This window comes from Mesobacillus sp. (assembly GCF_057785455.1).
Genome location: NZ_JBYNSB010000066.1, coordinates 57059 through 107677 on the forward strand (window position 1 = coordinate 57059; position 50619 = coordinate 107677).

The 50619-nt window shown below is 41.8% G+C and carries 52 protein-coding genes, 1 tRNA gene, 1 rRNA gene and 1 pseudogene (1 of these 55 running past the window's edge); 42 read left to right on the forward strand and 13 right to left on the reverse strand.

Going from position 1 to position 50619, the window contains the following annotated elements; genetic code table 11:
- Together opuFB and AC3EBE_RS24475 are read left to right on the forward strand one after the other, a co-directional pair.
- Positions 1–477 carry the final stretch of an osmoprotectant update ABC transporter permease/substrate-binding subunit OpuFB gene (opuFB, locus tag AC3EBE_RS24470; protein WP_488597635.1) on the forward strand. It extends 1044 nt beyond the left edge of the window, so 477 of the gene's 1521 nt are visible here — the last part of the coding sequence; its start codon lies beyond the left edge, outside the window; its stop codon occupies positions 475–477.
- Positions 478–735: 258 nt separating this feature from the next.
- Entirely contained in the window at positions 736–975 is a 240-nt protein-coding gene (locus AC3EBE_RS24475) for a hypothetical protein (RefSeq protein ID WP_488597636.1), read from the forward strand.
- A 263-nt stretch (positions 976–1238) separates the two neighbouring features.
- On the opposite strand, the gene map is transcribed toward AC3EBE_RS24475, so the two are convergent.
- Positions 1239–1982 carry a type I methionyl aminopeptidase gene (gene map, locus AC3EBE_RS24480; RefSeq protein WP_488597637.1) on the reverse strand — a complete coding sequence of 248 codons (744 nt, stop codon included), beginning with the start codon at positions 1980–1982 and terminating at the stop codon, positions 1239–1241.
- A gap of 546 nt (positions 1983–2528) precedes the next feature.
- On the opposite strand from map, the gene trhO reads away from it, so the two are divergent.
- The 3 genes from trhO (at position 2529) to AC3EBE_RS24495 (ending at position 6742) form a co-directional block, all read left to right on the forward strand.
- Positions 2529–3500, forward strand: a complete 972-nt coding sequence (gene trhO / locus AC3EBE_RS24485; RefSeq protein ID WP_488597638.1) for an oxygen-dependent tRNA uridine(34) hydroxylase TrhO — start codon at positions 2529–2531, stop codon at positions 3498–3500.
- A gap of 1206 nt (positions 3501–4706) precedes the next feature.
- Complete coding sequence (locus AC3EBE_RS24490; RefSeq protein ID WP_488597639.1) at positions 4707–5471, forward strand: CPBP family glutamic-type intramembrane protease; 765 nt, start codon at positions 4707–4709, stop codon at positions 5469–5471.
- A gap of 53 nt (positions 5472–5524) precedes the next feature.
- The gene (locus tag AC3EBE_RS24495) at positions 5525–6742 is read left to right on the forward strand and encodes an MDR family MFS transporter (protein ID WP_488597640.1); all 1218 of its coding nucleotides are present in this window, start codon (positions 5525–5527) and stop codon (positions 6740–6742) included.
- Positions 6743–6937: 195 nt separating this feature from the next.
- Here AC3EBE_RS24495 and AC3EBE_RS24500 read toward each other — a convergent pair whose 3' ends face one another.
- Positions 6938–8668, reverse strand: coding sequence for an ABC transporter substrate-binding protein (locus tag AC3EBE_RS24500; RefSeq protein WP_488597641.1), 1731 nt, complete (start codon positions 8666–8668; stop codon positions 6938–6940).
- Between the two features lie 132 nt (positions 8669–8800).
- On the opposite strand from AC3EBE_RS24500, the gene AC3EBE_RS24505 reads away from it, so the two are divergent.
- The 4 genes from AC3EBE_RS24505 (at position 8801) to AC3EBE_RS24520 (ending at position 13441) form a co-directional block, all read left to right on the forward strand.
- Positions 8801–9352, forward strand: a complete 552-nt coding sequence (locus AC3EBE_RS24505) for an NADPH-dependent FMN reductase (RefSeq protein ID WP_488597642.1) — start codon at positions 8801–8803, stop codon at positions 9350–9352.
- 50 nt (positions 9353–9402) lie between these two features.
- Positions 9403–10005: a short chain dehydrogenase gene (locus AC3EBE_RS24510; RefSeq protein ID WP_488597643.1), complete on the forward strand. Its 603-nt coding sequence runs from the start codon at positions 9403–9405 to the stop codon at positions 10003–10005.
- A 41-nt stretch (positions 10006–10046) separates the two neighbouring features.
- The gene (locus AC3EBE_RS24515) at positions 10047–11018 is read left to right on the forward strand and encodes a DMT family transporter (protein WP_488597644.1); all 972 of its coding nucleotides are present in this window, start codon (positions 10047–10049) and stop codon (positions 11016–11018) included.
- Positions 11019–11155: 137 nt separating this feature from the next.
- A complete protein-coding gene (locus tag AC3EBE_RS24520; RefSeq protein ID WP_488597688.1) occupies positions 11156–13441 on the forward strand; it encodes a glycoside hydrolase family 31 protein in 2286 nt (761 codons plus the stop codon).
- A gap of 26 nt (positions 13442–13467) precedes the next feature.
- On the opposite strand, the gene brnQ is transcribed toward AC3EBE_RS24520, so the two are convergent.
- The 4 genes from brnQ to dcuS form a co-directional block, all read right to left on the reverse strand.
- Positions 13468–14832, reverse strand: a complete 1365-nt coding sequence (brnQ, locus tag AC3EBE_RS24525; protein ID WP_488597645.1) for a branched-chain amino acid transport system II carrier protein — start codon at positions 14830–14832, stop codon at positions 13468–13470.
- 294 nt (positions 14833–15126) lie between these two features.
- Positions 15127–15414 (reverse strand): hypothetical protein, encoded by a 288-nt coding sequence (locus AC3EBE_RS24530; protein WP_488597646.1) that lies wholly within the window; start codon positions 15412–15414, stop codon positions 15127–15129.
- 63 nt (positions 15415–15477) lie between these two features.
- Positions 15478–16191 (reverse strand): response regulator, encoded by a 714-nt coding sequence (locus AC3EBE_RS24535; protein ID WP_488597647.1) that lies wholly within the window; start codon positions 16189–16191, stop codon positions 15478–15480.
- A gap of 2 nt (positions 16192–16193) precedes the next feature.
- Positions 16194–17795, reverse strand: coding sequence for a DcuS/MalK family sensor histidine kinase (gene dcuS, locus AC3EBE_RS24540; RefSeq protein WP_488597648.1), 1602 nt, complete (start codon positions 17793–17795; stop codon positions 16194–16196).
- Between the two features lie 227 nt (positions 17796–18022).
- Between dcuS and AC3EBE_RS24545 the strand changes: the two genes are divergently transcribed.
- The 5 genes from AC3EBE_RS24545 (at position 18023) to AC3EBE_RS24565 (ending at position 23573) form a co-directional block, all read left to right on the forward strand.
- On the forward strand, positions 18023–19273 hold the full coding sequence (locus AC3EBE_RS24545) for a dicarboxylate/amino acid:cation symporter (RefSeq protein ID WP_488597649.1): 1251 nt from the start codon (positions 18023–18025) through the stop codon (positions 19271–19273).
- Between the two features lie 102 nt (positions 19274–19375).
- Positions 19376–21073 (forward strand): NAD-dependent malic enzyme, encoded by a 1698-nt coding sequence (locus tag AC3EBE_RS24550; RefSeq protein WP_488597650.1) that lies wholly within the window; start codon positions 19376–19378, stop codon positions 21071–21073.
- 146 nt (positions 21074–21219) lie between these two features.
- On the forward strand, positions 21220–22314 hold the full coding sequence (locus tag AC3EBE_RS24555) for an NAD(P)H-dependent flavin oxidoreductase (protein WP_488597651.1): 1095 nt from the start codon (positions 21220–21222) through the stop codon (positions 22312–22314).
- 114 nt (positions 22315–22428) lie between these two features.
- Positions 22429–22551 (forward strand): hypothetical protein, encoded by a 123-nt coding sequence (locus tag AC3EBE_RS24560; protein WP_488597652.1) that lies wholly within the window; start codon positions 22429–22431, stop codon positions 22549–22551.
- Positions 22552–23135: 584 nt separating this feature from the next.
- Positions 23136–23573, forward strand: a complete 438-nt coding sequence (locus AC3EBE_RS24565) for an ASCH domain-containing protein (RefSeq protein ID WP_488597653.1) — start codon at positions 23136–23138, stop codon at positions 23571–23573.
- Between the two features lie 164 nt (positions 23574–23737).
- On the opposite strand, the gene AC3EBE_RS24570 is transcribed toward AC3EBE_RS24565, so the two are convergent.
- Positions 23738–24100 (reverse strand): winged helix-turn-helix transcriptional regulator, encoded by a 363-nt coding sequence (locus AC3EBE_RS24570; RefSeq protein ID WP_488597654.1) that lies wholly within the window; start codon positions 24098–24100, stop codon positions 23738–23740.
- Between the two features lie 207 nt (positions 24101–24307).
- Between AC3EBE_RS24570 and hxlA the strand changes: the two genes are divergently transcribed.
- The 3 genes from hxlA to AC3EBE_RS24585 all read left to right on the forward strand — a co-directional run bounded on the left by hxlA (position 24308) and on the right by AC3EBE_RS24585 (position 26291).
- Entirely contained in the window at positions 24308–24940 is a 633-nt protein-coding gene (gene hxlA / locus AC3EBE_RS24575) for a 3-hexulose-6-phosphate synthase (protein WP_488597655.1), read from the forward strand.
- A gap of 7 nt (positions 24941–24947) precedes the next feature.
- Positions 24948–25505 carry a 6-phospho-3-hexuloisomerase gene (gene hxlB / locus AC3EBE_RS24580; protein WP_488597656.1) on the forward strand — a complete coding sequence of 186 codons (558 nt, stop codon included), beginning with the start codon at positions 24948–24950 and terminating at the stop codon, positions 25503–25505.
- A gap of 69 nt (positions 25506–25574) precedes the next feature.
- Positions 25575–26291: a 3-ketoacyl-ACP reductase gene (locus tag AC3EBE_RS24585; protein WP_488597657.1), complete on the forward strand. Its 717-nt coding sequence runs from the start codon at positions 25575–25577 to the stop codon at positions 26289–26291.
- A 114-nt stretch (positions 26292–26405) separates the two neighbouring features.
- Here AC3EBE_RS24585 and AC3EBE_RS24590 read toward each other — a convergent pair whose 3' ends face one another.
- Positions 26406–26699: a spore coat protein gene (locus AC3EBE_RS24590; RefSeq protein ID WP_488597658.1), complete on the reverse strand. Its 294-nt coding sequence runs from the start codon at positions 26697–26699 to the stop codon at positions 26406–26408.
- Positions 26692–26910: a hypothetical protein gene (locus AC3EBE_RS24595; protein WP_488597659.1), complete on the reverse strand. Its 219-nt coding sequence runs from the start codon at positions 26908–26910 to the stop codon at positions 26692–26694. The genes AC3EBE_RS24590 and AC3EBE_RS24595 overlap by 8 nt, the downstream gene beginning before the upstream one ends.
- A gap of 151 nt (positions 26911–27061) precedes the next feature.
- Between AC3EBE_RS24595 and AC3EBE_RS24600 the strand changes: the two genes are divergently transcribed.
- The 4 genes from AC3EBE_RS24600 (at position 27062) to AC3EBE_RS24615 (ending at position 29824) form a co-directional block, all read left to right on the forward strand.
- Entirely contained in the window at positions 27062–27286 is a 225-nt protein-coding gene (locus tag AC3EBE_RS24600) for a spore coat protein (protein WP_488597660.1), read from the forward strand.
- 3 nt (positions 27287–27289) lie between these two features.
- On the forward strand, positions 27290–27652 hold the full coding sequence (locus AC3EBE_RS24605; protein WP_488597661.1) for a spore coat protein: 363 nt from the start codon (positions 27290–27292) through the stop codon (positions 27650–27652).
- A gap of 26 nt (positions 27653–27678) precedes the next feature.
- On the forward strand, positions 27679–28815 hold the full coding sequence (locus AC3EBE_RS24610; protein ID WP_488597662.1) for a zinc-dependent alcohol dehydrogenase: 1137 nt from the start codon (positions 27679–27681) through the stop codon (positions 28813–28815).
- A gap of 457 nt (positions 28816–29272) precedes the next feature.
- Entirely contained in the window at positions 29273–29824 is a 552-nt protein-coding gene (locus AC3EBE_RS24615; protein WP_488597663.1) for a DUF3231 family protein, read from the forward strand.
- Between the two features lie 90 nt (positions 29825–29914).
- On the opposite strand, the gene AC3EBE_RS24620 is transcribed toward AC3EBE_RS24615, so the two are convergent.
- On the reverse strand, positions 29915–30922 hold the full coding sequence (locus tag AC3EBE_RS24620) for a DUF3231 family protein (RefSeq protein WP_488597664.1): 1008 nt from the start codon (positions 30920–30922) through the stop codon (positions 29915–29917).
- Positions 30923–31143: 221 nt separating this feature from the next.
- On the opposite strand from AC3EBE_RS24620, the gene AC3EBE_RS24625 reads away from it, so the two are divergent.
- From AC3EBE_RS24625 to AC3EBE_RS24685, 13 genes and pseudogenes are all read left to right on the forward strand, one after another.
- Positions 31144–31746, forward strand: a complete 603-nt coding sequence (locus tag AC3EBE_RS24625; RefSeq protein WP_488597665.1) for an NAD(P)-binding protein — start codon at positions 31144–31146, stop codon at positions 31744–31746.
- A 297-nt stretch (positions 31747–32043) separates the two neighbouring features.
- Entirely contained in the window at positions 32044–32199 is a 156-nt protein-coding gene (locus tag AC3EBE_RS24630; RefSeq protein ID WP_488597666.1) for a YezD family protein, read from the forward strand.
- 75 nt (positions 32200–32274) lie between these two features.
- Entirely contained in the window at positions 32275–32991 is a 717-nt protein-coding gene (locus AC3EBE_RS24635; protein WP_488597667.1) for a phosphoadenylyl-sulfate reductase, read from the forward strand.
- A 14-nt stretch (positions 32992–33005) separates the two neighbouring features.
- Entirely contained in the window at positions 33006–34076 is a 1071-nt protein-coding gene (cysP, locus tag AC3EBE_RS24640; RefSeq protein WP_488597668.1) for a sulfate permease, read from the forward strand.
- Positions 34077–34094: 18 nt separating this feature from the next.
- A complete protein-coding gene (sat, locus tag AC3EBE_RS24645; protein WP_488597689.1) occupies positions 34095–35243 on the forward strand; it encodes a sulfate adenylyltransferase in 1149 nt (382 codons plus the stop codon).
- A 12-nt stretch (positions 35244–35255) separates the two neighbouring features.
- Positions 35256–35867, forward strand: a complete 612-nt coding sequence (cysC, locus tag AC3EBE_RS24650; protein WP_488597669.1) for an adenylyl-sulfate kinase — start codon at positions 35256–35258, stop codon at positions 35865–35867.
- A 15-nt stretch (positions 35868–35882) separates the two neighbouring features.
- A complete protein-coding gene (gene cobA / locus AC3EBE_RS24655) occupies positions 35883–36659 on the forward strand; it encodes a uroporphyrinogen-III C-methyltransferase (protein ID WP_488597670.1) in 777 nt (258 codons plus the stop codon).
- Positions 36660–36680: 21 nt separating this feature from the next.
- Positions 36681–37400 (forward strand): sirohydrochlorin chelatase, encoded by a 720-nt coding sequence (locus tag AC3EBE_RS24660; protein WP_488597671.1) that lies wholly within the window; start codon positions 36681–36683, stop codon positions 37398–37400.
- A gap of 253 nt (positions 37401–37653) precedes the next feature.
- Positions 37654–39474, forward strand: a complete 1821-nt coding sequence (locus AC3EBE_RS24665; RefSeq protein WP_488597672.1) for an assimilatory sulfite reductase (NADPH) flavoprotein subunit — start codon at positions 37654–37656, stop codon at positions 39472–39474.
- Positions 39475–39502: 28 nt separating this feature from the next.
- A complete protein-coding gene (gene cysI / locus AC3EBE_RS24670) occupies positions 39503–41221 on the forward strand; it encodes an assimilatory sulfite reductase (NADPH) hemoprotein subunit (RefSeq protein WP_488597673.1) in 1719 nt (572 codons plus the stop codon).
- 355 nt (positions 41222–41576) lie between these two features.
- Entirely contained in the window at positions 41577–41744 is a 168-nt protein-coding gene (locus tag AC3EBE_RS24675; protein ID WP_488597674.1) for a hypothetical protein, read from the forward strand.
- A gap of 15 nt (positions 41745–41759) precedes the next feature.
- Positions 41760–42089, forward strand: a pseudogene (locus tag AC3EBE_RS24680) (hypothetical protein); the annotation flags it as partial.
- 502 nt (positions 42090–42591) lie between these two features.
- Entirely contained in the window at positions 42592–42933 is a 342-nt protein-coding gene (locus AC3EBE_RS24685; RefSeq protein WP_488597675.1) for a YmaF family protein, read from the forward strand.
- A 366-nt stretch (positions 42934–43299) separates the two neighbouring features.
- Here AC3EBE_RS24685 and AC3EBE_RS24690 read toward each other — a convergent pair whose 3' ends face one another.
- Positions 43300–43839: a helix-turn-helix domain-containing protein gene (locus AC3EBE_RS24690; RefSeq protein ID WP_488597676.1), complete on the reverse strand. Its 540-nt coding sequence runs from the start codon at positions 43837–43839 to the stop codon at positions 43300–43302.
- A gap of 224 nt (positions 43840–44063) precedes the next feature.
- Here AC3EBE_RS24690 and AC3EBE_RS24695 point away from each other — a divergent pair, with 224 nt between their 5' ends.
- The 5 genes from AC3EBE_RS24695 (at position 44064) to AC3EBE_RS24715 (ending at position 47171) form a co-directional block, all read left to right on the forward strand.
- Complete coding sequence (locus tag AC3EBE_RS24695) at positions 44064–44708, forward strand: alpha/beta hydrolase (RefSeq protein WP_488597677.1); 645 nt, start codon at positions 44064–44066, stop codon at positions 44706–44708.
- A gap of 23 nt (positions 44709–44731) precedes the next feature.
- On the forward strand, positions 44732–45523 hold the full coding sequence (locus AC3EBE_RS24700; protein ID WP_488597678.1) for a dioxygenase family protein: 792 nt from the start codon (positions 44732–44734) through the stop codon (positions 45521–45523).
- Positions 45524–45562: 39 nt separating this feature from the next.
- Entirely contained in the window at positions 45563–45988 is a 426-nt protein-coding gene (locus AC3EBE_RS24705; protein ID WP_488597679.1) for a DoxX family protein, read from the forward strand.
- Positions 45989–46104: 116 nt separating this feature from the next.
- Entirely contained in the window at positions 46105–46380 is a 276-nt protein-coding gene (locus AC3EBE_RS24710) for a tautomerase family protein (protein ID WP_488597680.1), read from the forward strand.
- Positions 46381–46391: 11 nt separating this feature from the next.
- Positions 46392–47171, forward strand: coding sequence for a 2-keto-4-pentenoate hydratase (locus AC3EBE_RS24715; RefSeq protein ID WP_488597681.1), 780 nt, complete (start codon positions 46392–46394; stop codon positions 47169–47171).
- A 186-nt stretch (positions 47172–47357) separates the two neighbouring features.
- Here the strand turns inward: AC3EBE_RS24715 and AC3EBE_RS24720 are convergent.
- Together AC3EBE_RS24720 and AC3EBE_RS24725 are read right to left on the reverse strand one after the other, a co-directional pair.
- Positions 47358–47430 (reverse strand) — tRNA-Ala (locus AC3EBE_RS24720).
- A 117-nt stretch (positions 47431–47547) separates the two neighbouring features.
- Positions 47548–48243 carry an MgtC/SapB family protein gene (locus AC3EBE_RS24725; RefSeq protein WP_488597682.1) on the reverse strand — a complete coding sequence of 232 codons (696 nt, stop codon included), beginning with the start codon at positions 48241–48243 and terminating at the stop codon, positions 47548–47550.
- 153 nt (positions 48244–48396) lie between these two features.
- Here AC3EBE_RS24725 and AC3EBE_RS24730 point away from each other — a divergent pair, with 153 nt between their 5' ends.
- The 3 genes from AC3EBE_RS24730 to AC3EBE_RS24740 all read left to right on the forward strand — a co-directional run.
- A complete protein-coding gene (locus tag AC3EBE_RS24730; protein ID WP_488597683.1) occupies positions 48397–49311 on the forward strand; it encodes a DMT family transporter in 915 nt (304 codons plus the stop codon).
- Positions 49312–49319: 8 nt separating this feature from the next.
- Complete coding sequence (locus AC3EBE_RS24735) at positions 49320–49871, forward strand: GNAT family N-acetyltransferase (RefSeq protein ID WP_488597684.1); 552 nt, start codon at positions 49320–49322, stop codon at positions 49869–49871.
- Between the two features lie 651 nt (positions 49872–50522).
- Positions 50523–50619: ribosomal RNA gene (locus AC3EBE_RS24740) — 16S ribosomal RNA — on the forward strand; the annotation flags it as partial.

The window sequence follows — 50619 nt, forward strand, 5'->3', positions numbered from 1 at the left end:
GCAAAAGAACACAATCTTGCCTCTATCTCAGATTTGATACAAATTGAACCACTATTAAAGGCTGGATTCACTCTGGAATTTTCAGACAGGGAGGATGGCTACAAAGGGATACAGAAGCTATACGGCATAAATCTCCCGAGCCTGGTTACAATGGAGCCGAAACTAAGGTATGGCGCAATCGAGAGCGGCAAGATCAATCTTGTAGATGCATACTCGACTGACAGTGAGCTGCAAGTATATAACCTGGTGGTACTTGAAGATGACAAGAACTTATTCCCGCCATATCAGGGCGCGCCTCTTTTACGGGAAGAAACCGCAGATAAGTATCCGGAAATCGTTCAGGCACTCAACAAGCTGGCCGGTAAAATCAGTGATGATGAGATGCGAAGAATGAACTACCAGGTGAATGTTGAAGGCAAAACTGCGGAAGAGACGGCTAGGGACTATTTGATTGGAGCTGGATTGATAGAGGATTAAACTGCCTAATAGTACTGTCGGGTGCGATGGGGTTCCAGCTTGGAACTAAATGAATAAAATGTGCGGTTAGGTTACCAAGGTTTAATTCAATGGCTGAGTTAAAGCTGAATGATGATCGAAGCGCCTGGAACGAAAATCAACAGCCTCGTTTAACAGAGACAATTCAAAAATAAATATTATGGTTTAATTGATTTAAAATAAGGGTAGCTATACAAATGGTCGAACATTGACTTAGAGCATCTATGAGGGGGCACCACTATGGCTTATTTGTTGAGGAATCTTAAAGCATCTTTAAAGCAAACCAAAGAACGTTTAAATCTTCTCAACGAACGTGGTGTTGAAGCATTAAACATTCTTTACCCTGGCCTGAACTACGGGGGAGGGCTCTATTATCAGCTGTTAGAATCACTGCCTAAAGAAATCGAACAATTAGAGAAGAGAATCAAGGAATTAGAGTATAATCTGCTGAAAACCAATCAGCTCTCCGAATTAATGTAAATTAATGTAAACAAACTGACGGTGCGTTAATCCAAGGGGGATTAACGCACTTTTTGCTGAATTTCTTCTTATTGAATGGCTCTGTTAATGCCGAATGTGATTTTTAACCCCTGTTGATTTGAAGCGCCTGCCATTAAAATAGACCATCAAATGCACAAACATTTTGATGGTCTATTTTTTATAAGTTAATTTGTGTCAGGTAACAGAACTTGATAGTCAGCTTGTCTGCTTGTTTTTTCCCCTGATTAGTTAAATCAAGGGGTTTATAACGTAATAATGATTGGACCGTTTTTTGTCAAAATGATTGTATGCTCACATTGAGCGACAAAGCTGTTTTCGGTGGCATATGTCCACTCATCGTCCTCGTACTGGAAAACTTCCTCTTCACGTGTGGAAATGAAAGGCTCAAATGCGATGACCATTCCGTCTTTCAGGAGCTCGTCATCCCACGTTTCATTAAAGTTATAAATATGATCGGGAGCCTCATGGATGGTCCGGCCAATGCCATGGCCTGTAAGGTTTTTGATCACGGTGAAGCCATTATTTCTGGCAGTAGCCATAACAGCCTTGCCAAGACCGCTCTTTTTCGAACCAGGCTTGGCCTTTTTAAGCCCCGCTTCAAAGGCTTCAACTGCAGTTTTGCACAATTTGGTCAGCGTAGGATCTCCTTCCCCAACCACAAAGGAAATTCCAGTATCGGCGAAATAACCATTCTTTGAACCTGAAACATCTATATTCACGATATCGCCTTCATTGATGACGCGGCTGCCAGGAATACCGTGAGCCACTTCTTCATTCACACTTATACAAGTATAGCCTGGGAAATTGTATTCACTCATTGGAGCTGATTTAGCTCCGTGCTCCTCGAATAGGCGCCCGGCAATCTCATCCAGCTCCTTTGTTGTAACCCCAGGTGCTGTTTTCTGTTTTAATTCCTCTCGGATCAAACCGACGATTCTGCCTATTTCCTTCAATCCGTTAAAATCTTCTTCTGTTTTTGCAATCATGATAAATCCCTTCCAATAAAAATCAAATTATGTTCTATTTCATTTTAGCACTTTTAGGGTGCTCCCCTCAAAGTATTCACAATTCAAGAGCGAAACATCCTTTTGAAAGTGACAATATACGTAGCTCTAGTTATATTTCATGGTGAAAAATCGGCTTGAACTTTGTTGAGCGCTATTGTAAGTACATTCTAGAGCGTAAAAACTGATTGAAGTGTTATAAGAGAAAGGTTAGTTTTTACAATTCAAGAAGTAAGCGAATATTGTCATAAGAGTAGTCTATTCCCATCGTGCCATGGCAAATATGGTGATATACTAAAAAACTGTAAACCCTCGGCATGGCTGAGCCTCTTGATATTTGTGGTAATGTTAGTGTTTTTAAGGGAATTATTTATTGAGATACACCAGGTAACTACAGTCCAGTCTGCTTTTTTGCTCTTATACTATAAGGAAATGCTATGATATCTGGCTGGTAATCAGAGCGTGTTTTTCCTTCGGAGAGCGAAAATGTGCTAAAATGTATTTTTAGGACAAGGAAAGGTGATATAAATGGAAAATTCATATAAAGTATTGCTCTACTATAAATATGTACAAATCGAGAATCCTGAGCAATTCGCAAAGGATCATTTGGAGTTCTGCAAGGAGCTTGGCTTAATGGGCCGGATCCTGGTTGCGCCTGAAGGAATCAATGGTACGGTTTCAGGAACTGTCGAACAGACAGATAAATATATGGAGACGATGAAAGCAGACCCTAGGTTTGCTGATATGGTCTATAAAATCGATGACGCTGATTCTCATGCATTCAAGAAGATGCGTGTGCGCCATAGAAAAGAGCTAGTCACTCTTCGCCTGGAGGATGATGTGGATCCGAATTCATTAACAGGGAATTATTTAAGTCCTGAGGAATTCTACGCGGCGATGGCTGATTCTGAAACTGTAGTCATTGATGCGCGAAACGATTATGAATACGATCTAGGCCATTTCCGCGGCGCGATCAAGCCAGAGATTAGAAACTTCCGCGAGCTTCCTGATTGGATTAAAGAGAATAAGGGAATGTTCGAAGGCAAAAAAATCCTCACCTATTGTACAGGCGGAATTCGATGCGAAAAGTTTTCTGGCTGGCTTCTTAAGGAAGGGTTTGAGGATGTTTCACAGCTGCATGGCGGTATTGTGACTTATGGAAAAGATCCTGAGGTTCAGGGCAAGCTATGGGATGGACAATGCTATGTGTTTGATGAGCGCATAAGTGTGCCTGTCAACCAGCATGAACATGTCGTGGTAGGCAGAGATTATTTTACTGGTGAGCCTTGCGAGCGTTATGTGAACTGTGCAAATCCAGAATGCAACAAGAAGATATTGAGTTCCGAGGAAAATGAGCATAAGTATATGCGAGCATGCTCACATGAATGCAGAGTGCACCCAAGGAATAGGTATATCATTCAGCATGGACTCAGCGAGCAAGAGGTCCAGGAAAGATTAGCGATAATTGCGGAAGATGAAAAACAAACAATAAATAACTAATATGAAAAGGAGGATTGGCCTACTGGGTCAATCCTTCTTTTTATGAAGGCTGTGTTAAAGCTGAATGTTGATTTTTAACCCTGTTGATTGTAGTGGAAGGCGCGAAGACTCCTTCGGGATGAAGCGGGTAGGTGAGACCTAGGTAGAAATGGCCCGAAAAGAAGGGGCCATTTTACCCCGCAGGAGCAAAGCGACGAGGAGGCTCACCGCACGCCCCGAGGAAAGCGAAGCGCCTGGAACGAAAAACAACAGCCTCGTTTAACAGAGCCTTTATGTAAAAAGATGAATGGTTGCCTACCCGTTTCGTTACAATTCAAACCATTAAATTTCCCTCAGTTTGCGCTTCTGCACAGAACAATTCATTATGAATTGTTCACACCCAACGTACCACTAAAAAACCTCTCCTGTATTAATCCATCGTAATCAAGTCGGCAATCCTTTTGCGCCGAACCTCATTGACAAAGCAGATTCATGGTATGCGTTCTTCCAGTTTATTTGTTAAAGGGGACAGAATTGAATAGTTCCTTCCCTTTTTGCGGCTTTTGCTTTCCTCTACAATTAGTTCAGAAAGATACGAATGAAATCAGTAATACACTAATTCTTCATTCTGAGGAGGCTGGTAACGTGGATTCACTGCCGTGCAATGGCTGTAAAGGATGATGCAAACCTGTGGTCTATCACTATAAATCACGTATTTATCCCTTTTTAAGTCATAAAAGATACAGGTATCGTGGTATCTCGTTTGGGACTCAAACTCGGCACGATATTGTGAAGAAAGCAGTTTAGTTTTCGTCTTATCTTTTTGACCTCTCCTTTTTGTAATTGGAACAGGACTACAGAATAAAGGTCATTTGGCTATCATTAAAATTTAATTTGTTTTGGCTGTTTTTGCAAAGATTGTTGCTTTCACCAATGTTGAATTAAGATCCTGTTGCTCTTCGTTCCAGGCGCGAAGACTCCTTCGGGATAAAGCGGGACAGGTGAGACCCCGGAAGAAATGATCCGAAAAGAAAGGATCATTTTTCCCCACAGGAGCAAACCGACGAGGACCATTAGCAGCTCAAAAAAAGGAATACATTCCAGAGGAACCATTCATAGGTATGTTGTCGATTGATCTAACATGGAAACATTTTAGAGAATAAAAGAAGATGATTTTCGGAGAGGCATGATAGATGTTAGTTGTGCTTTTAAGTAGGAGGAAATGGGATGAAAACGAGATTTATGATAAATGAATCGGTTAATGTCTCAGGCCGTTTCAATATTAGCAGAGTGTATCTTTCCTTAATTCTAAGGTCTCTGTTGTTTATAGGCTTTGGTTTGCTTTTTGTATTAATCTTTTATTTTATTGGGAGTAAGGAGCCCTTCATTGACGCCCAGAAGTGGTGGCCGTATCAAGCTATTCTGGCGAATGTTTTTACATTCTTTATCATTCGCGTTTTTTTAAAAAAAGAAGGATCCAGCTATAAAAGCTTATTTCATTCTAATGAGATCGCATTTAAGCAAAAGGTAAAGGAATATATCTTTCTTCTAGTTGCAGGAATCGCCGGTGGAGCCATTCCTTTATATCTATTTTCATATTTAATTTTAGGTTCCATTGTTCCGCCTGACATCCACTTTCAGCCACTTCCCTATGGGTTTGCGGCAGCGGCGCTAATTTTGTTTCCACTTACCAACGCTTTAGTGGAAACACCAACATATTTAGGCTATGCATTACCCAGATTATTATCGTTCCTAAACAATAAGGGATTAGCCATTCTGCTCACCGGTATTGGGCTGGCGGTACAGCATATGTTTTTGCCTCTTGTACTGGATACACCATATATGGCGTGGAGGGCACTATCATTTTTACCTCTTTCAATCTTACTTGGGACGATCTTTCTTAGAAGCAATCGATTATTTCCAATCGTAATTGTCCATATGTTAATGGATTTCCAGCTTGTTCTGCAGCTGTTTTTAAACTCAGTCAAATAATTTCTGCAAGATTAAGCATGCTTTTTTCAAGTTCAATAAAGGTAGGTTTCCACATGGTTAAAATCTTAAAACAGCTTCACCCAATCGTACAAATATTGTTTATGGGTGCATTTTTCACCAGACTTGCTGCTTCAATGAGTGTCCCTTTTTTGGCGATTTACCTTTCAAACTCTACAGATATACACCCAGTCATGATTGGGGTAATTATTGGGGCTGCTCCTCTTGCCAGCACTATCACGGGCTTTGTTGGCGGGCTGCTGTCAGACAAGATAGGCAGGAAACATGTAATGCTGGTTTCTATTTATATTTGGGGCTTTGTTTATATAGGTATTGGCATTTTCAAAGATCCATATATCCTATTAACACTTAATATTCTTAATGGTATTTGCCGTGCCTTTTTTGAACCTGTTTCCCAGGCATTCATGGGGGATTTGACAAAGCAGGAATGGAGAGCCAAGGTTTTCTCAATCAGATACACAGCCGCTAATATTGGGTTTGCTATAGGACCTATGATTGGCGCTTTTGCCGGGTTAACGTCCAACGGAAAATCTTTTATCATTACTGGTTTCATTTATCTTATATATTCTATTTGTCTTCATTATTTACTGACGAAGCTGTCTGCACTCCAGCTGGAGGAAAAGAAGCCGAGTTCACTGACAATTAAACAGACAGTTTCAGTTATTTCACGGGATAAAGTTTTATTATTTTTTATCCTGGGGGGAGGTATCAGTCAAGTCGCGTATGCGCAGCTCACACCTTTATCCCATTACTTATCGCTAAATGTGGAGCAGGGCGCTTTATTGTTTAGCTGGCTAATGACGACCAATGCAATAGTGGTGGTTATGACCCAGATACCACTCTCTTCATTTACGGAGAGATTTCATCCGATAAAAAATATCTATGCAGGAAATGTATTTTTTGCGTTAGGCGGAATAGGGTTTGCATTTTCAGGAAGTACGATTGAATTTATTTTATCCATGATTGTATTTACATTAGGTGAAGTCCTTTGTGTTCCATCCGGAGCCATATTGATTGATCGAATTGCTCCGCATAATCTAAGAGGGACCTATTATGGAGCGAATAATTTTAAAGAGATGGGGAAATTTGTTGGACCTGCGTTAGGAATGATCCTGCTTACCAGCTATGGAGTCCAAACATTGTATGGAGTTGTTGTATTGATATTGCTTCTAAGTAATCTTAGTTTCTGGCTGGGGTATAAAAAGGGGTTTCATAAACAAGTCCAGCCAACATATCCACTTTCCTATGACTGAATTCTTACCCATATCATCCGGGCGATATGCGGAAAACAAGCAGGAATTTATGACTTTAAAGCAGTCCATGAAGTTCAAGTAGTTGTTGACCAGCTTCGAAAAGGGACCAATATATATCCTGGCTTAATAAAAGGCTGCCCGCTAATCCAAAAAGAGGAGGTATCTTAATGGATACATCCTCTTCTTCATTTAAAATTAATTTTTAATCCAGATTTTTTTAAAGTCCACAAATCCGAATGATTCAAACTCAATGTCCCTTATTAAGGGGTGGAAGGTTCTTTTTTTGATAGGATGATACAAATAAAGATAAAGATTTTCTCTTTTAATATAGCTTTCTAGTTCTTCAATGAGCTGTTCTCTTGTTCTTTTATCACTTCCTTTTTTCATGCCCTCAAAAATACTGGTTACATACTCCATCTGCTGATTGGAAAAGAATCGATTGAAAATAAGATTTTTATTTAGGAACGCTCCCATAAAAGAGAGGTGGTAATCTGCTGATGCGACTTCACCCATAAATAATAAATCAGCTTCTTCGATTCTATTGCCGTATAATTCGTCAAGCTGATAAGTGCTGACCTCAAGCTGTAATCCCGCTTGGGCCGCCTCGGTTTTTAACCATTCTGCCTCTTCGATATAGCTCGGATAACCTACAGTAAACACCTTCAATGTTTCTCCTTGATAACCGGCTTTTTCTAGCAGATAAGGAACAATGTTTTTATCTTTCGTTTGGGGAACGGCTTTCCAATAAAAATAGCTGGATGCCGCTCTTAAGTTGGTCCTGCCAAGCTCCATAGCCATTCTATTAATATCGAATAAGTGGTAGATAGCCTCTCTTATAAAAGGATTATGGACTATAGTATCCTTTTTGAAGTTGAAAGCTAAAAAGCGAAAACCGATTTCAAATGCCTCTTTTTTTATAGGGTTTGCAGTCTGTTCATCGGCAGCTATTTCGTAGGAAGTAAGATATTTTGAAGTTTCATGCTTAACACTGTAAATCTCCACTTCATCAATCAGCGGGCGTGCCAAAAAATAATGATCAAAGGCACTAAGAACAAGGCTGTTCTCTGTGAATTTCTTCATTTGAAAAGGGCCAGTGCCAATCCACTCTTTTTCATTAAACGGTTCAGCTTTTGTTAGTATCGCTAAGTTGGGAGAACTGATATAGCGCAGGAAGAAAGGATTTGAATTTTTTAATATGAATTGAATCTTATATGGGGTGAGGCAATGAATCTCTTTTATATCCTGGATTAGCCATTGGTATGCTGATTGATTCTGGTGAAGGCGTTCAAAGGTATATTTCACATCTTCACTTGTAAGATAGGTTTGATTATGAAACAGAACTCCTTTTCGTAAATAGAATGTCCAATTTTGGTACTCATCATCGTGATCCCAGTGATGAGCGAGGTGGGGGTGTATTCGATCCTCTTGATCATCGTATTTTACCAGGGTATCACCAAGCTGAGTAATTAAGAAGGATTCAAAGTTCATTGATGCATGCAGAGGATCAATTGTCGTAAGTTTGCGTGTGATGATCGCTCTTAATATATCTCCCGAATCGGGCAATGACTGTAGTCCAAATAGTTGCTGTACTTCATTAGCAATCCTGGCAATCCACGTTTTAGGGAGAGGGAGCTGGATTAATTGGATAATGTCTTCTACCTCGCTTCGATGGATTAATCTATTTACTTCTTCTTCAATTTCGTCCTGGAATTCTTGATTGAACGTAATCCTTGATGAATGACCGCGTCCTAAACCCGGAGAATAGATTAATTTACCTTCCTCAGCAAGCTGCTTTAATTTGCGTTTGACATTTTTTAACGAACAGTACCAAAGGGATTCGAGTTCAGTCAGTTTGAATTCAACGGAATGTTCGATTTCTCTTGGGTAAAAGTAGGCACGCATTTGATAATACATTAATTGTTTCATATAGCCACCTGATTTCAAAAATTTAACAAAAGGGGTCATTTTTAAGCTTATTATACCCTTTTTATGGTATTCCGCCAAAAGTATACTAAGGACGTAAACACCATCAGTCATTAAAAAAATGGAGTGGATAATGTGAAAATTATAGGGATTTGCGGAAGTTTAAGAGAAAAATCTATCAATAAAGCATTGTTAAATGAAGCAGGCTCTATGCTGCCTGAAGGGATCGTAATGGAAATAGCCGACATCTCCCAATTGCCTTTATTCAATTCTGATCTGGAAGAAGGGAACTTGCCTGAAGCGGTTGAAGAGCTTGTCAGGCTGGCCGAATCTGCAGACGGATTCATCATAAGCTGCCCGGAATATAATTCATCGATTACAGGAGCTTTAAAGAATGCTCTTGATTGGTTATCCAGGTCCAGGGTTGGTACACCATTAGTGAATAAGCCGGTTGCCATCATGGGTGCAACTCCTGGAATGCTTTCCACCATTAGAGCGCAGCTGCATTTAAGGGAAATATTATATGCATTAAACATGGACCTTGTCAGACGCCCTGAATTGCTCATCGGTCAAGCAGCACAAAAGTTCAATGAATCTAATCAACTAAAGGATGAAAAAGCACTTTCGATTATGGAAGAATTGATATCCAACTTACTTCAACAGATGAAATGCCGTGCAGCAAACTAGGTACAATATTGGGCAGTAATTAATTTCAAATATGGAGGGACAATGATCAAATGAAAATTTTATTGATAGGTGCAACAGGTACATTGGGGAAAGCAATAAGTCACAATCTATCACTCCATCAGCATGAAATCATCACTGCTGGCAGGAATGGAGCAGACTATTATGTGGATATTGCCAACCAAAATAGCATCCGAGCGATGTATCAAAACGCCGGCAAGGTTGATGCGGTAATTTGTGCCGCGGGTGCAACACATTTTGGGCCGTTATTAGAGCTTACTCCTGAGAAGAATGAAGTCTCAATAGACAGCAAACTGAAAGGCCAGATCAATTTGGTGCTTTTGGGTTTGAATTTTATGAATGATAAGGGCAGTTACACCTTAACTACAGGAGTGATTTTAGATGATCCCGTCATTGGCGGAGTGTCAGCATCCATGGCGAGCGGAGCAGTAAGAGGGTTCGTGCAGGCAGCAGCTTTAGAAATGCCGCGCGGAATCCGCATCAATGAGGTAAGCCCTAATGTAGTCATTGAATCTCTTTCAAAGTATGAACCTTTGTTTCCTGGGGTGGAACCCGTTGCTGCTGAGAGGGTAGCACAGGCCTATAGAAAGAGTGTCGAAGGGGGACAGACTGGCAGGACGTACAAAGTGTATTAAATATAAATGTCTGTTTACAGACATAACATGGAGTGATGAAGTTGAAAAATGATAATCGATCTTTCGTATATTTCCTTGCCGTTGTGAATGCAATTATCGTTGGACTTTCATTTTTATTTACCAAAACAGCTGTGACATTATCGAATCCATTAGATACAATGGCGCATCGTTTTACTGTGGCAATCATTGTGATTCTTATATTATGGAGTATGAGGATCATAAAGTTTAATATCCACAAAGACCAGATGAGAAAGCTCATTCCGCTGTCTATTTTTTATCCTGCTTTATTTTTCAGCTTCCAGGCGTTTGGGCTTAAGTATTCACCTTCTTCCGAGGGAGGGATTATTTTTGCGACCATTCCAATTATTACGATGCTGCTCGCATCTGTTTTCTTGAAGGAGAAAACAAATCTCTATCAAAAATTATTTATCCTCTTATCAGTTTCAGGTGTCATTTTTATTTTTATCATGAAAGGAAGTACAATAGAAATAAAGGATTTATCAGGACTTACTCTACTGCTGCTCTCTTGTTTATCGATATCTTCCTATACAGTGTCGGTTCGATCCTTAGCGAAACAGTTTAAGCCTATCGACATTACCATTTTTATGATGCTTAGCGGATTTGTCTTCTTCAACTTGGCAGCAGGTGGAACACATTTGATCAAGGGAGATTTTCAAAATTTCTACCTCCCCTTGATGAATCCATCATTTTTATTCTCTGTTTTCTATCTGGGACTCTTTACGTCATTAATCACTGCATTGTTATCGAATATCATTTTAGCAAAGATTAAAGCATCACAAATGAGTGTCTTTGCGAACCTCTCAACCGTTACATCTATCATTGCGGGCTATATCTTCCTTGGGGAGTCCATTTATCCATACCATATTATAGGCGCTGTAATGATTATTATAGGTGTGATCTGCACAAATGTATTTGCTCCTTCCAGCCAAGAGTCTCATCCCATCCAGGAAAAACAAAGCAAGAATGGATGCAAAACGGAGCTGCTGTCCTAGACCGACCGATCATTATTAGATATTAAATGGCTGTTTTTAAAAAGAAACTATCGAAAATCCGGAAAAATAAAGGCCCATTTGGAGGTATGAAAGTGTTAGATACAACCAGTTTTGCAATCCTTCCATCACAGGAAAAAATGAAAGGGGAACCGAAGCTGCATGTAGGTGCAGTTACTTCTTTTGCCTGGAATGATAATATGCTGTCTGGCATCAATGAAAAAGGGGAGTTTTTGGTTTACTTCGCTGACAGAAAAATTCCGAGGATCATCGTGAATCCTTACGGTAAAGTCAGCACGGCAGCAAGCATTGCTGTTTCGCTTGAGCAATCTCCGCAGGCTGCGTCTTTTCAGGACTCAACAGATCATCTGAAAGTCAGCTGCGGTTCGATTGCAGTAGAGATTGATAAATCAACATTCAGAATACGTATTTATCATGGCCAGCAAATCATATTCCAAACTCCCAGCCCAGCAGTACTCTATAAAAATAGCGGTGAAGTTTTTCTTGATGCCCAAATGGAGCCTGAGGATGCTTTTTATGGATTTGGTGAGAAGACGGGTTTCCTGAATAAAAGAGGTTCAAAGCTGTCGATGTGGAATACGGATGTCTACGCGCCTCACAACAAAGATACAGTCGAGCTTTACCAGTCCATCCCGTTTTTTATATCTCACAATAAAAAGAAGTCCTATGGTCTGTTTTTTGATAACACTTTTAGAACAGAATTCGATACTCAAACCTATTCAAATAAGTATCGAATAAGTGCTTCTGGCGGCCAAATGGATATTTACCTACTGGTTGGGGATGACTTAAAAGAAATCACGAAGCTGTACAGCGATCTTACAGGAAAAATGAGCCTTCCTCCCAAGTGGGCGATTGGTTATCACCAGTCGCGCTATAGCTATCGGTCTGAGCAAGAGGTCCTGGACGTTGCTAATCGATTCAAACAGGAGGGCATTCCGTTAGATTGTATTTTTTTCGACATCCACTATATGAATGATTATAGGGTGTTCACCTTTGATCATGACCAATTTCCACAGCCAGGCAACTTGATTTCTTCTTTATTGAAGGATGGTATCAAAGTGGTTCCGATCGTGGACCCAGGTGTGAAGAAGGATGTCCATTATCCTGTTTACATAGATGGAGTGAGGAAAGGCTATTTCTGCAAGTATCTCGATGGTCAAATTTATCATGGTGATGTCTGGCCTGGAACAAGTGCATTCCCTGACTTCATGAATACTCAGGCAAGAGAATGGTGGGCAGGCCTTCATAAGTTCTATACCGATCTTGGAATTGAAGGCATCTGGAATGATATGAACGAACCGTCTGTTTTCAACGAAAGCAAGACGATGGATTTGGATGTCATGCATGACCTGGATGGAGAGCTAAAGTCCCATCTTGAGATGCATAACACATATGGGCTTTATATGAGCAAAGCTACCGCTGACGGTCTCGCAAAGCTTAATCCTGATAAGCGCCCATTCGTACTGACGAGAGCCGGCTATGCAGGGATCCAAAGATATGCAGCAGTCTGGACAGGAGATAACCGAAGTCACTGGGAGCACCTTGAAATGTCGCTGCCTATGATCATGAACCTCGGAATGTCAGGGGTTGCTTTTACAGGAGCGGATGTCGGAGGTTTTTCCTCTGACTGTACGCCTGAATTATTGATTAGATGGACACAGGTTGGGGCTTTCATGCCGTATTTCCGGAATCATAGTGTACAGGACAGTATCCGGCAGGAGCCATGGGTTTTCGGTGAAGCAACAGCTGAAATCGTAAAGAAGTACATTAAATTAAGATACAAGTGGCTGCCGCATTTATATTCGCTGTTCCATGAATCGTCCCAAACCGGCGTCCCGCTTGTCCGTCCTCTTGTGATGGAATATCCGGAAGATGAAAAAACGTTTAATATCAGCGACCAATTCCTGCTCGGCTCCAATGTTCTGATTGCACCTATATTAAGGCCTGGCAATTCTCATCGCTCCGTCTATCTTCCGCAGGGCACATGGTATGATTACTGGACAAAAGAAGCCTATGAAGGCGGCAGGCATATCCTGATAGAAGCAGCTCTGGATGTGCTGCCGATTTTTATAAAAGAAGGAACCATCCTTCCGCTCGGATCAGATATTCAAAACACGACAGAATCACAATCACTCGAACTAGAGGTCTATCCCGGCAATAAAGGTGAGTACAATTTATACGAGGATGATGGCTGTTCATATGGATATAAAAAGGGACAATATTCAATGAGGAAAATCCAGGCTGAGATGAATGACGGCTGCATGATGATTAACGTGCATTCAGTTGGTGATTCCAAATGGAAAAGCCCGGTCGAAAAGGTGAAGGTGATTGGGTTTACGGGAGAGGTCAAGCTGAATTTCTTATCAGACGGTGAGCACGAGAATTGGAAGATTGAAATAGAATAAAAAGTAAAAGAACTGCAGGGATTATCCTACAGTTCTTTTTGGTATTTTCGCATGAATAAAGCATTCTTCGGCCAGTAGAAACCGATGGCTGCTCCTATTAAAGCCGGCATGATCCAGCCGAGGCCGATTTCATAAAGCGGCAGGTAATTCATATAGAATTCTTTTACCAAATCGAAAAAAGATACAGTAACGCCCGGCAGGCTTGCAGCTAGTGTGCTGTAGCCATCAAAGAAGCTTACAAAGAAAGTCAGCAGCATAGCTCCTGCATAAACGCTTTGTTTATGTTTAAATAAGGGCGAGAATAAAGTCAGCAGGATCAGGATGATCGCCAATGGATATAAGAACATTAATACCGGTATAGCAAACTGGATAATGTTGTTCAATCCGAAGTTCGCAATTGAAAATGATACGATACATAGAGTTAATACGAACTTTTTATAGCTCACTTTTGGGAACATATCATGGAAAAATTCACTGCAGGCTGTGATCAGTCCGATGCTTGTCTTAAGGCAGGCAAGAACGATGATAATCGCCAGCAGGATTGCTCCGAATGGTCCGAAATAATGCTGGGCGACAGCGGCAAAAATCTGTCCGCCGTTATCGAAGGTCCCGACCGCAAATACGCTAGATGCTCCCATATAGGTAATAAGCCCGTAGATCAACATCATTAAAGTCATGGCAAAGATACCTGATTTCAGAGTAGCCTTTGCAATATCCTTTGTCTTCGTAATGCCCTGCCCCTTAATCGCATTGATGACAACAATCCCGAATGCCAATGAAGCCAGGGCATCCATTGTATTGTATCCCTCTTTAAAACCAGTCATAAAAGCAAGCTTGGCGTAAGCTCCAGATGGTGCCCCGAAGCTGCCCATTGGTTTGATGATCGAAATGGCAATTAATATGAATAAGAAGACAAGAAATGCCGGTGTTAAATATTTGCCGATATAGTCCATAACCTTCGCTGGATGAAGCGAGAAGAAGTAAACAATTCCAAAGAAGACGAAGCTGAAGATAAACAGCCATAAACTAGCCTGTCCTGGATCGATGTACGGTTCAAAACCAACGACAAAGGGAACCGTCGCTGTACGCGGAATGGCGAAAAATGGCCCGATTGTCAGATAAAGCGCCATCGGAAAAATCACGCCGAAAAGCGGGTGTACCCGGCTGGCCACATCACGGAGGCCATTGCTGCCGGAAAGCCCAATCGCAAGGATCCCTAAAAAAGGCAGGCCGATCGCTGTAACCAAAAAGCCAATTAATGCTTGCCAAAAGTTTGTTCCTGCCAGTTGTCCTAATTGGATAGGGAAAATAAGATTTCCTGCACCAAAGTACATTCCGAAAAGCATGGTTCCAATGATTGCATAGGTGGAAAAAGGTATTCTTTGCTGCATCTGAGTTGCTCCTTTTCTGGGTTGTAGGTATGATTCAACTTCCTGTTTCAATTTGCTGGACAATCATGTTCTAAAGAAAATAATACTCTCTTTGACTATGAGTTTCCTTTTTGACTTTCATAAAAAAATCTGCTATCAGCAGATAGAATATGTATCACTATATATTTTTGAAGAATACAAGTCAATTGAAGTTTTTAGTATTTTTAGAATTTAATTTCGGAGGATAAAACCTCTGTTTCAATCCTGGAAGGAGGTTAACCGCTTACAAAAAAAATAATTTTTCAACAAGAATTTCTACGAGGTGGCAATTTCAACCGTAATCATTCGGACAGCTTTATGCCAGTTTCCTTTAAAGCTGTCCGATAGAGACCGCCATTCGGACAGCTTTGTGCCAGTTACCTTTAAAACTGTCCAATAGAGACCGCCATTCGGACAGGTTTGTGCCAGTTTGCTTTGATCTTGTCCGAAAGAGACCGCCATTCGGACAGGTTTGTGCCAGTTACCTTTAAACCTGTCCGAAAGAGACCGCCATTCGGACAGCTTTATGCCAGTTTGCTTTGCTCTTGTCCGAATGGTTACCACCACCCCAATTTTTTACAGAGATTTATCCCGTTTTGCAAACAAAAAAGTGGCAGCTGCCACTTTTTAAAGAAATCTATTCAGCTGTCCGAGCTTGTCATCCTTTAATCGGTATAAATAACCCGGTCGCCCCACGCCATAGGTTAACGATTCTTCAAGAATACCGATATCAGCCAGGAATTTCAGATACTTTCGGACCGATACTCTCGAAATAAGGGTGATTTCGGAAATGTCATCGGTGGAAAATTGGGTATTATCTTTTGTTTGAATGACTTTTATGATTGATTCCAAGGTGCTGGTCGTCAAGCCTTTGGGCAGGTCTTCTATGGATGCGCCTGCCATCTGCTGTTCAGCAGCTAAAATGCGTTCATCAAGATCCTTTTGTCTAAGCACTTGATGATTTTCAAAGAAATGGTGTTTTTCTTTATACTGCATCAACGCCTGCTGGAATCTCTCAAACTCAAAGGGTTTAATTAAGTAGTCCACAGCTCCGTACCTGAGGGCAGTTTTAATATTTTCTTTATCGGCGGCTGCCGTAATCAGGATGACATCGACAATGATGTCTTTCTCTCTTATATAACGGAGCAAATCAATCCCGGTAGCCCCAGGCATATAGACATCAAGCAGAATCAGGTCCACCTGATTGGATTTGAGATATTCCCTGGCATCCTTGACGGTATGGACAATCCCTGCAAGTGTGAAGCCATTCACTTCCTGAAGATATCGCCTGTTGAATTCTGCGACCATTGGATCATCCTCTATAATCAGTACCCTGATCATTTTCACACCTCTTTTGCTTCATATGGAATCTGTATATAGAAATTCGTGCCTAGTAATAATTTTGAATCAATCACTAACTCCCCGCCGAGGTCATGGATGCTTTTTTCAACGAGATAGAGGCCATAGCCTCTGTTTTCACCTTTAGTTGAATATCCCTTTTTAAATATCTCTGCTTGCTGCTCTGCTGAGATACCAGGGCCAGAATCAAAGACCTCGATTGTTAACAATTTATCTTTGTATGCAAAATCTACTTCAAGTGTTTTATCTTCACTATCGGCCATAGCCTCGATGGCATTGTCGATCAGATTGCCGAGAATGGTAATCAGTGCATGGGTTGTTTGATTCGCAGCAGGCTCAGGGATAATGCTTGAACATTCGATTGATAAGTCCACCTTCGCTTCTCTGGCAAAGCTCAATTTTCCCATAATAAAACCTGCAAGGGCAGGATCCTTGATATGCTGAGTGATGCTGCCGAATTCCTGATTGCGATAGTCGACCAAAGTACGGATGAAGGCTGATAGCTGGTCGTAAGACTTCAACTGGACCATCCCTGAAATGACATGGAGGCGGTTCATGAATTCATGGGACTGCGCACGCAGCGCTTCCGCATATGTCCTTACTCCTGTAAGCTGTTCCGCGAGCTGATTCACTTCCGTTTTATCGCGGAACGTGGAGATAGCACCGACAATCTGGCCATTGACGATTAGGGGGACCCTGTTTACGAGAATCGAAATACCATTGATTGTTTGCTCCTCATCAAGCTCCGGCTCACCTGTTTGCAAAACCCTGTCCAGCCTCGTCGATGGCATGTAGTCATCAATCTTCATCCCCACTGGTTTTTGGGAAAGACCAGCCTTCTTAAAAATCTGCAGTGCCGATTTATTCACCAAAGTGATAGTAGAGAATTGATCAACGGCAATGATGCCTTCATGGACGGAATGCAGCATCGTACTTCTTTCCTCGAGTATCCTTGAAATCGCAAATGGCTCGAGGCCGAGGAGGATTTTCTTTATATACCTTGCCAGCAGGGTAGCCCCGATTATACCGATAACCAGGCCGAGAACGGTAACAATGATGATATTTTTATGGCTGCGGCCTACTGCTGTTTCCAGGCTCTCGAGTGAAATGCCTACAGCAGCTACACCAATTTGTTCATGCTCATCATTATAGATCGGTGTAAAGCCTCGAACCGATTTGCCGAGTGTCCCTATCGAGGTGGAGACATATTCTTTTCCTTCTAGAGCAGCTTTTTCATCCCCTCCTACAAAGCGCTTGCCGATCTGCTCCTCATTGGGATGGGACATGCGGATTCCTTCCATATTCATTACCACGATAAACATGACATTCGTAGCGGCTTGTATTTCCTTTGTATAATCCTGGACTGCACCTGCGCTTCGTTTATTTTCTAATGCCTCACTCACAATATGTGAACGGGATACAGTTCTCGCAATAATTAATGCTTTCTCTTCCTGATTTTTTCTGATATTCTCACTGACTGAATTGCTGATCAGCAAATCTGTGATCATCAGGGAGACTAATACGACGATACATACGAAAAAAATGATGACAGTACTTAGTTTAAACCGGAACCTTTGATTTTGCACAAGAAAAGCCTCCATTACTTCCTTAACTTATTAACCACTATAGAATGTAATGAGGTGAAAATAAAGTCTTTGGTAATTAGAAATCATCTATTAATTTCTCTTTCTTTAATTACAAAACGATTTTTAAAGTTTATTAAACTATATTTAATGTTCACAAAATTGTAACATGTGGATATTCCAAAGGAATGAAATCGTTTTCAACAGGTAAAAAAAGGGGAGGAAATTGCATGAAAATTAACTTTAAAAGTCTCACGACGCAAGTAATCCTGGGTATTATTCTCGGTATTTCTGTTGGCTTTGTTTTTCCTGAGTTCGGTTCACAGCTAAAGGTCCTTGCTGACATATTTATTAAACTAGTAAAAATGGTCATTGCACCAATCATTTTCCTGACAATTGTCATTGGCATTGCGGGAATGGGAGATTTAAAGAAGGTTGGCAAAATCGGGGGCAAAGCCTTGCTCTATTTTGAAATCGTTTCCACGATTGCCCTTGCTATCGGAATCTTAGTCGCGAATGTGATCAAAGCCGGGAAAGGCATTGATGCCTCAGCAGGAAAAGGCGATGTATCACAGTATACAAAGGCTGCGGAGGAAACAAGCCACGGATTCATGGATTTTGTTCTTTCAATCGTACCTGACAGCTTCATAGGCGCATTTACAGGCGGACAGCTCCTGCCAGTACTGCTGCTTGCTGTACTATTTGGGGCATCACTCGCACATATAGGCAAAAAGGGTAAACCAGTCCTTGAGTTCTTTGAAAAAGTTGCCGATGTCTTCTTCGGAATTGTTAATATCATCATGAAGTTGTCTCCACTTGCTGCGTTCGGAGCGATGGCCTATACAATAGGCGAATTTGGGATCAGCTCGCTAGTGTACCTTGGCAAATTGATGGGCTCAGTCTACCTGACAATGGCTCTCTTTATTGTCCTTGTACTTGGAGGTATTGCTAAGCTTTACGGTTTCAGCATCTTTAAATTCATCGCTTATATCAAAGAAGAAATCCTTCTCGTAATTGGAACATCATCATCAGAGGCAGCTCTTCCGAAAATGATGGAAAAGCTTGAGAAATACGGCTGTTCAAAGCCTGTAGTAGGACTAGTTCTTCCAACAGGATATTCCTTCAATCTTGATGGAACATCGATTTATCTATCGATGGCGGCATTATTCATTGCCCAGGCCTATGGTGTCGACCTAAGCCTCTGGCAGCAGATTACACTTCTCGGTGTTCTGATGCTGACTTCAAAAGGGGCAGCCGGAGTAACTGGATCAGGCTTCGTAACACTTGCAGCAACACTGGCGGTGTTCCCATCCATACCTGTTGAAGGAATGGCCCTTATCCTAGGAGTAGACCGCTTCATGTCAGAAGCTCGTGCAATTACGAACCTTATTGGAAATGGCGTTGCTACTGTCGTAATTTCAAAAACTGAAGGGGAATTCAATCCTGTGAAAGAGGCAGCCCAGAGTAAGGTTTCCGCTTAAGCTTCATTAAAGTATTTCAATTTTAAGCAGGCAGCCTGATACGCTGCCTGCTTTAGTAATTCATAAATTTATTAATCTGGCAAAAGGAAAGAAGGAAGATTCATGGCAGCTTTAGATCATACAAAGGTGATTCAGACTACTTTAAAAGGGAAAGAGATTCTTACCAATCCTTTTTTGAATAAAGGGGTAGCTTTTACAAAAAAAGAAAGGGAAGAGCTTGGTTTGGAAGGCCTATTGCCGCCCCATGTTCTCACCCTCGAAGAACAGACGAAAAGGGTATATGAGCAATACTCCGCGAGGACGACCAATTTATTTAAAAATGGGCTTCTGTATGACTTATATAACCGCAATGTCGTGCTTTTTTACAGTTTGCTGAAGGAACACTTAAGCGAGATGCTTCCAATCATTTACACACCTACCGTGGGGGAAGCAATTGAGCAATACTCCCATGTTTATCGCCGTCCTGGCGGCATGTATTTATCGATTGAAGATCCGCAGGGAATCGAAACAGCTTTTATGAATCTTGGACAGCCAAAGAACGGGATTGATTTGATCGTAGTTACCGATTCGGAGAGCATCCTTGGAATTGGCGACCAGGGAGTAGGGGGAATCAATATTGCCATTGGCAAACTGGCTGTTTATACGGCAGCTGCAGGAATCGACCCAAGCCGTGTCCTGCCGGTCGTACTGGATGTCGGGACTAACAACCAGTCATTGATTGATGATCCATTTTATATTGGCAACAAGTTTCCGCGAGTCAGAGGTGAACGCTATGATGAGTTTATCGACTTGTTCGTTGGTGCTGCTCGAAAATTCTTCCCTGAAGTGCTGATTCACTGGGAAGACCTCGGAAATGTGAATGCACGCAATATCATGGAAAAATACGGGGATGAAATCCTTACGTTCAATGATGATATCCAGGGGACTGGAGCAGTAACGCTTGCAGCAGTTATGTCAGCGCTCAAGGTATCAGGTGAATCATTGAAGGATCAGCGAATCGTTGTTTTCGGTCCTGGCGCAGCCGGGATTGGCAATGCCGATCAAATAGCTGAAGCGATGATGATGGAAGGATTATCAAGGGAAGAGGCGTATGACCGTTTCTGGGCAGTTGATTACCGGGGATTGTTAACTGATGAAGTTGAGGATGTCCTTAACTTCCAAAAGCCTTATACACGGAAAAAGGAAGAAGTAACAAAATGGGAGCGTACTGAAGACGGCATCATTCCATTGATGGAAGTCATCAAGAAAGTGAAGCCAACGATTTTGATTGGAACCTCTGGACAGGCCGGGGCTTTTTCAAAGGAAATAGTTAAAGAAATGGCAAGGCACGCAGAACGTCCAATCATCATGCCAATGTCAAATCCAACAGCACTGGCAGAGGCAGTGCCCGCAGATTTGATTCAATGGACTGAAGGCAGGGTGCTGATTGCAACTGGCAGCCCGTTTAAAAATGTTGATTACAATGGAGTCAGTTATGAAATCGGCCAGTCAAACAATGCATTTGTATTCCCGGGATTAGGCCTTGGAGCAATCGTTTCCAAAGCAAGAATCATTTCTAAAGGAATGCTTGCTGCAGCCGCTAATGCAGTTGCCGATATGTCGTACAGCCATACCCCGGGTGCACCTCTCCTGCCGTCCATCAATAAATTAGGCGAGGTATCAGAATATGTAGCCATCGAAGTAGCCAAAGCCGCAATTGCCGAAGGGATAGCAGGCGCTGACATTCAAAATGTAGAGGAAGCGATCGCAGAAGCAATGTGGAAACCTGAGTATAAAAAAGTAACAAGTGTAGCGATATAAATTATGATATATAAGGAAAAGGCTGCTTTGGCAGCCTTTCTTCATTTTTACAACAAAATTCACATACCCAAAAGAAAAGGAACTCGATTGATCGGTAAAGAATTGATTAAGTAAAGACAAACAAAATCTGCGAGGAGGCGAATTCAATGCTTAAAAATGAACTGACCGAGCTATTGCTGATTGATTATCCAATCATACAAGCACCAATGGCGGGAGGGGTCACGACTTCCGAATTAGTCTCAGAGGTCTCCAATTCCGGTGGTCTGGGGATGATTGGTGCAGGCTATATGACTCCTGAACAGACAAGGGAACAAATCAGGGAAATCAAACAGCTTACTAACAGACCATTCGGGATCAATCTATTCGTTCCCGAAGAATTTACTGTTTCACAGAATGAAATTATCGCTTCTAAAAAAGTCCTGAAACCTATTGAGGAAGAATTGAATGTGACTCTAGAACAAAACCCCGAGGTCCCTGAGTACCATCATTATTTAGAGTCATTCAATGAACTTATTCAAGTTATTGTCGAGGAAAAAGTCCCAGTCTGTTCTTTTACATTTGGACTTCCCTCAGATCAAATGATCAGAGAGCTTAAGGCACATCACATGATTCTAATAGGAACGGCAACCACGGTAAGAGAGGCAATCGAAATTGAAAAGATTGGAATGGATGCAGTTGTCGTGCAGGGTACAGAAGCGGGCGGCCATCGAGGGAACTTTCTCACTGGAGACAGAGAGAGCCTTATAGGCTTAGTGTCGTTAATCCCGCAGGTTGTAGACCAGGTCAGAATCCCTGTTATCTCTGCCGGAGGAATTATGGATGGAAGAGGATTGATGGCATCCCTTTGCTTAGGGGCAAAAGGTGTGCAAATGGGAACAGCTTTTTTAACATGCGAAGAGAGCGGAGCACATGAACTTCATAAAGAAGGTATTCTTAATGCCCAGGAAGATCAATTGGTCTTGACTAATTCTTTTTCCGGAAAATGGGCAAGAGGGATAAAAAACCGCTTTATCGAAGAAATGGATAAAAATGATGTATCTTATCCGCGATTCCCAGTCCAAAATACACTCACACAACCTATCAGGAAAGCTTCTTCCTCTCAAAATAACCCGGATTTCATGTCACTTTGGTCGGGGCAAAGTCCCACGCTTGCCAAAAGGCAAACTGCTAAGACTTTGATTGAAGAGGTTATTTCTGATGCTAAAACGATCAGTAGAAAAATGAATTCCTATGAAGCATAGCCATAAAAAAAGAACACACACTAAAACTGTTGATGTCGACAAGATATCCTGTCTTTTGATGGGATTGTGGACATCTTAAAAAGGATTGTCGTGAACGAAAAGGGTGGTGATCTTATGGCTAAACATAAACCTGAAAATAATAAGGCGATGCCAAAAGCAGATGTAGAGTTTGCAGAAGAAAGAGGAAATGGTTTTGAAAAGAAAGCATTGAAAGCACAGAAAAAGGTAAACAAATAATCATGCCGCCTGGTATGAATATAAACCAGCAAGCGTCTGATTGAAAGGCAGGGCTTGTAAGTTAAAGGCCTATTTCCAAGACCCTTGCACATGCAAAGGTCTTTTTTTAAGTCTGTTTTCGCAAAGATTGTTGCTTACACCTATGTTGAATTATGATCCTGTTGATTGTAGTGGAAAGCGCGCAGACTCCTTCGGGATGAAGCGGGACAGGTGAGACCTAGGTAGAAATGGCCCGAATGAAGGGGCCATTTTACCCCGCAGGAGCAAAGCGACGAGGAGGCTCACCGCACGCCCCAAGAAAAATTTGCCCTTGAAAAAGCCGGCAGTTGGGCTTTTTCATAATTTTTCAGAGGAAAGTGAAGCGCCTGGAACGAAAATCAACAGCTTTTTATTGCAAAGCCTTCTTTGAAAAAAACAGTTAGAAGGAGATTTAAAAAGCATATAGAATAGCAACATAGTTTTTGAAAAGGGTCTTTTTATGAACACACAAAGCAAGAAACAGGCCTCATAATGAGGTTTCGTTTATATTTTCTTCATACAGGGAAACTCTATCATCATCTAGGTTTTAATTGGAGGCAAATAAAATGAAAGTGCTATCGATGATCCAGCCCTGGGCAAGTCTGTTTGTTCTCGGGGAGGTCAAATATGAAACAAGATCATGGAGGACCAAATACCGAGGGCAAATGGCCATCCACACCAGTAAAAAAATTGATAAGGCTGCATGTGTAACTATAAAAATACAGGAGTTGCTCGGTAAGCATGGCTATTCAGCTGATAACCTGCCGACAGGTGTCATTATTGGAGCCTGCAGGCTGAAAAACTGTATAAGGGTCGTTGAAAATAACCAAACGTGGGCGGTACTGGAAGATGATCGGATTGTATCAGGCAACGACTTTCTATTGGGTGATTACAGGGTGGGCTGTTTTGCATGGGAAGTCGAAGACATGATCGAACTGAAGGAATACATCCCTGCGAAAGGCCAGCTGGGGCTGTGGGAATATCCAGGTAAAATCAATCTTTGAATCCAAATAAGGATACAGCAAAAAATATACAGCAGCCACTAAATGAGTGTTTACTAACAGCGCCACCTTTACTGTCTAACCAGCTAAGTTTATTTCCGCTTTCAAAGGTGTGTTTAACAGGCAGTAATTAAAAAACCACAAGCGTATTCACTTGTGGCAGAGATTTATTGAGACGCTTCTTCTTTGTCCGCAGTTTCGAGTACATTCTGCATGTAATTCTTTCCCCATTGATACATTGAATCAAGGATGGGCATCAAGCTCTCCCCTTGCTTTGTCAGAGAATATTCCACTTTTGGAGGAACGACCGGATAAACTTTTCGCTCGACAATGAGGTCCTCTTCCAGCTCGCGAAGCTGATTAACCAGCATTCTTTGTGTTATGCCTGGCATGAGTGCCTTCAACTCCCCGAATCGCTTTGTCCCTTCTTTTCCAAGATGCCACAGAATCAGCATCTTCCACTTGCCGCCAATGACAGCAAGAGTCAGCTCTTTTTCACAATTAAATGTTTTCGAATCCATTCTCGCCATTTGGTTTCACCTCATTTCAACATAGAATATCACTTAGTATACTTTTTGTCACTATGTAAGAAAAAAGTGCGTACTTTCATCAATAAAACATACCGGGTATACTTACATCTATGCCGGAAAAATGGTTACACTTGGCATGGAGGAAACATGCACAGTAGGGTAGTTTACAACTGTGCACCAACACAAAATTCAGGGAGTGAAATATAGATGGAATTACAATTGGCATTGGACTTGGTTAACATTCCAGAAGCAATCGAATTGGTAAAAGAAGTTGAGGAGCATATCGATATCGTTGAAATCGGTACACCGGTTGTCATTAATGAAGGACTTCATGCTGTAAAGGCAGTAAAAGAAGCATTTCCTAATCTCAAGGTTTTAGCTGACCTTAAAATCATGGACGCTGCTGGATATGAAGTAATGAAAGCATCAGAAGCGGGTGCAGATATCGTCACGATCCTTGGAGCTGCTGAAGATATGTCCATTAAAGGTGCTGTCGAGGAAGCGCAAAAGCAGGGTAAAAAAATCCTTGTCGACATGATTGCCGTTAAGGACCTTGCTGGCCGTGCCAAAGAATTAGATGAGTTGGGCGTTGATTATATTTGTGTCCATACAGGCTATGACCTGCAAGCAGTAGGGAAGAATTCATTCGAGGATCTTCAGACGATTAAAAGCGTAGTCAAGAAAGCGAAAACAGCGATAGCTGGGGGAATTAAGCTTGATACACTGCCAGAGGTAATCAAAGCCCAGCCTGATCTTGTCATTGTCGGCGGCGGCATCACAGGTCATGAAGATAAAAAAGCAGCGGCAGAACAAATGAAGCAAATGCTTCAGCAAGGGTAAGATTTGAATGCAGACTTCCCAATACCTTTCTGAAATTTTACAAGAGCTTAACTCTTCAGCAGATTTTATTTCAGACGATGCCGCAGAAAAACTTGTCAATGGCATCCTTGAATCAAAAAAGGTATTTGTTGCCGGTGCCGGGAGATCGGGCTTTATGGCAAAATCCTTTGCGATGCGAATGATGCATATGGGGATTAGTGCACATGTCATTGGTGAGACAATCACCCCAGGCTTCGAAAAAGAAGATATTTTGATCATCGGATCTGGATCAGGAGAAACCAAAAGCCTGGTATCGATTGCTGATAAGGCTAAGAGCATTGGTGGTACCATCGCAGCCGTCACAATTTCCCCAGAATCGACGATTGGGCAAATAGCCGATATCGTTGTTAAGCTGCCTGGCTCGCCAAAGGATCAATCAGAAAGTGACTACAAAACCATCCAGCCAATGGGTTCACTGTTTGAACAGACACTTCTGCTTTTTTACGATGCAGTCATTCTCAGATTCATGGAGAAAAAAGGTCTGGACTCAAACAAGATGTATGGCAAGCATGCCAATCTTGAATAATAATTCAATACGAAAGACTGCTAATTTACGGGCAGTCTTTAGATATTAGTTTTTTGAAGGGATGATACCATGATTTCACTTAAAGGAAAAACAGCCATAGTTACAGGAGCAGGCAGAGGAATTGGACGTGCGGTTGCGACCGCTTTGGCAAAAGAAGGCGTCAATCTTGGTTTGATTGGTTTGACTCTATCCAATCTTGAAAAATTAACAGAAGAACTCGATGAATATGATGTAAATATTTCCGCTGCATCAGCAGATGTATCTGACCTCGATGCGGTACAGCACGCAGTTGAACATATCAAATCCGACCTTGGGGCGATTGATATTTTAGTCAACAATGCAGGGATCGCAAAATTTGGAGGCTTCCTGGATTTATCACCAGAAGAATGGGAAAAAATTGTTCGCGTCAACCTGATGGGCGTGTACAACGTGACAAGAGCTGTTTTACCTGAAATGATCGAAAGAAAATCCGGAGATATTGTGAACATATCCTCCACTGCAGGCCAAAAAGGAGCACCAGTCACAAGTGCTTATTCCGCTTCTAAATTTGCGGTCCTTGGCTTGACAGAATCCCTGATGCTTGAAGTCAGGAAACATAATGTCCGTGTAACTGCTTTGACCCCAAGCACAGTTGCAACTGATCTGGCGGTCGAAAGCAATCTGATCAGCGGAAACCCTGACAATGTCATGCAGCCAGAGGATTTAGCAGACCTTCTTGTGGCAGGTTTGAAGCTTCATCCAAGAGTACTGGTGAAAACAGCAGGATTATGGTCAACCAATCCTTAAAATCTAAGAGAAGACCCTTGCATTTGCAAGGGTCTTCTTGAATTTTTTGGGATACATACCACGCTATGGAACGACACCCTTAATAAAGCATTATGATTTTTGATTCCCTATAATTTATTTGAGATTCAACGCAGTATCAACATCCTGCAATCTTACATTGAGATCTTCACCAAGATGATGGGGGTGATAATACCCGCTAGCCACCATATAATCCGTTATCCTGGCATGAGTCTCAACTGCAGTCTTAAGCTCTTCCCGAAGGGCGGCCCTCAATTCAGGTGTTGCCGTTTCGGTAATAGCGAAAGCAAGATTCCTGACTGCCGACTTTGAAGAAATCAAGAAATCGGAGGCAATCACCCGCTCTGTCATTCCTACCATATCTGCTAAACCCTGAATGATATTAGACATTTTGTTCCTGTTCCTCCTCCCGGTTTGTTATGTACGTCCGGAGTCGCTCCAGTCCCTGTGTCCCAGAATCATAATGGCCTGTCAAAATGTCCTTAAGATCTCCATCGGCAAGTACTTTGCTCATTGTCAAAGCCTTTGTGGCCGCAACACTTTGGAAAGCCATGATTTCAAGTGTCTCGAGTGTTTCGTGCAATCCTAAATATTTTGTCATTGTCCCTCTCTCCTATCTTCCTAAAACTTTCTTTATCATTTGTCATTGAATCAAACACTATCCATATAAAACAGCACCACTAATGCTACTATTTGGCTGGATGATTACCTATTGAAATAGAGAAATTATACTTATTGTGGGAGGTGCCTTTATGGAAAAAGAAACCCTGGCATTACATGAGACCATGGAAACGCATGAGATTTTAAATTTTAAAACTGTCAGCTTATTGAAGTCTAAGCTTATGCAAGGATTATGTTTTGATAATGATTTAAAAGCCTTAATGGAAAAGGAAGTACAATTATCCATTGCTGCAATCAATGAGCTTAAAGAATTCTACAAAGGGGCAAGGACAAATTATTTCGAAAGAGGTGAATAAGACTTGGAAATGGACTATTTGGATCCTCAGGGTGCCGAACATATGCCAGAGATGGCAGATTCGGGAATTGCACTTGAATTTTTGCTTTCAGTAAAAACTGGTATCCATACGTATGCCATCGCGTTAACGGAAACAGCAAATCCAAAGCTGCGGGAAGCATTATACCGACAGATGGAATTATCGATCGATTTGCACGCCGAAATCTCAGGAATGATGCTGAAGAAAGGCTGGCTGTATCCGCATGATATAGGGAAACAGGTTGAATTGGATTTGAAATCAGCCGATAATGCCTTGATGATAGCCGGCATGGATATTTTCCCAAGAGACACTGACAGACTAGGGCTGTTTGCAACCCCTAATAAATAAATAAATAAATAAAGGAGGTAATGAAGATGAAGGCTGTTACATATCAGGGGAGTAAAAATGTCCAGGTTAAAGAAGTAAAAGACCCAAGCATAAAAAATGCTGATGATATTATCATCAAAGTAACCTCCTCCGCGATTTGCGGCTCCGATTTGCATTTGCTCCATCAACAGATTCCCAATCTGCCGACAGACTATGTAATCGGACATGAACCGATGGGGATTGTTGAAGAAGTAGGGCCTGAGGTCACTAATCTGAAAAAAGGGGATCGGGTTATCATCCCTTTCAATGTTAGCTGCGGACACTGCTGGTACTGTAATCACGACTTAACAAGCCAATGTGATAATTCCAACCCTCATGGTGAGATGGGAGGATTTTTCGGATACTCCGAGACTACCGGCGGGTATGCCGGTGGACAAGCCGAATATATGCGGGTTCCGTTCGGTAATTTTACTCCTTTTAAAATCCCCGAGAACTGTGAAGTAGAGGATGAGAAATTGGTTTTACTGGCAGATGCAGCTTCGACTGCCTATTGGAGTGTAGACCATTCTGGTGTGAAACCCGGTGACACTGTGATCGTATTGGGGTGTGGCCCGGTTGGCCTGCTTGCCCAGAAATTTGCCTGGTTTAAAGGTGCAAAGCGAGTTATTGCTGTAGACTATATCAATTACCGATTAGCACACGCAAAAAGGACCAACAAAGTAGAAACCGTAAACTTTGAAGAACATGAAAATGTCGGGGAGTATTTAAAGGAAATCACTCAAGGGGGAGCTGATATTGTCATTGACTGTACCGGTATGAGCGGTAAAATGACACCACTTGAATACCTGGCATCCGGAATGAAACTGCACGGCGGAGCCATGGGCGGAATTGTGATCGCTTCGCAGGCAGTGCGCAAAGCTGGGACAATCCAGATTACAGGTGTTTATGGCGGGCGTTATAATGGCTTCCCGCTGGGAGATATCTTCCAAAGAAATGTTGACATAAAAACTGGTCAGGCACCTGTTATTCCGTATATGCCATTTCTATATAACCTGATATCAGAAGGCAAGGTTGATATAGGAGATGTGATCACCCATGTCCTTCCACTGGATAAAGCGAAACATGGATATGAGGTTTTCGATACGAGGACTGATAATTGTATAAAGGTTATTCTTAAGCCGTAAACATATAACTGCTTAAAATCGTTATGAGAACTTTGCGATGCAAGGTTCTTTTATTTGTATATATCTATGAAAAGGTACTGCATGCAGTATCTGATTGCTGGGGAAACTTGCAATATGCAGAATTTTGAGGAGTGAGGCTATGTTTTTGCAAGGAACAATTATTGCGAATCTGATTACTCTATGAATGAGTTCTCCTTGCAGAGAGTGAAAAATTTAAATACTGAATCTGTCCTAACAGAAAATCAGTTAACCAATATATAACAATATTTGAAAAAACATCAGTATGAAGGTGATGGGCAGGTAATTACCTTCTTCTAAACGGTATATTTAAGAAGGCTTTGCAATAAAATGCTGTTGACTAATGAGGTGAAATAGGTTCAATTATTTAATTTTTGAGCTTTTAGTTAATACATTTTTTACACAAAATTTAGGAATGATAATAAGGAGGAGGTATTAAATGTCAAATCCTTTTGAAGCAATTTGGAATATGCTAAAAATATCAATTGATACAACTAACGAACCAAAATCTCCGTTACATATCATTGAAGCCGGTGACTGTTGGACCTATTTAACCTTAATGGTGGAATTCATACGTTATGAGGAAACAGGATTAAACACGACAACCGATGATGAAGTCAGAGAAATGCTGAATGATGTAATTAGAATATGTGAATCACAAGTGCAAAAGTTAAATGCATTTATGAAAAAAGAGGGCATCCCCCTGCCCGATGCAACTTCAGCGAAACCAAATTCAAACCCGAATGATATTCCTTTAGGGGTAAAGTTAACCGATGATGAACTCGCAAATGGTGTCGCATTTAAGTTAGTTACATGTTTGCAGGCGTGTTCAAAAGGACAAGCTGACTCTGTCAGAAATGATGTCGGGACAATGTGGCTGCAATTCTATCTTGAATGGGCTGTGTTTGGAACAACATTAAAAACACTCATGCGTAAAAGAGGATGGCTTAAAGTTCCGCCATATTACTATCCTCCTGGGTCACCAAAATAACAAAAACCAACTCATACCTTGGAGTTGGTTTTTGTATTTAATGGTTTTTATTGCTTGATAGGTCACCCATGAAAAGATTAAGGGGGAACGTTAATCACCCTTTATTAATTGATTCCGGTCATCCGTCTGGGGAGGTTCCTCCATCCAGGAGTTTTTAATCATGATGTTCGCGCCATCTTCTGCGTAGAATGCCACTTCAGGGATCAAGGATGCATAAAGGAGACCGAGGTCCCTTCGCGGGCTTCCTGACATCGAAGTACCATAATTCCCGATTCCAGCTGCATTCATCGATGCTATATGGAACATCATCAGCTTATCCGAGAACACTTGCACTGTCGAGTCAGACAGGGCTGCATCCCAAATCATCGGTGCTGGAAGGTCTTCTTTCTTTAATTTATCACTGAATAAATCGATGTGCTTTTGAGCAATCTGTTTCCCTCTCATCATGTACTGTTTAACTTCTTTCTTCTGTGCTGTTTGGGCAAATCCGGTGATGAGGGTTTTACCAATTGCATTAGTCTGGACGTTGTTAAATAGCATGGTGATTTCCTGGACGGTTAATGGCCTGACTTCTCCTAAAAAACCAGCCAGGAATTTTTGCTTTTGAACAAAATCGACCTTATCCGGAAGTGTCACATACGGAGATTTAATATACGTTCCTTGTTTTAGCATCAAAGCTCTTGTTAAGTCCTGTAAACCAATCGCCGTTTGACTTACGCGCTTGAAAAAATCCACAACATCCGGTCTTGTGGCAAATCCCAAAGCCATCCCTGCAGAAGCCATCCCCAGGACTGACATATTCCTTAAATACATTAAAACAAAAGTGTCCGAAAAAAGCCTTGGGGCATCCGGGTTTACATCCTTCCGGGTGAAACCGACCGGCACAGGGAATTTTTCCATCTTAAAAAAATCAGTTAAGAAACTGATATTCTTTTTGGAACCATTCAATGCAAACTCAATAACAGGACGAACCTCCTCATCCTCCACTTTTTCTAAAAAGTGTTTAATCATACAAATTGAAGCCGAATCATTTATGTACTGAGTCCACAAAACTGAAATTTCAGCAGAGGTAAGACGGATCTTTGATTTATCTTCCATGGCATACACCCACTTATTTCTAATGTTTATGTTAGCCTTCCACAATTTTATAGTATTATTTATTAACAAATTCAATTTCCTTCTGCTGAAGGCGACTGCAGTTAATTCCGTAAATATCCATCATGGAATACACTTGAAGATAGAGATATACTTACATGCATCCGAACATCGCTATTTTTTATCCAGTTAATAGAGTATTACCAGAGAAGGGGAGAATTACAATGTATCCAATCTCACTAAAAATTGAAGGCAAGCCGTGTGTTGTGGCAGGGGGCGGAAAAATCGCATATTTCAAGCTGGTCTCTCTTATTCAGGCAAAAGCTAAGGTCACGGTTGTCAGTCCCATTATCATCCCTGAAATTGAAAAGTTGTACGAAGACGGAAAAATTGATGTCCTGCAAAAGGAAATTGAAGATGCCGATTACAAAGATGCTTACTTGATCATTGCTGCTACAAATGATCAGACCATTAACAGGGAAATATATGAGAATATAAAGGATACGAAGCTTGTCAATGTGGTCTCAGATTCGGAAATAGGCAATTTTCATATTCCGGCAACCTTGACCAGAGGAAAACTGCAAATCAGTGTAGCTACAGGGGGGGCAAGCCCCACTTTGGCAAAAAAAATCCGGGATGATCTGAAGGAAATATTTGATGAATCGTTTGAGGAGTATTTAGAATTTTTATATGAAGCACGGATGAAGATAAAAAATAGCGCTTTTCCCAGGGAGAAAAAACAAAGCATGTACAAGCAGGTACTTGATGAAAAATATAAAAATTCATTTGCTGAAAGAAACGGTTTTCTCAGGCTGTTTGAAGAGTAGAATGTGGAATCTTTTAATGAAGGCTGTCAATATAGTTGGCAGTCTTCTTTTCTTTGGAAGGGGAGTTTTAGAGGGCAGGATTAAAATAGAACTTTGGTAATAATTTTAGAATTTTTTATTTTTTTATTTGCATAATTCCTATCGGCATGGTAGGATTTAATCCAATAAATCATTCCCAATGAATTTGGGTTACAGAAACCTGGAACAGTACTTTTGCGATTCAGGCAGGGATTTAATTATTCCAACAACAGCATTACGTTCCTGGTAAGTTTTTAACGATAAGGGGGCGCGAACCGCTTGAATGCAGGAGAAAAGGAAGAACTATTTGAACATCTTGAGAATATGCTGAAAACATTAAAATTTGGTTCAATCACCTTGGTTGTCCAGGATGGAAAGATTGTCCAAATTGAGAAAAACGAAAAGGTTCGTCTCCAACAAAATAAAAATCGCTGACTAGAAAACTAGAGGCGGTCTCCATCTAATGATGGGAGGCTGCCTTTTTTTATTGAGAATGGGAGGTTTGCAGGGATGTCCGCTGCAGTAACTTATCAAAAATGGAATCAAATTTCCGGTAATTTCACTTTCGATGATGAGACAAAAGGGGCGCATTCGGTGTTGGAGTGGGCGTACAGCGCCTACCCTCAAGAAGAGATTGTCTATGCTTCCAGCTTCGGTGCAGAAGCGATTGTATTAATTGATCTCATTCAGCAAATAAAGCCAGATGCACATATAGTCTTCCTCGATACAGCTCTTCATTTTCCGGAAACCTATGAGGTTATTGAAAAAATTCAAGCTCGCTTTCCGGCATTAAGAGTTGAGAAAAAGGAACCAGAGTTCAGCCTTGAAGAACAAGCTGCACAGTATGGGTCGGCACTTTGGCTAAGGGATCCCAATCAGTGCTGCAATATCCGCAAAGTCATTCCTCTGCAGAAGACCCTTACTGCAAAACAAGCATGGATATCCGGGCTGCGCAGGGAACAGTCACCAACAAGGGCAAACACAAACTTTATCAACAAGGATGAAAAATTCCAAAATATAAAGATTTGTCCACTGATTCATTGGTCATGGGATGATGTTTGGAATTATATCCGTGAAAATGAGCTTCCATACAATTCCCTGCATGATCACCATTATCCAAGCATTGGCTGCCTGCCTTGTACAAAGCAGGTCCATGCTGATGGTGATTCTCGGGCCGGTCGCTGGTCGGGAAGCGGCAAGACGGAGTGTGGGCTTCATACCCGTTAAAGGAGGCATTTGTTTTGCTAATAACTATAGCAATTCTTTTAGGTTTATTTTTTGCCATGAACATAGGCGGAAGCGGTGCGGCTGCCTCGATGGGCATCTCATATGGTTCAGGGGTCGTCAAAAAAGGATTGGGATTACTTCTTTGCAGTATCGCTGTATTTCTTGGGGCCTGGCTGGGCGGAGGTGAAGTCGTCAAGACGATAGGAAGCGGGATTGTTCCGGAGAGCACATTTACTGTGAAAATTGCATTAATCGTTATCTCTTCAGCCTCATTGTCCTTGTTTTTGGCAAATATTTTTGGCATTCCGCTTTCAACCAGTGAAGTTGCTGTCGGCTCTGTCGTCGGTGCAGGCCTTGTCTATCAATCTGTTTTTGTCGGCAAACTTCTTTGGATCATGCTTTTTTGGCTCCTGACACCGATTCTTGCCTTTGCAGTAGCCATTTTTGCTTCAGCTCTATTAAAAACCAAACGGATTAAAAGATTGGCAGAAGCGCCTAAAGCCATTCCGATTTTGTCGGTGCTGGTCGTATTTATGGGTCTTTTCGAGGCCTTTTCAGCCGGAATGAACAATGTGGCCAATGCGGTTGGCCCACTGGTGGGTGCAGGCATTTTATCAACAGGAAGCGGAATTTTCTGGGGCGGGCTGTTTGTGGCTTTTGGAGTTCTCCTCTTTGGGCGGCGTGTACTGGAAACAAACGGGAAGAAAATTACAAAGCTCAAACTTGAAGAAGGCTGCATAATTTCTGGAACTGGAGCCATGATTGTGGCCCTGGCATCAGTATTCGGCATTCCTGTCCCGCTTACGCAGATTACCACTTCTTCCATCATTGGAATTGGATACACCAAGGATGGCATTAAGGTTTTGAAAAAAGATATTGTTGTCAGGATGCTGACTATTTGGATTGTTTCTCCAGTTTTATCAATGATCATGTCTTATGTACTGATTCAATTAATCATTGAGCAAAATGTCTATTCAATTGTTGCCATGGCCGGGGTTGTCGTTTCTGTTTTTGGGATCCTTTCCCTGATGAAAAGGCAGACTTCGCGGATCAATGTGCAGCAGGAGACAGTAAAAATAAAGTGAAGAAGGGAATTGATTAATTTGTCATATTTGCCAAAACCTCATGGGGGAAAGCTTGTTCAGGCTTTTGACCCAGCCTATGAGTTAACAAAAATCAAAAAGGAAATTGAAATTGATGCCATCGCTTTAAGTGACCTTGAACTGATTGGGGTTGGACTTTTCAGTCCGCTTACAGGGTTCCTTGGCAAGGAGGATTACGAATCAGTTGTGGATAGAATGCGCCTGTCTGATGGTACGGTCTGGCCGATACCCGTAACACTTCCCGTTTCCAGGGAAACCGCAGACACACTTGCTGCCGGAGAAAAAATAAAGCTTGTTTTTGACAAAGAGGTATATGGTGTCATTGAAGTAACTGAATGGTTTGAGCCTGATCTGGACAGGGAGGCAATCGAGGTCTACAGAACTCATGAGCTGGCCCATCCAGGAGTCAGGAGACTTTATGAAAGAGGGCCTTTATATGTTGCAGGGCAGATTACACTTGTTAAGAAGCCGGAAAAGGGTGTATTCGGGGATGTCTGGCTGGAACCGAAGGAAACCAGGTCTTTATTTGAAGAGAAGGGATGGCGGACAGTCGTTGGCTTCCAGACAAGGAATCCGATTCACCGGGCTCATGAATACATTCAAAAAGCGGCCCTGGAAACCGTTGATGGCCTGTTTGTCAATCCACTAGTCGGAGAAACAAAGTCAGATGATATACCTGCCGAAATACGGCTGAAAAGCTACAGGGTCCTTCTTGATAATTATTACCCTGAAAACCGTGTTCACCTTGGTGTATATCCGGCGGCGATGCGTTATGCAGGTCCAAGAGAGGCAATCTTCCATGCCATCGCCCGCAAGAACTTTGGCTGCACGCATTTCATTGTTGGACGTGACCACGCAGGCGTCGGGAATTACTACGGTACCTATGATGCCCAACTGATTTTTAATGAATTTAATGAAGAGGAGCTTGGCATAAAGCCATTATTCTTTGAACATAGCTTCTACTGCAATAAATGTGAAGGGATGGCTTCTGATAAAACATGCCCGCACAGCAAGGAAGACCGCGTAATACTGTCGGGGACAAAAGTCAGGGAATTACTGCGATCCGGTACGCTGCCGCCATCTACTTTCAGCAGGAAAGAGGTAGTGGAAGTGCTGATTGACGGAATGAAGGAAAAGGAATCTGTATAAGGAGGTTACACAATGACGAAGGCAACTAATATTACTTGGCATGCAGCAACGGTTACAAAACAAGACCGACAGGCCAATTATGGACACGGGAGCTGCGTATTATGGTTCACCGGCCTTTCCGGTTCGGGAAAGTCTTCGATTGCCAATGCTGTATCAAGTGAATTGTACCGCAGGGGCATCAATGAATATGTCCTGGATGGCGATAATATCCGCCATGGACTGAACAAGGACTTAGGATTTTCCGACCATGACAGGACAGAAAACATCAGGCGGATTGGAGAGGTAGCCAAGTTATTTGTCGATGGAGGGGCTATTGTGACAACTGCTTTCATTTCCCCTTTCCGCGCTGACCGCGATCAGGTCCGGTCGCTTTTTGAAGAAGGAGAGTTTATCGAGGTGTTCGTCAGCTGCCCGCTTGAAGAATGTGAACGCCGTGATCCAAAGCAGCTTTATGTAAAAGCCCGGCGTGGGGAAATCAAGGATTTTACGGGCATTCATTCTCCATATGAAGAACCGGAAAATCCGGAAATCATCATTCGATCGGAACTCCTGTCAGTGGAAGAGGCTGTCGGAGAAATACTTGGCTACCTCCATGCCAGAAACATAATCCAACTCGAGCAGTAGAAAGGGTGTGAAGCAATGGCCGGCAAGGTTTATTTAGTAGGAGCAGGTCCTGGGGATCCTGATTTGATCACAGTGAAAGGGTTGAGGTGTCTGCAAAATGCCGATGTCATCCTCTATGACAGGCTTGTGAATCCTGAACTATTGAAACATGCAAAAGAAGGAGCAAAATTGGTTTATTGCGGTAAATTACCAAACTATCACACTATGAAACAGGAAACGATTAATCATTTCCTTGTAAAATATGCAAAAAAAGGCCTCCAGATTGTCCGGTTGAAAGGTGGAGATCCTTTTGTATTTGGGCGTGGCGGCGAAGAAGCAGAAGAATGCCGCAAGAATGATGTTCCATTCGAGATCGTGCCGGGCATTACTTCCGGCATTGCTGCTACAGCCTATGCAGGCATACCGGTCACCCATCGAACCTTAAGCAAAAGCTTCGCCTTCATTACCGGCCATCAGGCAGGAGATGTGGCTGCCGAACACCAGTGGTCCCATCTGGCTAAGGCAGTTGACACAATTTGCGTCTATATGGGCGTTTCGCAGCTTCCGGCTATAGCAAGTCAATTAATTCATTTCGGTAAATCTGAGCAAACGCCAATTGCCCTTATTCATTGGGGCACTTTAAGCGAACAGAAAACCGTTGTTGGGACGCTAGAGACAATCGTAGAAAAGGTGAGAGAAGCGGAGATCTCGAATCCAAGCATGATTGTAATCGGGGAAGTTGTACGACTGCACGATCGATTGGACTGGTTTCAGGATGAAATTGCCCCTAATCTGCCGGTTGTCCACGGATAACAGTGAAGGGAGGATTAATCCATGAAGGCCATTCTTTATATAGGTCATGGAACCAGATCGAAGAAAGGGGCAGGGGAGGCTATAGCTTTTGTGCAAAGGGTCATGGCCCGGATTGACATCCCCATCCAGGAGGTGAGTTTTCTGGAGCTGACTGACCCGTCAATCGCTGAAGGCTTTGCCCGCTGTGTGGAAAGAGGGGCTGAAGAAATCGCGGTAGTGCCTTTGTTCCTTTTGGCTGCGGGGCACATCAAACACGATATCCCTAAGATTCTTGCGTCTTTACAGGATAAATACCCGTATATTCGTATAGATGTTAAGGATCCATTCGGATTACAGGAGAGTATGCTTGATGGTATTGCTGAACTGGTTCTTGACAATATAGGCGGCGTCAAGTCGCAGGACCGGCTGCTGATTGTCGGAAGGGGAAGCAGTGATCCAGTGATTAAGTCTGATTTTGCAGCCATAGCTGAAGGGCTTAAGACGCGGCTGGGGATTGACCATGTATCTGTGTGCTTTTTAGCTGCTGCCAAGCCGACACTGGATGAAGGGCTTGAAGCCATTGCCCAAAATGCTGACGGCAGAGTTATTGTTGTTCCCTATCTGTTATTCTCCGGGCTTCTTTTTGCTGAAATAAGTCAAAAGATATCTAGGCTGAAAATGCATGGCTTAGACATTATACATACCTCCCCTTTAAGCAGCCATCAGATTATTGAAGATATCGTGATTTCGCGCGCAATGTGAATAATGCCTATTTATGAAGCATCCTGCCGCTACACCGGCCAGTCAGAAGTGTTGTTTTTTACCAAATATAGGATGACGGCGCGATTATGAGGAAGTTTTGGGAGATTAAGAACGTTGTTCGGGAGAATACATCGTTCTTTCGGGAGATTATACCCCGATAAAGTAGTTTGATATAGCTTCAACAACAAATTGGGTAATACCAATGCCCAATTTAACATTTATGAAAAAACATGCATTTTGTGAGGTGATTTTTTTGCAGCTTAAGTCAACGAACAGCCCGTTTACCCAGGAGCAAGCGGATCTCCTTAATAAACTTCTGCCAACTTTATCTGAATCTCAAAAGCTATGGCTGAGCGGTTATTTCGCCGCTGCCCATTTAACCGTTACAGGAGGGACTGCTGAAGTACTGGCAAATGATCCAGCCGGGGCTGCCAAAATACCTGCCAGATCCAAAGAGGTAACGATTCTTTATGGGTCACAGACTGGAAACGCACAAGCCCTTGCCAAAAAAGCAGGCAAGACGCTTGAAGGAAACGGATATCAGGTAAACGTTTCATCAATGAGTGATTTTAAAACGAACAATTTAAAGAAAGTCCAAAATCTGCTTATCTTAGTCAGTACTCATGGAGAAGGCGACCCGCCGGATAATGCCCACTCCTTCCATGAGTACCTTCATGGAAGGCGTGCACCTCAGCTAGGAGGACTTCACTATTCGGTCCTTTCGCTTGGGGACAGTTCGTATGAGTTCTTTTGCCAGACAGGAAAGGAATTTGATAGCAGGCTCGAAGAATTGGGCGGAACGCGTCTATACCCACGGGTGGACTGCGATCTTGATTATGATGAGCCGGCAGCTGAATGGATTGAAGGGGTTCTCAATCACTTAAATGAAGCGGAAGGCGTTAATGCACAGGTGGAAGCGGCCTCAACGCTGCAAGTGGCCGAAACGGTTTATTCAAGGACAAATCCATACAGAGCAGAAGTCCTTGAAAATCTCAATTTGAATGGCCGTGGATCTAATAAAGAAACACGCCATCTCGAATTATCGCTTGAGGGTTCAGGCCTTGTTTACGAGCCTGGTGACAGCCTCGGAATCTATCCTGAAAACGATCCTGTGCTTGTGGGAAAGCTCCTGGAAATTTTGCCGTGGAATCCAGAAGAAAGGGTGACGGTGAATAAACAGGGAGAGACCCTCACTTTAAAAGAGGCGTTTACCAGCCAATATGAAATTGCAGTTTTAACAAAACCATTGTTAGAAAAAGCAGCACAGCTGACAACAGACGAGGGACTGCGTGATCTTGCTGCACAAGGGAATGCCGATAAGCTGAACTCCTATCTGTATGGACGCGACCTGCTCGATTTGGTCCAGGATTATGGGGTCTGGGGCAGTTCAGCCCAGGAGTTTGTTTCAATTCTGCGGAAAATTCCGGCCCGCCTTTATTCGATTGCAAGCAGCCTTGCTGCGAACCCGGATGAAGTCCACCTTACCATTGGTGCTGTCCGGTATGAGGCACATGAACGTGAAAGGAAAGGTGTATGTTCGACTTATTGTGCAGAACGGGTAAAACCGGGAGATTCTGTAGCGGTTTACGTTCAGCAAAATGACAATTTCAAGCTGCCAGAAGATCCTGCAACGCCAATTATCATGGTGGGCCCGGGCACTGGTGCTGCTCCGTTCCGTGCATTCATGCAGGAGCGTGAAGAAACAGGAGCGCAGGGGAAATCCTGGCTTTTCTTCGGCGACCAGCACTTTATGACGGATTTCCTTTATCAGACCGAATGGCAAAAATGGCTAAAAGAAGGTGTCCTGACGAAGATGGATGTTGCGTTTTCCAGGGATCGAGCTGAAAAAGTATATGTACAGCATCGTATGCTTGAAAACAGCGCGGAACTTTTCAAATGGCTAGAAGAAGGTGCAGCGGTTTACATTTGCGGCGATGAGAAAAACATGGCCCATGATGTCCATAAAACACTTATAAAAATCATCGAAGCAGAGGGCAGCATGACCCTGGAACAAGCAGAAACCTATCTGGCTGATATGCAGCAGCAAAAACGATATCAGCGCGATGTCTATTGATTTTGACAAGAAAGGAGAATTCTAAAATATGGTGAAGCAAATATTAAAAGCTCCGGACGGACCGCCTAGTGATGTGGAGCGAATTAAGGAAGAAAGCAATTATTTACGCGGCACGCTCGCCGAATCGATGCTTGAACCGCTTAGCGCCGGCATCACTGAGGACGACAACCGCCTAATGAAGTTCCACGGCAGCTATCTGCAGGATGACAGGGATCTACGCAATGAACGGCAAAAGCAAAAGCTTGAGCCTGCGTACCAGTTCATGCTGCGAGTACGTCTGCCAGGCGGTGTAGCAACTCCTTCGCAATGGCTTACACTTGATGATCTTTCCAATAATTATGGGAACGGTACATTGAAACTAACTACGCGGCAGACGTTCCAAATGCACGGGATTTTAAAATGGAATATGAAAAGTACCATTCAGGAGCTTCATGCCTCCCTGATGGATACGATTGCAGCATGCGGGGATGTAAACCGGAATGTCATGTGCAACTCAAACCCTTATCAATCAGAAATCCACGCTGAAGTTTATGAATGGTCAAAACGGCTTAGCGATGATTTGCTGCCGAAAACGACAGCGTATCATGAACTTTGGCTTGACGGGGAAAAGGTGGCCTTTACACCAGATAAGGAAGAAATCGAACCAATGTACGGGCCAACTTACTTGCCCCGCAAATTCAAAATCGGGATTGCAGTTCCGCCTTCCAATGATGTCGACGTATTTTCACAGGACCTCGGCTTCATTGCAATCGTGGAAGAAGGCAGGCTGACTGGTTTTAATGTAGCAATCGGCGGAGGCATGGGAATGTCGCATGGAGACAAAGCGACATATCCCCAGCTTGGCAAAATCATTGGCTTCTGCAGACCGGAACAGATCTATTCAGTTGCAGAAAAAGTGATAACCATCCAGCGGGACTATGGAAACCGTTCGGAACGCAAAAACGCCCGCTTCAAATACACTGTTGATCGGCTGGGGCTGGAAACGGTGAAGGCAGAACTCGAGAGTCGCCTGGGATTTCAGCTTGAGGAAGCTAAGCCATTTCAGTTTGACAATAATGGCGATCGGTATGGCTGGGTGGAAGGAATCCAGGGGAAATGGCATTTTACTCTGTTTGTTGAAGGAGGCCGCGTAGCTGATTTTGAAAATTACAGGCTAAAATCTGGTTTGCGCGAAATTGCCAAAGTGCATACTGGGGAATTCAGGCTCACTCCTAATCAGAACCTCATTATTGCCAATGTATCGAGAAGCAAAAAGCAAGAAATTGAAGAATTGATAGAACAATACGGACTGACGGATGGAAAATATGTTTCTGCCCTGCGCAGAAATTCAATGGCATGTGTTGCCCTTCCAACCTGTGGCCTGGCAATGGCTGAAGCTGAGCGTTACTTGCCCCGCCTTATTGATAAAATCGATGAGATTGTCGATCAAAACGGGCTGCGGGAAGAGGAGATTACCATCCGGATGACCGGATGCCCTAATGGCTGTGCGCGGCATACCCTTGGAGAAATAGCTTTTATCGGCAAAGCACCGGGCAAATACAATATGTATCTGGGTGCATCCTTTGATGGAAGCCGTCTAAGCAAAATGTACCGTGAAAACATCGGGGAAGAGGAAATCCTTAGAGAATTGCAGATGCTTATGGCACGCTATGCCAGGGAGAGGTTTGAAGGTGAACACTTCGGCGATTTTACAGTACGTACCGGCATCGTGGAAGCAGTGACAGACGGAACGAATTTTCATGATTGAAGACTAAACAAAAAACGAATTAAAGCAGATTTTCACTTTTTTCGGTTTTACAGGAGGAGCGTCCGAAAGGTACTATTAAACAAAAAGAATCCGCAGCTTCTACTACCATCAGGCACTTTTCTTTAACTAGGAAATGTGCCTGATTTATTTTCAAAAGCGTCAAGTTGTAAAAGATAACAAAGTATAATAAAATAACCAAGTGATAAATGTTCCTATTTTTATAGGGATTATTAAAAGCTATATATCTTTAGTTTTAGTTGAGGAAAAACTATGTCTATCATCCGGAGGAACTAAAGAGGCTTTGATTTATATGTTTTTGTTGAAAAAAATACAATTACTGAAAATGGGAGATATCATGAAAACAAGAAAAATAATAGCAATGCTGTTAGTAGTACTGGTTTTAACAGCGTGCGGCAAAACGAAACTAGAAAATAATATGGTATTGCTTAATCAAGATGGGGAAGATGTCACGTTCCCTCAGGCCAAGCCAACACTGTTTTTCTTCATGACAACATACACCTGAACGCATTGTCAAAAGCAACTGGTCGAGTTGCACAAAAATCTTGATGTATTAGATAACTTGGATGTAAATGCGTATATCATCAGCGGAGATAGTCCAGAACAGCAAAAAGAATTGTACAATGCGCTGCTCCAGGAGTATGGAGAAAGTTTGCCTTTCATTTCCGATCCGGACCTGAAAATGACGGAGCTGTTTGATATGAAAAATGGAGATGTTCCCTTTAGAGGATATGGACTCCTTGATCAGAAAGGAAATGTAGTATTCCATACAGTTAATGACTATTGGGGCGAAGAATTAGCTAAGACTATAGAAGAGATTAAAGAAGAATACAATGGGATTTCTAGTTGATTAAGTTACCAAAAGAGATAAGAGAGTTGATATCAGCCCGATAAAGGTCCATGCTTTGCCAACTTCAAAATCAATAAATACGGATTTGATTCTTGGGATCTCGTTTATAGCAGCTCTATACATGGGTTTGATGTTTTCATTAGATTTTTAATACTTAGACAGCAGGGGCCGAATGCTCCTGCTGTCTTCATTTTTATCATTTATCTTGGAGAAATCATATTTACATCAGTCATTAAATATAATGATTTCGTGAAAGTGTTGAAAAGGGAGGAATACCACTACTGAATAAGTCTTTACTGCCTGTACATGTAAGTACCGCAGCGGTGCAAAGGGATTTTCACCAATGGAGTACTGGACTCTTCCGTTCATGCCAAATCCGGAAGGTAATAACCCTTTGCTTTCCGATTATTAAGGCGGAAGCAATGATTCATGTCCGAGGAAAAAGATTGGATTTTAATAATGAAGGCAAAACAAGGGCAGTAATACTAGAAGAGGTGAGAAAATGGCGAAAGTAGGAAAGGATGATTTTGTAAATGGCTTTGTGCCCCATCATAATCATGGATCAGTTGATTATACCTCAGTAGAAGCAGGGCACGTCCATCAGTGCCTTGATGTCACGTCTCCTCCCATTCCTACTCAAGATAGCAGTAATCATATTCACTACACAGAGGGATATGTAGTATTTGAAAACGGCCACACCCATTATTATAAGGCTTATTCCAGTCCGGCCATCCCGGTAGGAAATGGCATGCATGTTCATTACTATGATTTTTATACCACGGAGGAAGATGGCCATAGGCATCACGTAAGAGGGGTTGATAAGCCAGCTCCGGGTAATAGATGAATAGAGTTAAAAACTGCCAGGCTGAAAACTCAGCTTGGTTATTCTAGTTAAATTCAATATGTAACCAAGGTTGAGTTCATTCTGGAATAAGCTTAAGGAGTATACAATATCCATCTGCATGGTGGACCGAATTAGCAGGGATTAATTTTGTGCACTATTAAAAAAGTCAGTAAAGATAACACTTAACTGGCTTTAATGTTGTGAATTTTAGATAAATAAGGGAAGTATTTTTTATCAGCTCCAGCACCATGTCAGTATTCATCCTGAGAGAGAGGGATTCCTAAAGGAGTGCGAGGGTAAACATCCGCTTTATAAAACTGATGTCACTTCAATCCCGAAGTAAAACGGTAAAGCATATAAGTGGCTCTATAATACATCTTTCAACTCAGTATCAGCATAAATAGAGATAAAGACTACAGCTTTGTCTTCTCCAATATTTTTCACGAAGTGGGGGACACTAGCGTTCCAGCTGAAGGAATCTCCTTCTTCTACGATAAAAGAGTCCTCCCCTTGTTCGGCAAGAACTTTCCCTTTCAAGACCAAATGACTTTCCTCACCCTCATGTGAATGTGGTTCTCCGATAGATGCACCAGGCGGAAATTCTACGATCATAGTTCTTAATCCCCCCCTTGAAGCCAGGTGTTCAATTTTTAAATTGTGAAAAGAAGAATTAGTTCTTGCCCCTTTGCGAACAACACGCATATGTTGTTTCTTTTCTAATAATAAATAGGGGAGTGGAACCCCGAGAAACTCTGCAATAGTACTTAATGTACTAATTGAAGGGGATGTATTGTTATTTTCTACATTGCTTATAAACCCTTTTGAAAGCCCTGTTCCTTCACACATCTGGGCAATTGTGATTTTTTTTCTGTTTCGTAAGGCACGGATTTTTGTTCCAATATCCAACTTAACCACCTCTGTGTTTTCTTTTATGAAACTAATTTATATATTAGCAAATAACAGGTTGACAATCCACTTTTGTTATTGTTATCCTATAAGTAACAAATATTCATATTAGGAAACAAATTAATGACTTTATTTTTTTGCCCATTTGTTTCTTAATAAGAATATTATTTCTCTATTAGTAAATATATTGCTTAAGTATAATGATTTAGAAGGGGTGACATAACTTGGATTCATCTTTGATATATGAGCTGCGAACTCCATCTAAGGTTGAGGAAAATAAAACCCATCCTGCACTTTTTGTCATGCATGGAATGGGCAGTAATGAACAAAATATGCTGTCGCTAGTAGCTGGGTTAGAAGACCAGTTTTATATTTTTAGTATTCGAGGCCCTCTTTCTCAACCACCAGGGTTCGCCTATTTTACGATACAAGTCTATGGAAAACCGCACCGGGAAGTTTTTGATCAAGGGATTACACAGCTCACTAACTTTATTGATTATGCAGCTGAAAAATATCCTATCGACCAAGGCCGTTTTTATTTACTTGGATTTAGCCAGGGAGCCATTGTATCTATGACACTGGGCTTGGCACTTGGCAACCGAATCAAAGGGATCGTAGCACTCAGCGGATATATACCCTTATTCGTTAAAGAAGAATACAGGATTGAACCTGTTGATCAGCTTTCTTTGTTTATTTCTCACGGAGAATCTGACAATGTTTTGCCTTATGAATGGGGAGTAGAAAGTAAGGAGTTCTTTCAAGGATTAAAATCCCAGGTAACTTTTCGAACCTACCCAGAAGGTCATACTGTTTCTATAAAGAACCATAAGGATTTTACAACTTGGATCCTTGATGACTTAGATTCATAAAAGTATAAAGGAGGAATTTTACAATGCTGCCAGCTTTATTTGTTGCCCATGGAGCACCTCTATTGGCTATTGAAAATAATGAATATACTCAATTCTTGAACATGTTAGGCCAGGAAATGCCAAGGCCAAAAGCAATAGTTCTTTTCTCTGCACACTGGGAATCATCGATGCAAAAGGTGAGCAATGTAGAAGAGTTCAAAACAATTTATGATTTTGGAGGATTTCCAGAGGCTCTATATCGTATTAAGTATCCGGCTAAAGGAAATGAAACGATTACACAGGAAATTACAGAGTTTTTCACTAAAGAGGGAGTGCCCTTTGAAGTAGATACGACACGCGGCTTAGACCATGGAGCATGGGTAGTTCTTAGGATGATGTATCCTGATGCTGATATCCCGGTCATTTCAATGTCTGTAAACCCGAGTCTTACACCTGAGGAACAATATAAGATTGGACGTTCTTTAGCATCATTAAGGGAGAAAGACATTTTAATCATTGGCAGCGGAGGAACAGTCCATAATCTTAGATCCTTAAGAATGGTCAGCGATAATGGAACTATTGATCAATGGGCGCTAAATTTTGATAATTGGCTAGAACAGCAAATAAATAATTGGGATCTAGAGTCCTTATTTAAATATGATACATTAGCTCCCAATGCGGAAATTGCCGTACCGCCCTACGGAAATGAACATTTCATACCAATCTTTTACGCAATGGGTGCTGCGGATCAAGAAAAAAGCGCAAAGCTGCTTCATCGCAGTTATCAATATGGAAACCTTAGTCACAGTGTATGGCAATTTGGTGAGACTAAGTAATTGTTTAATATCTATTGACATAGCATGGAGGAAAATAAAATGGAAAATAAATACGAAGTAAGTACATTAATTTTACGAATCGTCTTAGGAATTAGCTTCTTTATTCACGGATTAGCCAAATTCCAAGGGGGCATTGAAAATACAGTCGGTTGGTTTGACAGTATCGGATTGCCAGGATCCCTTGCTTATGGCGTTGCTTTCATTGAAGTAGCAGGCGGAATTGCCTTGGTACTTGGATTGTTTACGAGAATTGTTTCTGCCTTATTCGTTTTGCTGATGGTGGGAGCACTCATAAAAGTGAAATTAGCTGCAGGTTTCTTAGGGAACGGACAAATGGCTGGATATGAATTGGATTTGGCATTCCTGGCGATGGCAGTAACTATTGCCATAACGGGTTCAAAGGCTTACGCACTGGATTCGTTCATTGGTAAGAGAAAAACAGAACAGGCAACACACGTCCTTTAATTTACCACGAAGCATTTTTTTAAGAGCATTACTTCAGTAATAGAGGTAATGCTTTCTTTTATATATATATCAAAAATGTCCAGCAAGGGCTGTTTGTCTTATGTCGGTTCCGAAGAATGAATCAATATCAGCCCTTGGCTGTGACTCCAGTGGAGCATTTTTTATTTTATATCGATAATATAGAGAGGGAAGATATAATTATGCCGATTATTCAATTAACAATGCTGGAAGGCAGAGATCAAGAAACCATCGAAACTTGTATGCGGGATATCGCACGTACGGTTCAAAAATCACTTGGGGTCCCTATGACAAGCATTCGTATTGTAGTGAACGAGGTTCCAAAGAATCGTTTTGCGGTGGGAGATACACTCAAGAGTGAGCTGCAGGAATAGGGGTGAAATCGATGCTGGACTATAAGGTTCTTTCTGAATATTTACTTGCAGCCGAAAAACAAAAACAAGCGGTTTCTTGTATTTCCGATAAGCTTGAATATTTTAATCTGGAAATGGGATATAAGGTGCAACAGGAGCTGGTTAAAAGTAAACTCGAGTCAGGTCACAAAATGACGGCTTACAAGATGGGGCTTACCAGTCAGGCAAAAATGAAGCAGATGAAAGTAGATACTCCTATTTACGGGTATATTTTTGATTACATGTCTGTTCCCGACAAGGGTGGAATCCAGAGGGAAGATTTTATCCATCCCAAAGTGGAGGCTGAAATTGCTTTTATTCTAGGGGAAGACGTTGAAGGATCAAATGTTACTGGAGAAGAGGTTTTGGAAAAGACCCAGTGGATACTGCCTGCCCTTGAGATTATTGACAGTCGATATAAGAATTTTCGGTTTCAGCTGCCAGATGTAGTTGCCGACAACACTTCTGCATCAAGGGTTATTTTCGGGAATCATTTATTTCAACCACAGGATTTTGATGTGGATTTGATTAGTGTATCCATGACTATAAACGGTGAGTTTAGAGAGAATGGAGTTAGCTCGGCAGTATTGGGAAATCCGGCTAATTCAGTAGCGTTGTTAGCGAACATGTTATATGAAGATAAAAAGGAGAAAATTAGAAAGGGTTCGATCATTTTAACCGGGGGCATAACAGAAGCAGTACTGTTAAATAAAGGTGATCATGTGATAACCGAATATGATAGGATGGGAGGAGTATCATTTCATGTTCAATAAATGAAATATCTAAGTAAACCGCTCTGTTACCTCAAAGCCATTAGCGGATGCGAGGTGGCTAGCCTAGCCTCGCGGAAAGTGGAGTGCCTGGAACGATAATCAACGGACCAATTTTACTTTGCCAAAACCAAAAAATAAAAAGAGTGCCCAAAAGTTTTTACTTTTTGGACACTCTCTTTTTGTAAGTGGAGAATAGGGGGCTCGAACCCCTGACCTCAACGCTGCCAGCGTTGCGCTCTCCCAGCTGAGCTAATCCCCCGTATCAAATTGATAAGGTACAAGAAAAATTATATATCCAACTTATCGGACATGCAAGAGAAATTTTGAAATACGCATGAAAAAGCCGTCCACATGAGGGACGGCTTTCTTTTTTAATTTACAACCCTTCAATTTCAACCCGGTTGATCCCTTCAATGGAGGACACCGTTTCATAAACATCGGTGATTCTTCTGCGGTAGTCAACTGTGACAATCAATTGGACAAGCTGGCTGCCTTCAGCCAAGTCTTTAATGCGTACATTCTTTAAAGAGATTTTTTCAGACTTAATTAAAGTAATGATCTCTGTGATGTTTTCTCTTGTATTCACATTGAACTGCAGGCGTATCTCTTTTTCGCGCAGCTGCCTTGGCCCAATGAAAGTCATCAGGAAGGGCATAAACTCCACGCTGAAAATCAGCAATGCGACGCCGGCGATAGCCTCTAAATAGAATCCGGCTCCTACGGTAATTCCAATTCCAGCAGCTCCCCAAATCATCGCCGCTGTTGTAAGACCGGAGATCGTATCGTTCCCTCTTCGTAAAATAACTCCTGCCCCCAGGAAGCCAATCCCTGATACAATTTGTGCTGCAAGACGGAGCGGATCCATCGTGATATTAACATCTTCATCGCCTGGGAATAAATAAGCAGATTCACTGGATACCACAGTCAAAAGGCAGCTGACAATAGAAATGACCAGGCTTGTTTTCAGGCCTACCGGTTTTCTTTTTATTTCTCGTTCAAGTCCAATAACTAGGCCAAGGAAAGCAGAAATTCCTAACTTTATTAATATTTCCATATCCAACGAATACAACATTTCAATCTCCTGCCCTGATAAGATGTATTTTCTTTCCCTGTCTAAAAATAATTAAACCAATCGAGCGTAAATTTTTAAAAAACATAACGCAAAACTGATTTTCATTGTAAAATAGATACATTTAATATGTTAATCGAAAAGGAGATCAAGCAAATGGAATCACCTAGAGTAAATCCTTATCTTGCAGTCGCAATTGGGGTTATAGCCGTATCAACTTCAGCCATTTTAGTAAAAGTATCCTCTGCGCCATCAGGAGTCATCGCATTTTACAGATTGTTTTTCTCAGTCCTGCTTATGCTCCCGGTGTTTCTTTTAAAATATGTTTCAGAGCTTCGTCTTATTACGAAACGGGATTGGGTATTCACGGGGATCTCAGGAGTTTTTCTGGCGTTTCATTTTATCCTCTGGTTCGAATCCCTAAACTATACCTCAGTAGCAAGTTCTACTGTATTAGTAACATTGCAGCCTCTTTTTGCATTCGCGGGAGCCTATTTCTTTTTTAAAGAAAAGGTATCTGCCAAAGCGATAATAAGCGGACTTATTGCGATAGCTGGCAGCGTCATTATCAGCTGGGGGGATTTTAAAATCAGCGGAAGTGCACTGTTCGGAGATTTCCTTGCCATTGTCGCATGTGCCCTAGTAACGATTTACCTGTTGTTCGGCCAAACCGTCAGGAAAAGGATGTCTTTGATCACATACACCTTCATTGTTTACAGTTTTAGCTCAGTTACGTTATTCATTTATGTTTTAGCTGTTGGAGATTCATTCTATCCCTATCCGGCAAGCGATTGGGTTTACTTTGTTTTGTTGGCGATCATCCCTACATTGTTAGGTCATACTTTATTCAATTGGTCAATAAAATGGTTAAGTGCGTCGATCATCTCAATGGCCATCCTATTTGAACCTGTTGGTGCAACCGTCCTAGCGTATTACCTGCTGGGAGAGAATGTGATCTGGACACAGATTGCTGGTGGCTTTGTTGTTATTGTAGGAATAACATTGTTCCTTGTAGATGAAAGAAAAGTAAAGATGAAAAATAAAGCAGAAATAGAATCGATAACAGGGTAGGAGATTATATGCTGATACGAAAAGCCACTAAAGATGATGCTGCGGGGATAGCGAGTGTGCATATTCAAAGCTGGCAAGAAACCTATTCAGGATTAATCAGCCAGGAGTATCTGGATTCTTTAAAAGCAGAAGACCGTTTTCCGCTTTGGGAAAAAAGCCTGTCGGAAACCCCGGTGACTTCGCCGGTATTTGTCGCTTTGAATGATGATAATAAAGTAGTGGGGTTTGCTTCCTTTGGGAGAGAACGGACAGGGAAGTTCTGTGCGGATGGAGAATTGTACGCAATCTATATCCTGAAGGAGTATCAAAAAGGTAAGCTGGGAATGAAGCTTCTTCATGCAGGCATAAAGGCACTGCTTGATCAGCGATATACATCCATGCTCGTTTGGGTGCTTGCAGAGAATGGCAGCCGTAAGTTCTATGAGAATCTCCAGCCTGATAAAGCTGGCGAAGAAAATGTCAAAATAGCAGGTCAGGATCATCTTGAAGTTGCTTTAGTTTGGGAAGATCTGAATTCCTTGAAACAGAAGGTGGCAGAAAAGTTGAATTTGCGTATATGAAGAAATCCCCTGAGTCTCAGGGGATTTCTTTTTGCCTTCTATATAGAAGTGTTAAACAAAAAAATACGTGAATCGGGAAAATAACAATCCGCAAACTGTTGTAAAAATAAACGTTCCGCCACGAACTTTCCCTTCAGTGTTCGCGATTTTAATTGCCTCAATGTAGGAAACGCTAAATAGAAAGACTGCCATAAAAAAGCTTAAATATAGTGCAAATGATTGAAGCAAGAATGATCACCTCGTGAATAAGTGTTTGTCCAAGCCATTGTATGCAAGTGAATTTAAATTTAGTATTTAAAAACATATATAAGAAGAAAGAAGGAATCAATCAGAAAAATCATAGAATGTGAAAAAAACTTTAAAAATTATATTGCAAACATTTTTTATCCGTGATATATTTAATCTCGCTTGAGAGAGAGCAAGTCGGTTACAAAAAACAACATCGCTTCTGAAAAAAGAAAAGTTAAAAAAGATGTTGACAATAAATAATCGGCATGGTAAATTAATAAAGTCGCTTCTGGGCGACGAGATAAAAAGAATTGTTCCTTGAAAACTAAACAAACAAGCGTCAACAAACAATAAATGATCATGACTTCTATTATAGAAGAATCATGAGCCAACGTTTTAAATTATGAGCTAAACTCATACTCTTTTTTGGAGAGTTTGATCCTGGCTCAGGACGAACGCTGGCGGCGTGCCTAATACATGCAAGTCGAGCGGATCTTCATTAGCTTGCTTTTGAAGATCA

Bases quoted from the DNA above. Each gene is read 5' to 3' on its own strand.
- cobA (WP_488597670.1), top strand. From the start codon at position 35,883: ATGGCCGGCAAGGTTTATTTAGTAGGAGCAGGTCCTGGGGATCCTGAT.
- AC3EBE_RS24510 (WP_488597643.1), top strand. From the start codon at position 9,403: ATGAAAATTTTATTGATAGGTGCAACAGGTACATTGGGGAAAGCAATA.
- AC3EBE_RS24495 (WP_488597640.1), top strand. From the start codon at position 5,525: ATGGTTAAAATCTTAAAACAGCTTCACCCAATCGTACAAATATTGTTT.
- AC3EBE_RS24685 (WP_488597675.1), top strand. From the start codon at position 42,592: ATGGCGAAAGTAGGAAAGGATGATTTTGTAAATGGCTTTGTGCCCCAT.
- AC3EBE_RS24735 (WP_488597684.1), top strand. From the start codon at position 49,320: ATGCTGATACGAAAAGCCACTAAAGATGATGCTGCGGGGATAGCGAGT.
- AC3EBE_RS24725 (WP_488597682.1), bottom strand. From the start codon at position 48,243: ATGTTGTATTCGTTGGATATGGAAATATTAATAAAGTTAGGAATTTCT.
- AC3EBE_RS24730 (WP_488597683.1), top strand. From the start codon at position 48,397: ATGGAATCACCTAGAGTAAATCCTTATCTTGCAGTCGCAATTGGGGTT.
- AC3EBE_RS24500 (WP_488597641.1), bottom strand. From the start codon at position 8,668: ATGAAACAATTAATGTATTATCAAATGCGTGCCTACTTTTACCCAAGA.
- AC3EBE_RS24555 (WP_488597651.1), top strand. From the start codon at position 21,220: ATGCTTAAAAATGAACTGACCGAGCTATTGCTGATTGATTATCCAATC.
- AC3EBE_RS24625 (WP_488597665.1), top strand. From the start codon at position 31,144: ATGTATCCAATCTCACTAAAAATTGAAGGCAAGCCGTGTGTTGTGGCA.
- trhO (WP_488597638.1), top strand. From the start codon at position 2,529: ATGGAAAATTCATATAAAGTATTGCTCTACTATAAATATGTACAAATC.
- AC3EBE_RS24585 (WP_488597657.1), top strand. From the start codon at position 25,575: ATGATTTCACTTAAAGGAAAAACAGCCATAGTTACAGGAGCAGGCAGA.
- AC3EBE_RS24565 (WP_488597653.1), top strand. From the start codon at position 23,136: ATGAAAGTGCTATCGATGATCCAGCCCTGGGCAAGTCTGTTTGTTCTC.
- AC3EBE_RS24590 (WP_488597658.1), bottom strand. From the start codon at position 26,699: ATGTCTAATATCATTCAGGGTTTAGCAGATATGGTAGGAATGACAGAG.
- AC3EBE_RS24520 (WP_488597688.1), top strand. From the start codon at position 11,156: ATGAAAGGGGAACCGAAGCTGCATGTAGGTGCAGTTACTTCTTTTGCC.
- AC3EBE_RS24710 (WP_488597680.1), top strand. From the start codon at position 46,105: ATGAATCAATATCAGCCCTTGGCTGTGACTCCAGTGGAGCATTTTTTA.
- brnQ (WP_488597645.1), bottom strand. From the start codon at position 14,832: ATGCAGCAAAGAATACCTTTTTCCACCTATGCAATCATTGGAACCATG.
- AC3EBE_RS24545 (WP_488597649.1), top strand. From the start codon at position 18,023: ATGAAAATTAACTTTAAAAGTCTCACGACGCAAGTAATCCTGGGTATT.
- cysC (WP_488597669.1), top strand. From the start codon at position 35,256: ATGACGAAGGCAACTAATATTACTTGGCATGCAGCAACGGTTACAAAA.
- AC3EBE_RS24620 (WP_488597664.1), bottom strand. From the start codon at position 30,922: ATGGAAGATAAATCAAAGATCCGTCTTACCTCTGCTGAAATTTCAGTT.
- AC3EBE_RS24600 (WP_488597660.1), top strand. From the start codon at position 27,062: ATGGAAAAAGAAACCCTGGCATTACATGAGACCATGGAAACGCATGAG.
- AC3EBE_RS24550 (WP_488597650.1), top strand. From the start codon at position 19,376: ATGGCAGCTTTAGATCATACAAAGGTGATTCAGACTACTTTAAAAGGG.
- AC3EBE_RS24700 (WP_488597678.1), top strand. From the start codon at position 44,732: ATGCTGCCAGCTTTATTTGTTGCCCATGGAGCACCTCTATTGGCTATT.
- AC3EBE_RS24675 (WP_488597674.1), top strand. From the start codon at position 41,577: ATGAAAACAAGAAAAATAATAGCAATGCTGTTAGTAGTACTGGTTTTA.
- AC3EBE_RS24535 (WP_488597647.1), bottom strand. From the start codon at position 16,191: ATGATCAGGGTACTGATTATAGAGGATGATCCAATGGTCGCAGAATTC.
- AC3EBE_RS24660 (WP_488597671.1), top strand. From the start codon at position 36,681: ATGAAGGCCATTCTTTATATAGGTCATGGAACCAGATCGAAGAAAGGG.
- map (WP_488597637.1), bottom strand. From the start codon at position 1,982: ATGATTGCAAAAACAGAAGAAGATTTTAACGGATTGAAGGAAATAGGC.
- hxlA (WP_488597655.1), top strand. From the start codon at position 24,308: ATGGAATTACAATTGGCATTGGACTTGGTTAACATTCCAGAAGCAATC.
- AC3EBE_RS24705 (WP_488597679.1), top strand. From the start codon at position 45,563: ATGGAAAATAAATACGAAGTAAGTACATTAATTTTACGAATCGTCTTA.
- AC3EBE_RS24715 (WP_488597681.1), top strand. From the start codon at position 46,392: ATGCTGGACTATAAGGTTCTTTCTGAATATTTACTTGCAGCCGAAAAA.
- AC3EBE_RS24475 (WP_488597636.1), top strand. From the start codon at position 736: ATGGCTTATTTGTTGAGGAATCTTAAAGCATCTTTAAAGCAAACCAAA.
- AC3EBE_RS24610 (WP_488597662.1), top strand. From the start codon at position 27,679: ATGAAGGCTGTTACATATCAGGGGAGTAAAAATGTCCAGGTTAAAGAA.
- AC3EBE_RS24560 (WP_488597652.1), top strand. From the start codon at position 22,429: ATGGCTAAACATAAACCTGAAAATAATAAGGCGATGCCAAAAGCAGAT.
- AC3EBE_RS24490 (WP_488597639.1), top strand. From the start codon at position 4,707: ATGAAAACGAGATTTATGATAAATGAATCGGTTAATGTCTCAGGCCGT.
- AC3EBE_RS24570 (WP_488597654.1), bottom strand. From the start codon at position 24,100: ATGGCGAGAATGGATTCGAAAACATTTAATTGTGAAAAAGAGCTGACT.
- hxlB (WP_488597656.1), top strand. From the start codon at position 24,948: ATGCAGACTTCCCAATACCTTTCTGAAATTTTACAAGAGCTTAACTCT.
- cysI (WP_488597673.1), top strand. From the start codon at position 39,503: ATGGTGAAGCAAATATTAAAAGCTCCGGACGGACCGCCTAGTGATGTG.
- AC3EBE_RS24635 (WP_488597667.1), top strand. From the start codon at position 32,275: ATGTCCGCTGCAGTAACTTATCAAAAATGGAATCAAATTTCCGGTAAT.
- AC3EBE_RS24595 (WP_488597659.1), bottom strand. From the start codon at position 26,910: ATGACAAAATATTTAGGATTGCACGAAACACTCGAGACACTTGAAATC.
- AC3EBE_RS24615 (WP_488597663.1), top strand. From the start codon at position 29,273: ATGTCAAATCCTTTTGAAGCAATTTGGAATATGCTAAAAATATCAATT.